Source organism: Streptomyces sp. AC550_RSS872 (assembly GCF_019049285.1).
In the GTDB taxonomy this organism is placed as follows: Bacteria; Actinomycetota; Actinomycetes; order Streptomycetales; family Streptomycetaceae; genus Streptomyces.
The window spans coordinates 1-56845 of record NZ_JAGMUL010000050.1 but is presented as its reverse complement, the minus strand read 5'-3'; the positions used below and the strand labels follow the sequence as shown (position 1 = coordinate 56845).

Sequence of the window (56845 nt, the reverse complement as noted above, 5' to 3'; positions counted from 1 at the left end):
GCTCGTCGAGGAGTGGTGGGAGCGGGGGCGCAGTAGTTCCCAGGTGCGGGCGGCGCTGGCGTACGGCTGGCCGGGGCCGGTGCACTCGGCGTCCGCGCATATCGAGGCATGCCTGTTGCGTGGGCGCCCCGCAGTCCCAACGTCCTTGCCTGTTACGGCTGTTGAAGTCGAGTTCCGGCGGACGGGTGCCTTCGCCTGGCGGGAGGTCCTCCGGAGAGGTGGAGGGCTGGCCCGGGTGCTGCTGAAGGGGCGCGCGGTGCCCGCGTAGGCGCACGACTCCCGGTCCGCACTCGCGTGTCGCCGGTTCCATCGAAGAAACGGAGTGGTGATGACTGTCACACTCGAACGCCCTGAGGTGGTATACCGCCGGTATACTCTTCTCATGCCTGACACCACGATCAAGGTCGATCCCGCCGTCCGAGACCGCCTCCAGGAGCTCGCCCGTGAGCGCGGGATGAGCATGCGGGACTTCGTGGCGGAGCTGGCGGGGGCCACGCCGACCAAGGAAGAGCTGCGCAAGCGATACGAGGAGACGAAGGCATACGTCGAAGAGCATTTCCTCGGGCGTCCGTACACGGAGGAGGACGAGAAGGCCGGCGAGAAGCTGTGGGCCGATCTGGAGGCCGGACGCATCGGGGAGGTTCAGTGACGGACCAGGAGCGGTATCCGTTGCCGCGTGCCGTCATCTTCGACGACACAGCGGCCCTGGCGCTCGGCGCGGGGAACAGTATGGCCTCCCGGCTCGTGGTGGAGGCCGAGAAGAACCCTGCGCTGCGGGTCTGCATTCCGGCGCTCAGTCTGGCCGTCGCCGAGCGTGAGCGGGCGGGGGTGGCGGAGCACCTCGGTGCCTTGCCGTCGGTCGACATCGAAGGGCTCGACTTCGCGGCGGCCGCCGCGGTCGGTAAACGCCTGCGGACGGCGGCGGCCGGGGACGAGGAGCGGGACGGCAAGGGCGAGGCCGACTGGAGCGGTGCCCATGTGCTGCACCTCGCCCTGCCGACGGTCGAGTGGCCGCGCGGGCGGCCTGTCCTGACCAGGACGCCGACCCGCTATCGGGGCACCGGCATCCGCACGATCCGCATCGTCGAGCAGACCTGATGGCCCGGGGTGAGGGGCGCCCCGCCCGCTGGGTGCCCCTCACCCGCATCACCCCGAAAACGCCCTCGTGAGGCCGCTCGGCTGCTCCCAGGGAAGCGGCACCCGGGCGAAAGGGGTATAGCGGTCATACGCTGGAGGTGAGGTTGTGAACTCGGGTGAAGAAGGGGATTGCGATGCGTGTACTGCTCAAGGCCCACTTCGACACGGAGAAGGGGAACCAGCTCATCAGCAGCGGAAAGATGGGCGGACTGATCCAGGACATCGTCGACCGGGTCCACCCGGAGGCCGCCTACTTCCTCCCGGACGAAGGTGAGCGCACGGCCTTCCTGGTCTTCGACCTGGAGGACACGGCGCAGATTCCGGTGATCACCGAGCCGCTCTTCCGGGAGGGCAACGCCACCGTGTCCTACACGCCGGTGATGAACCTGGAGGACGTACAGAAGGGCCTGTCCCAGCTGGGCTGACCGCCGGGCCGGTCCCGCCAGGTGCTGCCGGTCACCGCGACCAGCGCCGCGCGACCTCGCTGAGCGCCGTGACCAGCCGGGCCCGCGCGCCCGGGTCCTCGCGCAGGGCGTGGCTGTTCTCCACGTGCAGGAAATCCACGTCCAGGTCGGCCGCCGCACCGGCCTGGACGTTGGTCCTGCCCTCCAGTTGACCGCAGTCGCGGGACCAGGCGCGGCAGACCCTGAAGCCCTCCGCCGCGAGTCTGTCGGCAGCCGCGCTCGCCGTCGGTGTGCGTCCGGCGGGGCCCGTCGAGAGCACCACGTCGTGGCCGGGGGAGCTGGCGTCGGCGAAGCCGTGCACCTGGAGGGCGGGGATGCGGCGGTCGACCAGGACGTCGCACACCGCGTTGAAAACCGTACGGCTGCGATGGGCCATGTCGGCCGTCCGGCCCCGCGCGGCGTCGCGGGGTGCGCCCGCCAGGACCAGGACGCCGCCGGGCACCCGGGCGAACAGGTCGGCGCCGATCAGTTCCGTGTGCAGGTCGGAGCGGGGGTGGGGGACCTGGACCATCCAGCGGACGGGCTCGCTCAGGTCGACGTACACCCTGCCCCAGCCCCGGCCCGTGGCTTTCGGCTCGGCGATTTCCGCCACCTTGCGGTCGGAGTCGGCCAAGTGGGTCGTCCTCAGGCGGTAGTTGACGTTCCGCAGACGTCGTCCGGCCGCCTTCAAGTCGCCGCGCAGTGTCTCCGTCACGGCAGTGGCCACGGCCGTGCGCTCGGCCCGCGTGGGGACGCGGTAGCCGTCATGGGTGGGGAAGTCCTCGACGTACGCGGCCAGTTGGTGGGTGAGGTGGAGCTTCGGGGGTGTGGGGGAGGCCGGGTCGGTATCCGGCGAGAGCAGGGCGTACGTCGTCGGTACGGCCGCCGCCGTGCCCAGGGCGAGGGCGATCAGGAGGGCGCGTCGGCTTCGCGGAGCGCGACTTGGGGAATCGTCCATCACTTGCATGATGAGCCGAGCGTAGGCGCAGGTTCCGCTTGATTCGTGTGGGCTGGATCACGAGATGAATGCTCCATTAATTTGCGGTTGTTGATGAACCTGGCTGTTTCTCCTCCCCTCTCGGGAGGTGAACCTGCCCCCTGTTCTCTCAGCTCAGGAGTGATCTCATGCAGGCGATCAGGCCTGCTCACACCCCGCGTTTTCTGCGGCGAAGGCGTGCCGATATGCCGTTGCTCGGTGGTGTCCGACCGCCCATCGCGGTTCTGCTGACCTTGCTGGTCGTCGTTTCCGGTCTGGCCTTGTTCACTGTTGGGAACTCTCACGACCGTGCCGTTTCCCGGGCGATCATTGATTCCCAGGGAGACATCGCCGCCGATTCCGCCCGTTCTCTGGGCGCTTCCCTGGAACAGAACTCGGCTGATCTGAGCGATGCCGTCTCCCTGCTCGGCCAGGGCGGACAGAAGTCCCCGAAGGCCGTGCTGGACTCGCTCGCCGGCGCCTACGACAAGTGGCGCGGGCTCGCCGTCGTGGACGCGGGCTCGGGCAAGCTGCTCGCCGCCCGGGGGGAGAAGGTGCCCCTGGACGACACCGAGGGCCTGAAGCCCCGGCTGGTCGTCGGTGCCGCGGGCGCGCCCCGGCTGGTGTCGTACGCCCGGCTCGAAGGGGGCGACGGCACGGAGTGGTTGGTGGTCTCCTCCGGGGCGCTCCGGCTGCCCGCCCAGCAGGGCGGCCGTACCACCTACGTCACCGACGCGAACGGACGTACCGTCGCGGCGTCCGGGCCGCAGGCCGGCGACACCGGGCTGCGGGCGGCCGTACAGGACTGGAACCTCGACGTACGGCGTGAGGGCGGCCGGTACTTCGCCGTCGGCCGGGCCGAGGTGCCGGGCGGCGAGCACGTACGGGATCTGGGGCTGACCGTGGCGACGGTCGTGCCCGTGCCCGCCGGGACCGCCGTCGCGGACGACCGGCGCACCGGGCTCGCCGCGGCCGGGGCGCTGCTGGCCGTCGGGCTCCTCGTCACCTGGCTGCTGGTGCGCTACGTCCAGCGGCCGTTGCTCGGGCTGCACCAGGAGGCGCGGCGCATCGCCCGGGGGGACCTCGGGCGCCCGGTCGCCGTGCGGGCCGCGCGAGGTGAGGCGCGGCGGATCGCAAGGGTGCTGGAGTCGCTCCGACTTCAACTCCTCAATGGATCAGGTGAGTTGCGGCCTCGGAAGCGGCGGGGCGGGCTGCGGGCCGTCGTCGTGTGCTGCGCCGCACTCGTCGCCGCCTGGGCCGTCGCCCTTCCCCTCGTCACCTACGCCCGAAGCGGCGACCACGTCCCCGACCAGGCCGCCCGGGACCAGCAGTACCGCACCCAGGCCGCCGCCGACCGCGTCCGCCGCACCCTCGGCGAGACCGTTGCCGACCTGTCCTCCATCGCCCGGCTCGCGGACGGCACCCGGGGCGGCGTCGGTGAGGTGCTCGACGACGAGCTGCCCGGGCACGACACCTGGAGCTCGCTCTACCTCGTCGACCGCGACGGCGAGATCCTCGCCCACTCCGGCGACACCCCGCTGGACGTCGACCGCAAGGCCGCCCTGGCCTCGGTGAAGCCGGGCACGTCCGGGGTGGTCCAGCTCAACCGCAGCGGCAGGGTGCCGGTGGCGGCGGCCGTCGTGCCCGTCGGGGACGGCACCCGCAAGCTGGTTTGCGAGCTGACGCCGGACGCCTTCAACCAGGTTCTCACCCGCTCTGGGCTCGGGCGGTCCTGGCTGGCCGACGCGAGCGGCCGGATCATCGCCTCCAACCAGGGCTTCGTCGCGTTCAGTTCCATGCCGTCGCCCGGCGGGCACACGCTCGCCGCCACCGCCCAGGTCAAGGGCGCCACGGCGGTCGACGGTCTGCGCTGGCGCGTCGTCACCCACAAGCCGCTGTCCTGGCTGCGCCTCGCCGGCTACGAGGCCGAGCGGCACGCCGAACTCGCCGCCCTTCTCGCCCTCGCCGCCGCCGCGCTCGGCCTCGGCTGGCTGGAACTGACCGTGCTGCGCCCGCTGCGCGCCCTCGACCGCTCGGCGTCGGCACTCGCGGCCGGCGACCGCACCGCCGTCATCTTCCCCGTCCACCACGACGAGGTCGGCTCCGTGGCCCGCAGCCTCGAACTCGTCCGCCAGCAACTGGCCGCGTCACCCCGAGAAGCACCCCGAGAAGCACACCGAGAAGCAAGGTCATGCTCTTCCTCTTCAGCGTCTACCTCATAGGCTCCGTCGGCCTGTTGATCGCCGGAATCGTCGAACAGCGTCGGCACTACGCCAACCTCCACGCCATCCCCCAGCGGGTGCTGGTCAACGGCATCCGCGGCAAGTCCTCCATCACCCGGCTGTGCGCGGGCGCCCTGCGCGGCGGCGGCCTCACGACCGTCGCCAAGACCACCGGTACGGCCGCCCGCTTCATCCACCCCGACGCCACCGAGGAGCCCGTATACCGCAAGTTCGGCATCGCCAACGTCGTCGAGCAGATCGGCATCGTGCGCCGCGCCGCCGTCTACCGGCCCGACGCCCTCGTCATCGAGTGCATGGCGGTCATGCCGGCCCTCCAGGAGGTCAACCAGACCAAGCTGATCCGCTCCACGATCGGCGTGCTGTGCAACGTACGGGAGGACCATCTGGCTGAGATGGGGCCGACCCTCGACGACGTGGCCCGCTCGCTGTGCCGGTCCATGCCCGTCGGCGGCATCTGCGTCACCGCCGAGAAGGAGCGCTTCGGCATCCTCCAGAAGGAGGCCGCCGCCCGGAACTGCGAGCTGATCTACGCCGACCCCGAGACCGTCACCGACGAGGAGCTGCGCGGATTCTCCTGGTTCACCTTCAAGGAGAACGTCGCCATCGCGCTCGCCGTCGCCGAACTCCTGGGCGTCGACCGGAAGACGGCCCTACAGGGCATGTACGACGCCCCGCCGGACCCGGGAGTGCTGTCGGTGGAGAAGTACCGCACGCCGCAGGGCGGCAGGCTGCGCTTCGCCAACGTCTTCGCGGCCAACGACCCCGAGTCGACGCTGATGAACGTCAACCAGCTCCTCGGCCTCGGCGCCATCCACCGCCCGCTCAACGTCGTGATCAACTGCCGCCCCGACCGCGTCGAACGCAACGGCCAGATGGGCCAGATCGTCCCCGACCTCGCCCCCGACACCGTGTTCCTGATCGGCCACCCCACCAAGAGCGCCCGCGACGGCATCCCCTCCGACTGGGCCGGACGCGTCATCGACCTCGGCGGTGACGACCGTGACGCCGACGCGCTCACCGCCGACCTGCTCGCCGCCCTCGGCCCGGACTCCTCCCTGGTCGCCGTCGGCAACATCCACGGGCAGGGCGAACACCTGCTGAAGCGCCTCGCCCAACTGCCCCCGGCCGACGCCGCCACCGTCATCCCCGCCCAGCGCACCCGCAGCACCGACCCCGGAGACAACGACCAGTGACCCCTGTCGACCTCAGCCCCGACATGGCCGCGATCGGCATCGCGCTCGGCCTGTTCTTCTCCCTGATCTGCTACCTCACCACGAACCTCTCACCCGGCGGCATGATCACCCCCGGCTGGCTGGCGCTGGCGCTCGTCGGGGACTGGCGGCTGTTCGCGATGGTGCTCGGCGTGACCGTGGTGACGTACGGCTGCACCCGGGTGATGCAGAACCTGGTGATCCTGTACGGCAAGCGGCTGTTCGCGGCGGTGGTGATGTGCGGCGTACTGATCCAGGCGGCGCTGTATCTGCTGCTCCAGCACCAGTTCCCGTACCTCTTCAGCCACCAGACGCTCGGCTACATCGTCCCCGGCCTCATCGCCTACCAGCTGGTCCGCCAGCCCCCGCGCGCCACACTCCTGGCGACGACCGCCGTGACGTTCGGCGCGTATGTGGTCCTGGTGACGGGTGCGATGCTCGGCGCCCTGCCGAGCGTGTGATCCCGAGGGCGCCAGGCGTCAGCTGAACACGATCATCGACCCCTGCGCCAGACTCCGCGTCGCCGCCGCGTGCAGCCCCAGCCACACATGCCGTTCACGGGCGAACGGGCTCGGGTCGTAGGGCGCCGGAACCGCCGGTTCCTCCAAGGCCGTCGGGGCGAGCGGAGCCTGGGGGGCCGCCGGGGGGTTGGCCGGGTCGATGCCGATGACCGGGGCCACGAACTCCAGCTCGCGCAGGAGCGCCTGGGAGGAGCCCAGGGGGCCGCCGCCCGCGAGGAGTTCGTCGTTGGAGAGCGGGCCCGGGAAGTCGACGGGGACGTAGGCGCCCGCGTGGTCGTAGTGCCAGACCAGGTGGGACTGCTTGGCCGTGGTCTCGAACATCTCCAGGAGCTGTTCGTAGTCGCCGCCCAGTTCGTCGACCGGGGTCACCGGGAGTCCGCAGACCTGGAGCAGATAGGCGCGGCGCAGGAAGTGCAGCGCGTCGTAGTCGAAGCCGGCGACCGGTGCGACGTCCCCGGACAGGCCCGGCATGTACTGGTACACCGGCACCGGAGGCAGCCCGGCCTCGGCCAGCACCTTGTTGTATTGCGCGAGTTCCTCGGCGAAGGGGTTGTCGGGGGTGTGGCACAACACGTCGACAAGCGGTACCAGCCACAGGTCACAGGCCAAAGAAGGCTCCTCGCATAGCAGGTTGGTCAGGGAAGGGTAATCGGTGCGGCTCGGGGGCGGACCCCCTCGTGCGGACCCTCAGGCAGGTCCCCCGCTCGTGCGGGTCCCCTACCCACACTCCGTCCACCCACTTCCCCGGGCGGCTCATTCGGCTGCAAGTTGCTCGATCAGGGCCAGGGAGCCCGCGTCGTGCTCGGTGATGATCGAGCGGGCCGTGGGCAGGTCGCGGCGCATCAGGGCGTCGACCAGGTCGGTGTGCCGGCACCACAGGTGGCCGCGCAGATCGTCGAGGTGGCGCAGATGCTGGACGGCGCAGACCCAGGCCTGCACGCGCAGCCTGTGCAGGAAGTCCGAGAGGTAGGCGTTGCCGAAGAGGGCGCCGAGTTCGCGCCAGAAACGCAGGTCGTAGCCGATCAGGACGGTGAGGTCACCGGCGGTGGCGGCGCGCTGGGCCTCCTCGGCGCGGCGGCGTACCCCGACCACGGCGGCGTGGACGAGGGGGTCGTCGGGGTCCCGGTGGCGGGCGGTGTCGGCGGCCAGGACCTGGAACATGCCGTCGGTGACCAGGCCGCGGGCCTCGACGATGCCGCGGAAGTCCGCTACGGAGTACTCGTGCACGCGGAAGCCGCGGTGCTGGTCGGCTTCCAGCAGGCCCTGGGCGGAGAGGTCGACGAGGGCCTCGCGGACCGGGGTCGCGGAGACGCCGTACTGTTCGGCGATCTCCTTGACCGTGAACGCCCGTCCTGCCTGGAGCCGGCCGGCCAGCACCTCGTCGCGGAGGGCGTCCGCGATCTGCTGCCGCAGGGTGCTCCGCGTCACGGAGCCGTTGCCGCCGGGGCCGGGCATGGTCGGGGCGTCTCCCGTCGTCGCGATGTGGTGGCGTGTGTGCGTACACGTATGTCTACGAGCACGCCACCTTACGCGTTCGGGTTCCGGGGCAGGTTTCCGCGACGACCCGGACTTTTCCTCGCCCCCGCCGCCCCTACCCGTCCCATCCCTGGGGGCTGCGCCCCCAGACCCCCGCTGTCGGCCCTGCGGGCCTCGTCCTCAAACGCCGGACGGGCTGAAATTCAGCCCCTCCGGCGTTTGAGGAGCGGGGTCCGGGGCGGAGCCCCAGAAGGGGCGCGTGGGCGCGACCAGCCCTCACCGGCCGTTCGCCGCGCAGCCGCCCTACGGTGAGGCCTACTCCGCGTACTCGTCAGCGACCGCCAGCGCAGCGTCCAGCACTGCCAACCCCTCCTTCAACTCACCCTCGCTCACGTTGCACGGCGGCACGACATGGGTGCGGTTCATGTTGATGAACGGCCAGATGCCCCCCGCCTTCGCGGCGGAGCCGAACGCGGTCATGGGGGCGTTGGCCTCACCGGCCGCGTTGTAGGGCACCAGCGGCTCACGGGTCTCCCGGTTCTTGACCAGTTCGAGGGCCCAGAACATGCCGACGCCCCGCACCTCGCCCACGCAGCGATGCCGCTCGGCCAGCTCACGCAGCCCGGGTTCCACCACCTCGGCGCCCAGCCGGGCGGCGTTCTCGACGACGCCCTCCTCGGCCATGACGTTGATCGTCGCGACGGCGGCCGCGCAGGCCAGGGGGTGACCGGAGTACGTGAGACCGCCGGGGTACGGCCGCTTCGCGAAGGTCTCGGCGATGGCCCCGGAGATGGCGACGCCGCCCAGCGGCACATACCCGGAGTTCACGCCCTTCGCGAAGGTCATGAGGTCGGGAGTGACGTCGTACAGGTGCGCCGCGAACCACTCCCCGGTCCGTCCGAACCCCGCCATGACCTCGTCCAGGATGAAGACGATCCCGTACTTGTCACAGATCTCGCGGACCCCGGCCAGATAGCCGGCCGGCGGCAGCATGATCCCCGCGGTCCCCGGAATCGTCTCCAGGATGATCGCGGCGACGGTCGAAGGCCCTTCGAAGGCGATCGTCGTCTCCAGATGCTCCAGCGCCCGAGCGCACTCCTGCTCCTCGGTCTCGGCGTAGAAACGGGAGCGGTAGAGGAACGGTGCCCAGAAGTGCACGACCCCGGCCGTGGCGCTGTCGGAGGCCCAGCGGCGCGGGTCGCCGGTGATGTTCACGGCCTGCTGGGTGCCGCCGTGGTACGAGCGGTACGCCGACAGCACCTTCGGACGGCCCGTGTGCAGCCGGGCCATCCGCACCGCGTGCTCCACGGCGTCCGCGCCGCCGTTGGTGAAGAAGATCTTGTCCAGGTCGCCGGGCGTCCGCTCGGCGATCAGCCGGGCCGCCTCGGAGCGGGCCTCGATGGCGAAGGCGGGCGCGAAGGTGGTCAGGTGTGCGGCCTGCTCCTGTATCGCGGCGACGACCTTCGGGTGCTGGTAGCCGATGTTCGTGTAGACGAGCCCGCTGGTGAAGTCGAGGTAGCGCTTGCCGTCGTAGTCCCAGAAGTACGACCCCTCCGCACCGGCGACGGCGAGCGGGTCGATGAGTTCCTGCGCGGACCAGGAGTGGAACACGTGCGCACGGTCCGCGGCCTTTACGGCGGCGCCGATTTCTGGATCAGGCTGAGGGGTCATGCAGCCGAGCCTACGAGTCGGCGCCGCGGCACGGTATCGGCGTCCTGTCTGCGGTCGAGGGGTTTCCGCGACAGGTTGTCGACACGCCCTGGCGAAGGGCCCTAGCGCTGGTCGGGCGACGTCAGCTTCTCCACCAGCAGGCCCAGCGCCGAGCGGGGGACGGTCCCGTTCGCCCCGCTGTCCGTCTGCCCCCAGGTCGAACCGGGGCCCGTGGAGTTCGAGCCCTTGGTGTCGTTGACGCCCTGGAAGATGCCGAAGTCGAGGGGCCCGTCGTCCGCGGAGGCGGGGAGGGCGGCGGCGAGGAGGGCCGCGCCGGCGAGCGCGGCGGCAGCGATGATCTTCATGCCCGGCCCAACGACGACGGCGGCAAGAGGATGTCCTGTTTTGCACCGTTGGTGTTCGCCGGGTGGCGGTCGGGTGATGGTCGGGTGTTGTGTTGCGAGGCGTTGACAGGGTGCTGTCGAAGTGACAGGATGCTGTCATCGGATTTCGGATATCGGCCATGGGTCATTGGCCAGGTCCCCAGGAGGAGCCATGAGCACCCGCAAGCCCGTCCACCTCGCCGTCTACGACACCCTCGCCGACTGGGAACCCGGCTATGCCACCGCCCAGCTGGCCCGCGCCGGATACGAGATCCGCACCGTCGGCCCGACCCGCGAACCCGTCACCACCGTCGGCGGTCTGCGTATCCAGCCCGACCTGGCCCTGGCCGACCTGCGGCCGTCCGACGCGTCCCTGCTGATCCTCCCGGGCGCCGACCTCTGGGACGCGGGCGACGAACTCGCCCCCTTCGCCCGCACCGCCCGTGCCTTCCTGGACGCCGGGGTGCCGGTGGCCGCGATCTGCGGGGCGACGGTCGGGCTGGCCCGCGAAGGGCTGCTCGACGACCGGGACCACACCAGCGCGGTCTCCTTCTATCTGGCCGCGACCGGGTACGGCGGCGGCGAGCGGTATGCCGAGGCCGACGCCGTCACCGACGGCGGGCTCGTCACCGCCGGTCCCACCGAACCCGTGGCCTTCGCCCGGGAGATCCTGCGGCTGCTGAAGGTGTACGAGGACGAGGCCGTCGACGCCTGGTACCGCCTGTTCCACGACTCCGACGCCGAGGCGTACGCCGTACTCGAGAAGGCCGGTGTCCTGTGAGCCGGGAGCGACAGGACCTGCTCAGCCGCAGTGCGCTCGGTGTCTTCCGGCTCAACGGCCAGTTCCTCGCGGTCGCCGAGGAACTGGCCAGGCCCGCGGGGCTGACCGCGGCCTGGTGGCAGGTGCTCGGCGCGGTCCTCGGCGAGCCCCTTCCCGTCTCCGGGATCGCCCGCGCCATGGGCATCACCCGGCAGAGCGTGCAGCGCATCGCCGACCTGCTGGTGGACAAGGGGCTCGCCGAGTACCGGCCCAACCCCGCCCACCGCCGCGCCAAGCTCCTCGCGCCGACGGAGGCGGGGCGTGCGGCGATCTCCCGGATCGACCCCGGGCACGCGGCCTTCGCGGACCGGCTGGCGCAGGCCGTCGGGGAGGCGGAACTCGCCGATGCCGTACGGGTTCTGGAACGGTTGTCGGCAGCTCTCGACCAGATCGCCGCTCCTGTTACGGAACCGTAGACGCCCACCCGCTCACCTCCCCATATGCCGCACTATCGTGGGGCCGTTGCGTGAGCGGGGGTTTGCGTCGGCGGGGTTGGGGGGCGTGGCATGGAGAAGCTGGGGTCGGGTGATCCACAGCGGATCGGGGTTTACCGGCTGCTGGCGCGGCTGGGGGCGGGCGGCATGGGGGACGTCTATCTCGCCCGGTCGGACCGGGGCCGTACCGTCGCCGTGAAACTCGTACGGCGGGAGCTCGCCGCGCAGGAGGAGTTCCGGGCCCGGTTCCGGCAGGAGGTGCAGGCAGCGCGGCAGGTCGGCGGGTTCTGGACGGCGCCGGTGCTCGACGCGGACACCGAGGCCGACGTGCCCTGGGTCGCCACCGGCTATGTCGCCGGACCCAGCCTCCAGCAGGTCGTCGGGCGGGACCACGGGGCGCTGCCCGAGCGATCGGTCCGGATCCTGGCGGCGGGCCTCGCGCACGCGCTCAAGGACATCCATGCCGCGGGGATCGTGCACCGGGACCTGAAACCGTCCAATGTGCTGGTCACCATCGACGGCCCGCGCGTCATCGACTTCGGGATCGCCCGCGCCCTGGAGACCGTGGACGAGAGCGGACTCACCCGCACCGGCGCGCTCGTCGGGTCGCCGGGGTTCATGGCACCCGAGCAGGTGCGCGGGGACCGGATCACGCCCGCGTGCGACGTGTTCTGTCTGGGCTCGGTGCTCGCCTACGCCGCGACCGGCACGCTGCCCTTCGGCTCCGTCGACAGCGGCGCGCACGCCGTGATGTTCCGGATCGCCCAGGAGGAACCCGACCTGGAGGGCGTGCCCGAGGGGATCGCCGACCTGGTGCGGGACTGTCTGCGCAAGGACCCCGGCGCCCGGCCGGCGCTGGACCGGATCCTGGAGCGCACGGGCGCCGAGGACACCGTCTCCGGCGGCCGGTCCCGGGACCCTTGGCTGCCGAGCGCGCTGGTGGCACAGCTGGGGCGGCATGCGGTGCGGTTGCTGGACACGGAGGATCCGGAGGGACCTGAGGGGCGGGAGGGTCCGGCGGGGGCCGGGGGAGCGCAGGCCCCGGTGCGTGACGGCGGTCCGTCGGCGCCGGGCTCCGGGGGCGTGCCGGGTGCCGCCGAGCCGACCCCCGCGGCCTCCCCCGAGCATGCTCCTGCCGCCCCGGGCACCCCGCCCGACCAGCTCCCCACCATGGTCGCGCCCCCGAGCGGCCCCACCCCTCCGCCGTTCCCGGGCACCCCTCCCGGCAGCCCCTTCGGAGAGGCCGCCGCCCCCGGCGGTACTCCGGCCCACCCGGCATACGGCTCCCCGCAGCAGCACCCGCAACAACATCCCCAGCAGCCGCAGCCGCCGGGTTACGGCTATCCGCCGGCCGGTCCGAACCCGTCCTACGGCCCCGCCCCCGCCCACGGCCCGACCCCGCCGTACAGCCCCACCCCGCCCTACGGCCCGCCCCTGCCGTATCTCCCCGCGCCCCCGCCCGAAGCCCCGCACCGCAGCGGACGCTCCACGGTGGCGCTCGTCCTCGTCGCGCTGGTCGTCGCGCTCGCGGCCGGTGGCTCGGTGTACGCCCTCATGAACGGCGGTGGGGACGACGGTGCGGCGGGCGGTCCGACGGGTGGTCCCGGTACCGCGACCCATTCCACGACCGACCCCGCGACCTCCGGTCCGACCGACCCGGCCGCCTCCCCGGACCCGAACCCGACGGACTCCGCGGCCACGGACGGCGCGATCCCGGCCCGCTACCTGGGCACCTGGACGGCCGCCATCGACAACGCCACCGGTGAGAACTCCCGCCGGCTGACCATCCGGCAGGGCGAGGTGGGCGACAAGGTGCTCACCCTCGTCGCCGACGGCCCGGCCGGAACCGGCACCTATCACTGCGAGTTCACGGCGTCGCTGACCGAAGCGCCCGGCGCGGACGGCCCGTTGGAGATCGGCCCCTCCACCGTGACCGCGGGCGAGCCCGCCACCTCCTGCTCACCCGGCGAGGCCACCGAGATCAGGCTGCTGCCGGACGGGCGGCTGGAGCGGGTGAACACCAGCAGCGGGGAGAAGCTGACGTACACCAGACAGTAACCCCAAGTACCCGTACCGATAAGGCGGTTGAGGCGGCGCGAGCCTACGGTGGCGCCGGTGGAGTGGCTGAGCGCAGAGAACGTCGTGGCCGTCGGTACGGCGGTGCTCGGTGTCGTCGCGTCGGGTGTCATGGTCTGGTACGAGCGGCGCGTGCCGCGCAGAAAGCGGATCGGCTATCGCGTCCAGATGGACAACCCGATCGGCGACGACGTGCGTTCGGGCCGGGCCAACGTCCGGCTCGGCCTCTTCGACGCGGACATGGACGACGCGACGCTGGTGCTGCTGCGCGTCGAGAACGACGGTTCGCAGAGCATCGACCGCGACGACTACACGGGCCCCGAACCGCACGGGCTCACCGCGGTGTTCACGGACCGCACCATCCGGGGCGTCTCGGTCACCCAGCCGACCGACATCGACCATCTGATGGACCACTTCACCGCGCAACGCGGCTTCGGCTACGAGGGCAACCGGCTGCGCATCCCGCGCGTCCCGCTCAACCCCGGCGACCACTACAAGCTGCTGGTGATGCTCTCCGGCGGCGACGTGGGTGCGGAGATACGGCTGCGCGGCGGCCTCCGGGACGGCGAGGTGCACCCCAACCGCAGTGCGACACCGGACGACAAGGCGCCGGTGTTCAGCCTGCCGGCCAGGATCTTCACCGCCCTGCTCACGCTCTCGGTGCTGGCGCTCGCGGGCATCGTCGTCTTCCGCGACGGCAATCCGATCGAGTGCGAGCAGGGTGAGGTGACGGTGATCGGCTCGACCGCCTTCGAGCCGGTGATCGAGACGCTGGCGAAGAGTTACGAGCGCAAGTGCGCGGGTGCCGAGATTCACGTCGAGGCGCGCGGCAGCGAGTCCGGTGTCGCCGAGCTCGCCGCCCTGGCCGACCGGTCGAGGCCGAGCGCGCGGAACGTGATCGCGTTCTCCGACGGCCCACTGGGCGACCGCCTGGGCCTGACGGGGAAGGAGGTCGCGCTGTCCGTGTTCACCCTGGTCGTCAACGACGGGATCGACCTCGGGCCGTCCGGTCTGTCGGTGCGGCAGGTCCGGGACCTCTACCAGGGCCGGTACAAGCGCTGGGGCGAACTGCTCCCCGGCACCGACGAGGCCACCGCCGACCTGCCCGTCGTCCTCGTCAGCCGCAGCGACAGCTCGGGGACGCGGCAGGTCTTCCAGGACCGCGTACTGGGGGAGTGGGAGCAGGCCCAGAGCACCTCCCTGGACTGCCGGCCGCCCGACGGCACCGTCACCGCGGTGACCCGCTGCGAACTCGCCTCCACCAGCGACGTCCTCGCCAAGATCGCCGCCCAGCCCGGCGCCCTCGGCTACAGCGAACTGACCACCGCCGCGCACCACGAGGGCGTACGCCCCGTCCCCCTCGACGGCGACCGAGCCGACGTGAACGAGATCGAACGCGGCACCAGCGCCTACCCGTACCGCGACATCGAGTACGCCTACACCGACGGCATCCCCTCCGAAGACTCCCTCACCGCCGGCTTCCTCTCCTTCCTGGACAAGGAGAGCAGCCGCCAGGTGATCCGCACCCAGGGGCACCTGCCGTGCGGCACACCGGTGGGCCTGAGGCTGTGCACGGACACCGGTCGAGGCCCTCTCAGCCCGTCCGGCGCTTGAGGACGGCCCCTCAGCGAGGCTCCGGCGGGCGCTGTCGAGGCATGTTCGGCCGCGCCCCATTGGCCGGCGACACACCGAACCGCCCCGACCCCACCCCCACGTCCTGCCGAGCTCCCCCGGCCACCCCCGACTGAATTCCCAACGGCGCGGACCCCGTCCGGAACTCCACCATCCAGTCCGCCGTCTCCGCCCGGACCAGCTCGGCCACATCCTCCGAGAACCGCCGCAGCACCCCGAGGCACCGCTCAGCCGCCTCGCTCGCCGTCCCCTCAGCCGGCCCCAGCACCTCCCGCACACTCTCCGTCGCCCAGTCGAACTGAAGCATCTGAAGCCGCCGCTGCACCGCCTGAGCCGTAGCGACGTCCCTTATCCACCCGGACGTCACCCCGAAGAACCGGTCGACCGCCACACACGCCACCGCCAGCAGCAGCGCCAGATACCCCCACGGCGCCGCCCCCCGCGCAACCCCCGTCAGATCCAGCAGCGGCAGCGCGGCCCCGACGACCGCCCCCGCCGCCGCACCACCCCGCAACGCCCAGGCGCCCCGCCGCTTCCACACCCGATCCGCGAGGTACCACGTCGCCGTGTCCAGCGCCCCGCGCTCCACCCACCGGTACAGCTCGTGCAGCCGCACCGCGGGCTCCCCCCAGTCCCCGAGCGGAAACGCTCTCCCCCGCAGATCGCCCGGCCTCAGCCCGGCCATTCCTTCACCGCTCCGCCTGTCCTGCGGCGACCTGTCGGGCTGCATCTCCGGTTGACCCACCCGGCACTCCCTACTGATCACGGTGCGTGACCTCGCGTACGACCCGGGTACGTCCCCGCGGCGCACGGAACGTCCCGCCACACCTGAGGCTGACGCGCCGGACCCTTCCTACCGCCCAATGGGTGGCGAAGAGATGCCTTTCGCCTCTTTTCCGCCCAGAAGAGGGTCTTGAGCAGGTCTTGGTCAGATATAGGACGCCTGTTCCTCTCACTCGAAAGAGTGCTGCGGCGACGGCTGCCCGGACCACGTAGGCTCGTGCTGAACGGGAAAGCCGAGCGGAAACCCCGTACAGAACCCGTCCTACGCAAGGAGCTGATCGTGATCCCCGGTGGTGGCCAGCCCAACATGCAGCAGCTGCTCCAGCAGGCCCAGAAGATGCAGCAGGACCTGGCGAGGGCGCAGGAGGAACTGGCTCAGACGGAGGTCGAGGGCCAGGCGGGCGGCGGCCTGGTGAAGGCCACCGTGACGGGTTCCGGTGAACTCAGGGCGCTCAGGATCGACCCGAAGGCGGTGGACCCGGACGACACCGAGACCCTCGCCGACCTGGTCATCGCGGCCGTACAGGCGGCCAACGAGAACGCGCAGACGCTCCAGCAGCAGAAGCTCGGTCCGCTGGCCCAGGGTCTCGGCGGCGGCAGCGGTATCCCCGGTCTGCCGTTCTGACGTCGCGACGTTCCAGGCGTTGTCCGGTTGTCTTTCTAAGAGGGGCCGCCGCCAACTACCGTACGTACCGTAAGGAACCCCAGGAAGGACGGCAGTCCGTTGTACGAAGGCGTGGTCCAGGACCTCATCGACGAGCTGGGGCGGCTGCCCGGCGTCGGTCCCAAGAGCGCGCAGCGGATCGCCTTCCACATCCTCCAGGCGGAACCGACGGACGTACGGCGTCTCGCCCAGGCCCTCATGGAGGTCAAGGCGAAGGTCCGCTTCTGCGCGACGTGCGGCAATGTCGCGCAGGAGGAGCTGTGCAACATCTGCCGGGACACGCGCCGTGACCCGGCGGTGATCTGCGTGGTCGAGGAGCCCAAGGACGTCGTGGCGATCGAGCGGACCCGCGAGTTCCGCGGCCGTTACCACGTCCTCGGCGGAGCGATCAGCCCCATCGAGGGTGTCGGACCGGACGACCTGCGTATACGAGAACTTCTCGCGCGGTTGGCCGACGGGACGGTCACGGAGCTGATCCTGGCCACCGATCCGAATCTCGAGGGCGAGGCCACGGCCACGTACCTCGCACGCATGATCAAGCCCATGGGCCTGAAGGTCACCCGCCTGGCCAGCGGCCTCCCGGTGGGTGGCGACCTGGAATACGCGGACGAGGTCACCCTCGGCCGCGCCTTCGAGGGGAGACGACTCCTAGATGTCTGACGCCACGCTGCACGCGACCGAGCCGGACCCGGACGACTTCGCGGTCCAGATCTCGGACCAGATCGAGAGCTTCCTGGTCGCCGTCACGGAGGTCGCGAAGGGCGACGAGCCGGGCTCGACCGTGCCCTTCCTCCTCCTGGAGGTCTCCCAACTCCTCCTGGCCGGCGGCCGGCTGGGCGCACACGAGGACATCGTCCCCGACGAGCGCTACGAGCCCGACCTGGGCCCGGAGCCGGACGTCGACGAACTCCGCGAGAACCTCGCCCGCCTGCTGGACCCGGTGGACGTCTACTCGGAGGTCTTCGACCCCTACGAGCCGCGCAAGGCCCCGGTCCCGGCCCGGATCTCCGACGACCTCGCCGACGTCATCACCGACCTCCGCCACGGCATGGCCCACTACCGCGCCGGCCGCACCACGGAGGCCCTGTGGTGGTGGCAGTTCTCGTACTTCTCCAACTGGGGCACGACGGCGTCCGCGACCCTGCGCGCCCTGCACTCGGTCCTGGCCCACGTCCGCCTGAACCAGCCCCTGGAGGAACTGGACGGCCTGGACACGGACCAGGGCATGATGGGCGACGAGACGCTGGAGTTCGAGGCGGGCAAGGTCATGGCGGAGGAGATCGGGGGCCCGCTGGGAATGCGGCCCGCGCAGCGGCAGTAGCGCGGATCCGTTCGATCCGCCAGACCGCCAGACCGCCCGGCCATCAGCCTCAAGCCTCGTCAGACCGTCGGCCTCGTCAGATCCGTACGGCCGCGCCGGTTACGCCGATGCCCGTGTCCGGCTCCGCCGGTACCGTCACCGTGATCGTGCTCGGCCTGCCCATGTCCGCGCCCTGATGGATCGTCAGGGTGGCGGGCGGGGCGACGAGTCGGAGCTCCCGCAGATAGCCGCCGAACGCGGCCGCCGCCGCGCCCGTGGCCGGGTCCTCGACCACGCCGCCGGGCGGGAACGGGTTACGGGCGTGGAACACCGTGGCGGACTCCCGCCAGACCAGGTCGACGGTGGTCCAGTCCTCGCGGGCCATGAGGGCGGCGAGCGCGGGCATGTCGTAGTCCAGGCCGGCCAGTCGCTCCCGCGTCGAGGCGGCGAGGATCGGGTGCCGGTTCCCGGCGAAGGCCACGCGCGGCGGCAGCGCGGGGTCCAGGTCCGCGGCGGACCAGTCGAGGATCGTCAGCAGTTCGGCCAGGTCGGCCGCCGCGATCGGCTCCGACCGCGGCGCCACGCTCACCAGGGTCGCCACCACGGCACCGTCCGCCGTCCGGTCGGTCGTGACGGTGACCGGGCCGGCCTGGGTACGCAGTCGCAGGCGGCCGGTGCCGTGGCGTTCCGCGTAGGCGACGGCCGTCGCGATCGTCGCGTGGCCGCAGAACGGCACCTCGGCCAGCGGGCTGAAGTAGCGGACGTCCAGCGTGCCGTCGGCGGCGGGCACCACGAACGCCGACTCCGAGTAGCCGACGTCGGCCGCCGTCGCCAGCATCGTCTTGTCGTCGACACCGGTGGCGTCGAGCACCACCCCCGCCGGGTTGCCACCCGCGGGATCGCTGCTGAAGGCCACGTATCGCAAGATCTCCATCCGGGGACCGTAGCCGTGCGGATCATCCGAGGGGCGCGGGTGGGGCGGAAGGTGACGCAGGTTACAGAAAGAGGCTTCTGAAGTGGCGTAATGCGCGCGCCCCTCGGCCGGTCTCACAGGCGCCCCCCGCACAACGGCCGCCCCCTGGCCGGTGCCCCCGCCCCTCGAATCGGAGCCCGACCATGCACGTCACCCTGGAGCAGCCGACCGGCGCCCGTCTGGTCACCGCCGCGGACAAGGACATCGCGATACCCGCCACCCTCCGCTACACCTCGGCCGACCCCCTGGCCGTGCACCTCGACTTCCCGCCCCACGTCACGCTCGACGGCGAGGTCACGACCTGGACCTTCGCCCGCGCCCTGCTGAGCGAGGGCCTGAACGCCCCGGCCGGGCCCGGCAGCGTACGGGTCCGGCCGTGCGGGTCGGCCCACACGTACGTGGAGTTCCACACGCCGGAGGGCACGGCCGTGCTCCGGTTCGCGACCACGGACCTGTACCGCTTCCTGGCCCGCACCTACACCGTGCTCGCACCGGGGGAGGAGACGGTGGGGGCGGAGCTGGACCAGGGGTTGGTGGCGTTGTTCGGGGGGAGGGTGTGAACCCGGGCGCCGGGAACGTGGTGTGACCGGGCGGTCGCGCGGCGTGAATTGGGTACGTGCTGGCTCGGCCCTGTATCTGCCTTGCATGGGCCCTAACCGGTGTCACGGGAATCTGGAGTCACCTCCACCGCAGAGAACACGGAAAGCGGAGGGAGCCCCATCCGACCGCACAGCACCGGGAGTTCGCGATGACCCGTCGTTCCATAAGCAAGCGCGTGGCCGTCGTCACCGCTGCCGCCCTCGTCGCCGTCGGCACCTTTGCCGCAGGTGGCGCCGTCGCCGGGCCGGAGAAGGCGGCGAAGCCCACCAAGAAGCAGGTGGCCGCCCTGTTCGACGAGTGGAACGCGGCGCTGAAGACCCAGGACCCGGAGAAGGTCGCCGACCTCTACTGGGACGACGCGGTCCTGCTGCCGACCCTCTCCAACCAGGTCCGTGCCGACCGCGAGAGCCGTGTCGACTACTTCGAGCACTTCCTGGCGAACAAGCCGGTGGGCAAGAAGATCGAGACGCACATCAACGTCCTCGACTCGAACTCGGTGCTGGACGCGGGTGTCTACGAGTTCGCGCTCACCGACCACGACACCGGCAAGAAGAGCATCGCCAAGGCCCGCTACACCTACGAGTGGGAGAAGCGGGACGGGGAGTGGAAGATCGTCAACCACCACTCCTCGTTGATGCCCGAAGGCTGATCCGTACGGACAGCCCGCCCCCGGGAGCGTCGCCCAGGGCCACCGTCCCGCCGTCGTCGGTCACCAGTTGCTTGACGACGGCGAGGCCGAGGCCGGAGCCGGCCTTCCCGGTCAGGCCCTGACCGCGCCAGAAGCGGTCGAAGGCGCGGGACTTCTCCGCGTCCGACATACCGGGCCCCTCGTCGTCCACCGACAGGACCACCTCCTCGCCCCTCGGCTCCACCCGGACGGTGATCGTGCCGCCGTCCGGTGACACCTCCAGGGCGTTCGAGAGCACGTTGTCCAGCACCTGCTCCAGCTGACCGGGGCTGGTCAGCGCAAGCAGCCGGCCGTCGGCACTCCCCCTGAGCGTGATGGTGACTCCACGCTCGTCGGCGGCCGGCCTCCACACGTCCAGCCGCTCCCGCACGATGTCCAGCAGGGGCAGCGGCTCCGCCACCGTCACCTTCGCCTCCGCCCGCGCCAGCACCAGCAGGCCGTTGACCAGGCGGCTCATCCGGACCACCTCGGCCGTCGCCTGCTCCACGTCCTCCTTGACGAACTCGTCGTCCACGCCGTCGGAGATGTTGTCCAGCGACAGCCGCAACGCGGTGAGAGGAGTGCGGAGTTGATGCGAGGCGTCGGCCACGAAGATGCGCTGCGCGGCGATCAGCGTGTCCAGCCGCTCGCCCGCCTGGTTGAGCGTACGGGCGAGGGTCTGTGTCTCCTTCGGGCCCGTCACGGGGGAGCGGGCCGTCAGGTCGCCGTCGCTGAACCGGCTCGCCGTGTCGTTGAGCTGGCGCAGCGGTCGGGTGAGCCGACGGGCCACGCCGGCGCCGACGACGGCGGCCACGACGAGGACGGCCACCGCGAGGCCGGCGCGGAAGCCCCAGATCGTCCACAGCCGGTCGGTCAGAGTGCTGGTGTTGTACACGATGCGGACGGCGCCGACGACCGGGCCCCTGTTGCGGCCGTCGAGCTCCGTCGTACTCTCGCGGGCGGCCACCGTGATCTTCAGCTCCGGCCCCCAGATGAAGGACGAGCCCCAGTCGGTCGTGGGATCGCCCGTCTCCAGGGCCTTGGTCAGGGCCTCGTCCTGCTTCGGGCTCGGCAGGCGTGTTTCGCAGCGCGCTGTCACCTCGACCTCGCCGGGTGTCTGGCCGGCGTAAGCCTTGGCCATCTCGTCCAGCGCCGAGCAGGACGGCGGGTTCCCGTTGCCGAGCAGCAGGGCCATGGTGTCGGCCTCCCGCCGGACGGAAGCCGCGGTGTCTCCCCGCAGCTGGTCCGTGAGAGAGAAGGCCACGGGGACGGTGAACAGGGCGACGGCGCCGGCGACGAGCGCGACGTAACTACGGGTGAGCTGACGGATCATGACGCGCCGGTACCGCCGTTGCCCCGGTCACCCTTGTCGAGCTCAAGCCGGAATCCGACCCCCCGCACCGCCTCGATCGTGATCGCCCCCGCCAGCTTCCGCCGCAGCGCCGCCACATGGACGTCCAGCGTCTTCGTCGGGCCGAACCAGTTGGCGTCCCAGACCGCCTCCATGATCTGCTCGCGCGACATCAGCGCCCCGGGCTCCTCGGTGAGGAAGGCCAGCAGGTCGTACTCCTTGGGCGCCAGGGCCACCTCCTCGCCGTCCAGGCGGACGCGGGCCGCCTTGCGGTCGATGGTCAGGCGGGGGCCGTAACGGTCCGGGCCGGCCTCGGCGGCGGCCGCACGGGGCTGCATCCGGCGCATGACCGCTCGTATCCGCGCGATGACCTCGCGCACCCCGAACGGCTTCGAGACGTAGTCGTCGGCGCCGAGCTCCAGCCCGACCACCCGGTCCGTCTCGTCGCTGCGCGCGCTGATCACGATGATCGGTACATCGCCGCGTTCACGCAGCGCCTTGCAGACGTCGAGACCGTCGGTGTCGGGCAGGCCGAGATCGAGCAGTACGACGTCGCAGGGCTCGGCGTGGCTGAGCGCCGCGGCGCCCGTGGTGACCCAGGCCACCTCGAAGCCGTAGCGCAGCAGTCCGCGCCGGAGCGACTCGGCGACCGGTTCGTCGTCTTCCACCAGGAGTACACGCACAGGCGCACCCTAGTGGTTGAACTTTAAAGACGTCCGGACGCCGAGCCCGTGAACAGGCGATATGCGACCAAAACGGACGCTGTCCGAGTGCGGTCCGAGTACTGTCCGACTGCTACTCGGTCGCTACCACATGATCGGCAGCCGCTCCGGGATCCGCTTCATGAAGCCCGTCCGCCACACCAGCTGCTCGATCGGCACCGCGAGCCGCAGCCCGGGCATCCGCTCCAGCAGGGTCTCCAGGGCGATCTCGGCGTGCCTGCGGCCGAGGGCGGTGGCGGGGCAGTAGTGGCGGCCGCCGCCGAAGGAGAGGTGGGCCGTGGAGTTCTCGCGGCCCAGGTCGACCGTGTGCGGGTCGGGGAAGGCGGCCGGGTCGAAGTTGGCGCCCTCGACGAGGACCAGGACCAGGTCGCCCGCCTTCACCTCCACTTCTCCGAGGAGTACGTCCTGCGTCGCCAGCCTCGGCAGTCCGTCCCCGATGGACAGGTTGATGCGCAGCAGCTCGTCCACGGCGGCGGGGACCAGGGTGCGGTCGGCGAGGAGGCGGGCGTGCAGGTCGGGGTGCTGGATGAGGGAGACCAGTGCCATGGTCAGGAAGCCCGAGGTGGAGATGACGCCCGCGCCGAACATCGTCACCCCCACCGTCGCGAGCATCTCGTCGGTGAGGTGGCCGTACTCGGGGTCCGCGCGCAGGGCGGCGAGCTCGGCCATCAGACCCGTCGTCGCCGGGTCGTCGAGCCGCTCGGCCATGTACGCGATGTCCCGGTCCCAGTTGAGCCGGGCGCCCGCGACGGGGCAGGCCGAGTTCATGAACGCGATGTCCAGGCTGCGCATCAGGCCGGGCGCGTCCTGCTGCGGGATGCCGAGGATCGTGCAGTGCATGCCCGCCGAGTACGGGTCGGCGAAGCCGCCGCGCAGATCCGCCGGGGCGCCCTCGCGGAGCAGCCCGTCGACGAGTTCGGCGGCGTAGGAGCGCATCCACTCCGCGAGGCCCGGGCTCTTCGGGTTCAGCGCCTTCAGGACGGCCTTGCGCAGCCCGGCGCCGGTGATGTTGCCCATGTTGTTGACGACCTCGGGCGGGATCGTCAGCGCGTACTGGCGGGGCACGCCCGGGGCCGAGGTGTCCTTCAGGCTGAAGCGCGGGTCTTCGAGGACCTGCTTGCACAGGTCGTACGACGACACGAGCCAGGCCTCGTCGCCGGCGATGGTGCGGACCCGGCGCACGGGGGTGCGGGTACGCGACTCCTCCACCTCGTCGGGGAGTTGGTCGCCGCGCCAGGAGAACGGGAAGTCGATGAGCGGGAGTGTGTCAGTGGACATGGGTGTCCGGTCCCTCCGTGTCGGTTCCCCCGGCCGGCGTCACGATGGCGTGGCCCTGGTTGCGGGAGGCGCGCAGACCGGCGCCGCGGGAGTAGAGCAGCTCGGCCATCGGCAGGAGCTGGTGGTAGCAGTTGAGGGAGGACGGGACGCCGAGGATGGCGGGGGTGTCCAGGAAGAGAGGGGCCTCGGCGCAGACGTAGGCCAGGCAGACCTCGCGCTGGGCGGCGGTCGCGCGTCCTGCCCTGCCGGCCAGGAAGGAGTCGACGAGCTTCTCGCAGGTCGTGCGGAACTCGTCGTCGGTGGCGAGGCGGGCCTGGAGGCGGTCGTGGATCTCGCGGTAGGCCGGGTTGCCGCGGAAGTCGGACATGGCGTGGGCGTGGAGGCGGGTGCCGCCGGGGTCGACGGCCTGGACGGCGCCCAGCACCTTGGCCCGTACCCCGCGCAGGTTCTTCACCGCCTTGCGGCGCGCGTCGTCGGGTGGATAGCCGGACGCCGCGTACATCTCGGCCACGTACAGGTCCGTGTAGACGAAGTCGACCCGCTCGAAGAGGGCGAGGCCCCAGCGCGCCAGGTCGTGGACGCGGGGGGCGGAGAAGTAGCTGTTGCCGGGCGAGACGCCGATGACGGCGTGGTCGCCCGCGGCGCGGATGACTTCGCAGTGCTCCGTGAAGGGCTGGATCTTGAAAAGGCCGGCCGGGGGGACCGTTCCGGCTTCCGATTCGGCTTGCGTGACGTGCTGGATCTCTGTAGCGGTCACAGTCGTCAAAGGAGGAGAATCCTTCGCGTCGCGAGTCCCGATGGAGCCTTGTGCCCCTGGTGTAGCGACGACGACGCGAAGTTAGCGTTCGGCTACGGAGAGCGTCAATGGCCGATTTCGCGCTGCGGGCCACGCGGCCCGCGTCGGGGTCGGCGTATGCCTGCGTCGCCCCGAGTGACCTGCACCACTAAACCGATTGCCCCACCCCCGACCGGGCAGACACGACTCCGAGCGCCCGAATCTCACCATCTGGGAACCCCAAGGTCGAATTCGGACGCTCGGTAAACTGAGCCGACACACACGGACTGAGCGAGGAGCGCACGTGGGCCTTGTCGTGCAGAAGTACGGAGGCTCCTCCGTAGCCGATGCCGAGGGCATCAAGCGCGTCGCCAAGCGGATCGTGGAAGCCAAGAAGAACGGCCACCAGGTGGTCGCCGTGGTTTCCGCGATGGGCGACACGACGGACGAGCTGATCGATCTCGCCGAGCAGGTTTCCCCGATGCCTGCCGGGCGCGAGCTCGACATGCTGCTGACCGCGGGAGAGCGGATCTCCATGGCCCTGCTGGCCATGGCGATCAAAAACCTGGGCCACTCGGCCCAGTCGTTCACCGGCAGCCAGGCAGGTGTCATCACCGACTCGGTCCACAACAAAGCCCGGATCATCGATGTCACCCCGGGCCGGATCCGCACCTCCGTCGACGAGGGCAACATCGCCATCGTCGCCGGGTTCCAGGGCGTGAGCCAGGACTCGAAGGACATCACCACCCTCGGGCGTGGCGGGTCGGACACCACCGCCGTGGCGCTGGCCGCCGCCCTCGACGCCGAGGTGTGCGAGATCTACACCGACGTCGACGGCGTGTTCACCGCCGACCCGCGCGTGGTCAAGAAGGCGAAGAAGATCGACTGGATCGCCTTCGAGGACATGCTGGAGCTGGCCGCGTCCGGCTCGAAGGTGCTGCTCCACCGCTGTGTGGAGTACGCCCGTCGTTACAACATCCCGATCCACGTCCGGTCCAGCTTCAGCGGGCTTCAGGGCACGTGGGTCAGCAGCGAGCCGATCGATCAAGGGGACAAGCACGTGGAGCAGGCCATCATCTCCGGTGTCGCGCACGACACCTCCGAGGCCAAGGTCACGGTCGTCGGTGTGCCGGACAAGCCGGGCGAGGCCGCCGCGATCTTCCGCGCGATCTCCGACGCCGAGATCAACATCGACATGATCGTGCAGAACGTGTCCGCCGCGTCCACCGGTCTGACGGACATCTCCTTCACGCTGCCGAAGTCCGAGGGCCGCAAGGCCATCGACGCCCTGGAGAAGAACAAGGGCGGCATCGGCTTCGACTCGCTGCGCTACGACGACCAGATCGGCAAGATCTCCCTGGTCGGCGCCGGTATGAAGACCAACCCGGGCGTCACGGCCGACTTCTTCAAGGCGCTCTCCGACGCGGGCGTGAACATCGAGCTGATCTCGACCTCCGAGATCCGTATCTCGGTCGTCACCCGTGCCGACGACGTCAACGAGGCCGTCCGCGCCGTGCACTCCGCCTTCGGCCTGGACTCCGACAGCGACGAGGCCGTGGTGTACGGAGGCACCGGGCGATGACGCACCGCCCGACGCTCGCGGTCGTGGGAGCGACCGGAGCCGTCGGCTCGGTCATGCTCCAGATCCTGTCCCAGCGCGCGGACATCTGGGGTGAGATCCGTCTGATCGCCTCGCCGCGCTCGGCCGGCCGCAAGCTGGCCGTGCGCGGGGAGGAGGTCGAGGTGGTGGCGCTCACCGAGGAGGCCTTCGCCGGGGTCGACATCGCGATGTTCGACGTCCCCGACGAGGTGGCCGCCCGCTGGGCGCCGATCGCCGCCGCCAAGGGCGCGGTGGTGGTGGACAACTCGGGCGCCTTCCGTATGGACCGGGAGGTGCCCCTCGTCGTCCCCGAGGTCAATCCGCACGCGGTCCGGATGCGGCCGCGCGGCATCGTCGCCAACCCGAACTGCACGACCCTCTCGATGATCGTGGCGCTGGGCGCGCTGCACGCGGAGTTCGGGCTGCGCTCCCTGGTGGTCTCCTCGTACCAGGCGGTGAGCGGGGCCGGGCGGGCCGGCGTGGAGACGCTGCGCCGCCAGCTGTCCCTGGTCGCCGGTACGGAGCTGGGGACCAGCCCCGGTGACGTACGGCGGGCCGTCGGCGACCGGACGGGGCCGTTCCCCGAGCCGGTCGCGCTGAACGTGGTGCCGTGGGCCGGGTCGCTGCGCGAGGACGGCTGGTCGTCGGAGGAGATGAAGGTGCGGGACGAGTCCCGCAAGATCCTCGGGCTGCCGCAGCTGCCGGTCGCGGTGACGTGTGTACGGGTGCCGGTGCTGACCGGGCACTCGCTGACCGTGCACGCCCGTTTCGAGGGCGAGGTCACGGTCGCCAAGGCGCGCGAGATCCTGGCCACCGCGCCGGGGGTCGTGCTGTACGACGACCCGGACGCCGGTGAGTTCCCGACGCCCGCCGACGTGGTGGGTACGGATCCGACCTGGGTCGGCCGGGTGCGGCGCGCGCTCGACGATCCGACGGCGCTCGAACTCTTCGTCTGCGGCGACAATCTGCGCAAGGGCGCGGCCCTCAACACCGCGCAGATCGCGGAGCTCGTGGCGGGGGAGTTCCGGTGAGGAGCCTGTCCACCGGCCCTCAGCCCCAGGTGGTGCCGGAAATCTTCTGGGCTCCGACGGAATCGTTTGTAGGATCTGTGTGAAAAGTGTGAGCCGATCGATGGTCCGGACCACTTGAACCGGACACTGTCGGCAGTTGAAGATTTTCCTCCCCGCCCTGCAACCGCTTGCAGGGCGGGGAGCGTCTTTGCGGTCGCCTTCAGGGGGCGTGAAGACGCGTTTTTTCTGGCGTGGGGACGCCGAATGGGCAGGGCGTGGGGACGCTCTGGCCATATGGGACATAAGGGAAGAGCGGGTAGGCATGTGGGCGTTTGACGCACGGTCAGCTGTGCTGCCTGGCGCGAGAGTCTCGGTCGCGGTGGCCGGAGGGCCGACTGTCGCGACTGACGCAAAAGTGACGTCCGGCACGTACAACCCTCACGAGGGGACGCGTGTCCAACAGGCGTGGCAGAGGTACTCGACTTCAGCGCGGCGACCCGCGGCACGGCCCTACGGCCGCCCCGCCGGCCCGTCCGACCCCGCATGCCCGGTGCGCCCGGCGGCATGCCGGTGATCGCGCCCATGCCCGCAGCGCGGCCCGCCCGCATACCCAGTCAGCGTGACGGTGCCGAGGCCGAGAGCGCCGCGGCGGCCGGCACGACCGTCGACCACCTCACCGAGACCTACCGGGCCCACTACCGCTCGCTGCTGGGTCTCGCGGCGCTCCTCCTCGACGACACCGCCTCCTGCGAGGACGTCGTCCAGGAGGCGTTCATCCGCGTCCACTCCGCGCGCAAGCGCGTCCGGGACCCGGAGAAGACGCTGGCATACCTCCGCCAGACCGTCGTCAATCTCTCCCGCTCCGCCCTGCGCCGCCGCATACTCGGCCTGAAGCTGCTGTCCAAGCCGATGCCCGACATGGCGAGCGCGGAGGAGGGGGCGTACGACCAGCTGGAGCGGGACTCCCTCATCAAGGCGATGAAGGGTCTCCAGCGCCGGCAGCGCGAGGTGCTGGTCCTCAGGTACTTCGCGGACATGACCGAGTCGCAGGTCGCCGAGACGCTCGGCATCTCGCTGGGCTCGGTGAAGGCATACGGCTCGCGCGGCATCGCCGCGCTGCGGGTCGCCATGGAGGCGCCGGCATGAGCGGGGACCATGACGAGCGGCGTGAACCGCGCGTCCCTCATGAGCCCTCCGGGGATCCCCCCACGCCCTTCGGGGAGTGGGGGAGCTCCGAGTCAGCCGGGCGGCCGGACAAGCAACAGCCGAAGCAATCGCACGCTGGGAACGGAACTGTGAACCACGGCCCCGACGACCAGGGCCCCGAGGGGTTCGACTCGGACGAGCTGGCACTGCGCCGCATGCTGCACCACGCGGTCGAGGAGATCGAGCCGCGCGAGGGCACGCTGGACCATCTGCGCAGGGCGGTGCCCGCGCGGCGGGCGCGCAAGCGGCAGGCGCTCGTCGGCGCGGCGGCCGCGGTGCTCTTCGTCGGCACCGCCGTCCCGGCCCTGGTGCACGTCTCCAACTCCACCGGCTCCAACGTCAACTCGTCGAACGCCGGCCATGGCGAGCAGGCGCAGGGCGGCTCCGGGCAGGGCAAGGAGACGGAGGGCGGCGAGAGCACGTCCGGCGGTACCTCGGGCAAGGCCGAGGACAAGGGCAAGGGGAGCGAGAAGGACGAGGACAAGGGCACCGGCGCCAGCACCGGTCCGGGTGCCGGCTCCGGAAGCCCGACCGACCCCTTGGCGACCAGCCCGGCCGGCGTCGCCGCCTGCACCGCCGAGCAGCTCGGCACCTCCGGTGGGACCACCGACCTCCCCGACTCCTCCGGCACGGTCTACGGCACGTTCACCTTCAGCAACGTCTCACCCGCCGACTGCTCGGTGAGCGGCCCGGGCTCGGTGAACCTGGTCGCGGGCGGAGCGGCGGACGGCTCGAAGATCTCCCAGGCCCGGAATGTCGCCGGGGACGCGGCGGTCAGCCTGCCCGACCCGTCCCAGGAGCTCACCGCCCTCGCCCTCAAGCCCGGCGAGTCCTACCAGGTCAAGTTCGCCTGGGTCCCGTCGGCGACCTGCCCCACGACGGGTACGGACAACGGCGGCGGCACGGGCGGCCCCGACCCGTCGCCCACCCCGACCCCGACCGAGAACACCACCGGCACGACGGAGGGCACCTCCACGGGCGGTGACACCGGCACCTCCACCCAGTTGATGACGGAGGACACCACGGCCGACGGCAGCGTCACCATCTCCCTCACCGCGGAGGCGGGGGCGCCGACGGCTTCGGTGGTGGTGTCCAACGCGTGTGCGGGCGTCGTGTACTGGACGGGCGTGCTTCAGGGAGTGTGAGGGCGCGCGGCTCGGCTGGGCGTTAGGCGCTCCCGGCGCTCCGTTCAGGCGTTGGCCTTCTCCTGCGCCGCCGGCCCTGCGCTGGGCTCCCCGTCCGGCAGCAGCCCCAGTTCCGCGTCCCGCAGGGACTCCACCTCGCGGCGCAGCAGACGGAACCACATGAAGACCACGAAGCCCGCGAAGACGAACCACTCGCCGGTGTAGCCGAGGTTCTGGAACGCCTTCAGGTCGAGGCCGGTGTCACTGGCGGCGGCCGCCGGGACCGGCTTCATACCCGAGTCGGCCTTGTCGAGGGTGATCCAGGCGTCGTACACGTCGTACGGCACCAGGTTCACCAGCGTCGCCGCGCTGATCGCCGCCGTCTGGCCGGAGGGCAGGCCGCCACGCGCCGGCACGCCGTTCTCGCCGGGCACCTCGGATGCCTGGAGCGCGCCGGTGACCGTGACCTCGCCGGTCGGTGCGGCGGGGGCCTCGGCCCGGTCGGCGTCGCCCGGCAGCCATCCCCGCACCACCGGCAGGGCCTTGCCCTCGTCGGTGTGCAGCAGCGTCAGGACGTAGTAGCCCTGCCGGGCGTCCAGCTCCCGGCCCGGCACGAGCAACTGCTTGCCGTACCGTCCGCTCGCGGTGGCCTGCCTGCCCGATGTCGCCTTGTCCACCGGCAGCAGCTCGGCGAGCGGACGGGGCGCCTCGGTCTCGGCCTTCTCGGCCAGCTCACCGGCCGTGCGATGGTCCTGCACCCGCGCCTCGAACCGGCTCAGCTGCCAGGACCCCATGAACACACAGAAGGGGATGGCGAGCAGCACGAAGACGTTGATCCCCCACCAACGGGGCGTCAGCAGAAACCGGTACACGCTCTCCACGGTACGGGGCTCCTGCGGAGGGCAGGGCTGCGGGGTCAGCCCGTAGGGGGAGGCTGGACGCGTCTCGCCCGCGCCGCTGTGGCTGACGCCGTGTGCGCGACGACCCCGCCGTAGGGGGCTGGTCGCGCAGTTCCCCGCGCCCTTTTGGGGCGATGCCGGACCGCCACTCTCAACGCCGGGCCAGGCACTTTCAGCCCGTCCGGCGTTTGAGGACGAGGCCCTTCGGGCCGATGGCGGGGTCTGGGGGCGCAGCCCCCAGCGGGGGCGAAGGGGCGGAGCCCCTTCAAGGGATGGGACGGGTAGGGGCGGAGGGGGCGCTGAACGCACGGCTGCGGAGTTATCCACAGGCTGGGGGCCTCGCCAGCGGATTGTCGGCAGGGCCAGGCACTATGGGGCCATGACTGAGAGCCACGGGTCCGATTCGCGGGATCACCACATGCAGGACAAGGCCATTGCGGACAAGGACATGCCGGACTGGGAGAAGCGCTTCCGGGCGCCCCGGGTGTCGCTGCCCGACTGGGCGGAGGACGCCCCGGACCGCTCCCTGTTCGTGTCGAACGCCACAGGGACGTACGAGCTGTACGCCTGGGACCGTTCGACGGGCGAGCAGCGCCAGGTGACCGACCGGCAGAACGGCACGACGGACGGCGTGCTCTCCCCGGACGGCGCGTGGATCTGGTGGTTCGACGACAAGGACGGCGACGAGTTCGGCGTGTGGCGCCGCCAGCCGTTCACCGGCGGTGAGGACGAGCTCGCGGCGCCGGGCCTGGACCCCTCGTACCCGGCGGGCCTCGCCCTGGGCCGGGACGGCCGTACGGCGATCGTGGGCCGCTCGACGGACGAGGACGGCACGACGATCCATGTGGCCCGCATCGGCGAACCCCCGGTGGAGATCTACCGGCACCGCGAGTCCGCGGGCGTCGGTGACCTCTCGCACGACGGCACGCTGATCGCCGTCGAGCACACCGAGCACGGCGACGCGATGCACTCGGCGCTGCGCGTCCTGCGCCCCGACGGCAGCGCGGTCGCCGAACTCGACGACACCAAGGGCGGCACCGAGGAACTGGGCCTTGAGGTCCTCGGTTTCGCCCCGGTGACCGGCGACGCGCGGCTGCTCATCGGGCACCAGCGACGCGGCCGCTGGGAGCCGCTGGTGTGGGACGTGGCGACAGGGGAGGAGACGGACCTCGCGCTGGAGCTGCCGGGTGACGTCAGCGCGGAGTGGTATCCGGACGGGGCCGGGCTGCTGATCGTGCACAGCTTCGAGGCCCGCAGCGAGCTGTTCCGGTACGACCTGGCCCGGCGCGAGCTGGTGCGCGTCCCGACTCCGGCCGGGTCCGTGTCGGGGGCGACGGCCCGCCCGGACGGCAGCGTGGAGTACCTGTGGTCGTCGGCGGCGCAGCCGTCGGCGGTGCGCTCGACGACGGGGCGGGTGGTGCTGGATCCGCCCGGTCTGAAGTCCCCCGGCTCGGTCCCGGTGGAGGACGTGTGGGTGGAGGGCCCGGGCGGCCGCATCCACGCGCTGGTGCAGCGGCCGGCCGGCGCCGAGGGCCCGCTGCCGACCGTGTTCGACATCCACGGCGGCCCGACCTGGCACGACAGCGACGCGTTCGCGGCGGGCCCGGCGGCCTGGGTGGACCACGGGTACGCGGTGGTGCGGGTCAACTACCGCGGCTCGACGGGCTACGGGCGTGCCTGGACGGACGCGCTCAAGCACCGGGTCGGGCTGATCGAGCTGGAGGACATCGCGGCGGTCCGGGAATGGGCGGTGACGTCCGGCCTGGCCGACCCGGCCCGGCTGATCCTGACCGGCGGTTCGTGGGGCGGCTACCTCACCCTGCTCGGCCTCGGCACCCAGCCCGATGCGTGGACGCTGGGCATCGCCGCGGTCCCGGTCGCCGACTACGTCACCGCGTACCACGACGAGATGGAGGCGCTGAAGGCCATGGACCGCACCCTCCTGGGCGGCACCCCCGAGGAGGTCCCGGAGCGCTTCGAGGCGTCATCGCCGCTGACCTACGTCGACCAGGTGAAGGCCCCGGTCTACATCTCGGCGGGCGTGAACGACCCGCGCTGCCCCATCCGCCAGGTCGACAACTACGTGAAGCGCCTTGAGGCCCGCGGGGCGGTGCACGAGGTGTACCGGTACGACGCGGGGCACGGCTCGCTGGTGGTGGACGAGCGGATCAGACAGGTCCGGCTGGAACTGGACTTCGCGGAGCGTCACTTGGCGGGTGGGGTCCCGAAGTAGGGCGGGTACGTTCGTGCGGCGACGCGCACCTGTGCGTCGCCGCACGAACGCCCGGCGCGGGGGGAGTCCCAGAGGATGAGGCGAGCGGTGATCCCGGGGGTGGCGGCGGCCGTGGTGCTGATGAGCGGTTGCAGCGAGGACGTGCCCGGCTGCGGCTGGGAGGATCGGCCGAAGAGCTTCCCGATCGAGGGCGAGAAGCGGCCCGTGCGGATCCGGCCCAGCGAGCGGCATCCCGGGCTGGGCGGACGCGAGGCGACGGCCGCGCTGCCCCCTCGCCCCGACCGCGACGCCGGCCCCACCGCGCAGGCGCTGTACGACTTGCAGCACAGGACACTCGACATGGTGGGCGAGCTGGGCGAGATCGAGCCCGGCCGGTGCGAGGGCGGGGAGCTAGCCCTGGAGGTGGGGGACACCACGCGCTGCACCGTCACTTACGAGGGCGTCGAGGTGCCCTGGCAGGTGAAGATCACCAACGCCGTCCCGCAGGGCCTGGGCACGCCCTTCGCCATCGACTACCAGTACACCGCCCGGCCGTTGCGCACCGTGGTGCTCGCCCAGGAGGTCTACGACTGGTTCGCCTGGGAGGCCGGGAAGAACGGGCCGGACAGCCTCTCGGCCCCGGAGGAACCGCGCTGCGACAGACTCCCGAAGATCTTCACCGCCGAGCCCGGCCGGGACACCGGCCACTACTGCCAGAGCCTCAGTTTCTCGTGCACCGACGGTGACTTCGACTTCGAGTGGAGCGACGTGGCGGTCCGCATCGACGAGGAGGGCCAGGTGAGGGTCGACGGCGGTTCATAGGAGGGCGTCCTTGCGCGGAGCCGCCGGGTCGCGGCGAGGGAGCGCGCGCCACCGGGCGCTACGCGCCCTCCCACTCCCGCGGCCGTCTGCCCAGGAGTTCCGCCAGTCCGCGGCGGGTCGCCGCCAGGACCACGCGGTCCTCCTTCTGAAGGACATACGTATCGGGCAGGTCCCACACCCACCCCGAGGCGCCGCCCGCCCGGCCGTCCTCGTAGGCCTCCTCCACCGCGGGTTCCTCGCGGCGTTCGCGGGAGCCCCGGTCCAGGGCCAGGACACGCCAGGCGCCCGGCCGGAAGGCCTGGCCGACGGTCCTGTCCTCCAACTGCGGCTGGCCGGCCACCTCGACCGCCGCGAACAGCAGCACGCGGCGCTCGACGGGGATCGCGCCGAGGATCTGGCGGCCCATCATCGCCCCGGCGAAGGCGGGCGCGGCCAGGTGGGTCACGCTGCGGCTGCGGGTCAGGGCGTGGGGGTGCGCGGCGCGCAGGGTGCGGTAGACGGCGGTGGCGAAGTCGTCGTCGTAAAGCCGCAGTACCACCCGCAGGTCGGGGCGGACGGAGCGGGCGTACAGGGCGGCTTCGAGGTTCGTGGTGTCCGCGCTGGTCACCGCCAGGAGCGTGTGCGCCCGGTGGATCTTGGCGGCTTCCAGGACGCCTTCCTGGGTGACGTCCCCGAGCACCACCGGCACCCGCAGCCGCCGTGCCGTCGCCATCCCGCGGGCGTCGGGGTCGGACTCGACGCACACCACGGGGATATGCAGTTCCCGCAGCCGGGTCAGCACCCGGGTGCCGATCTTGCCGAGGCCGAGCAGGACGACATGGCCGCCGAGCCCGCGCGGCGGTTTGCGCAGGGCGGAGGCGGTGCGGAAGGTGCCGAGGGCCTCCAGCACCGCCGCCAGCAGCACGGGGAGCAGCAGCAGTCCGATCAGCCCGGACAGGAGCTGGAGGATCTGGCGGGCCAGGGACTGGTGGAGCGCGGGTTCGTTGATGGCGAAGAGGTCGAGGAGGGTCATGTACGTGGCGTGCAGCGGGTGTTCGCCGGTCACCACCGTCAGCGCGACGGCCAGTGCCGCGACACAGCCGACCAGCCCGGCCAGCGACCACCGCAGCCGCCGCGAGAACAGCGAGGCGAACGACGGTACGACGCCGCGTCCCGACGGCAGGGACGGACCCGCGTACGACACCTGCTCCAGGACGACCGCGCCACGGCCCCTCGCCGCCTGGACGGCCTCCGTGTCCGGCAGCAGCAGCGGCCCCTGCTCGCCGCTGCTCTCCGAACCGTCCGCGCCGGCCGGATCGTTGCTGGTGGTGGACAGCAGCGCCAGCGTGGCCAGCCCGGCGGCGGGCGGTTGCCCGGGGCGCAGGGGCGGGCGTTCGACCGCGCGCAGCAACAGACCGTCCGTCTGGACGACCTTGGTGGTGCCGACGACAGCCGTCGCGGCCAGCGCGGGGGCGGCCGTGTCGGCGTCGGACAGCACGGTCGTGGAGGCGTCCAGGCCGGCGTCCCCCACACCCGTCGCCAAGGCGGCGGCCTGGTCGAGGAGTTCCTCGATGTGCTGGCCCAACCGGCGGTTGTACAGGCGCAGGACGAGCCGGAGACGGGGGTTGAGGCGGCGGGCGGTGAGGGCGGCGCGGATGTTGGTCTCGTCGTCGTCGTAGACGAGGGCGAGTGCGGCGGCCTGTTCCACACCGGCGTCGGCGAGGGCGGCCTCGGTGGCCTCGCCGGCCTCCACCACCCGGACGCTTCCGGCGGGTTCGCTGCCGCCGGCCCCGCCGTTCGCGCGGCTGACGGCCGCGGTCACCGCCCCGAGCAGCGCGGCCGACGCGGCCCGGGCCCGGCCCACGACGGGGGGCCGTACCGTGCGCTCGGCGGGCGGCACGACGAGCGTGACCTGTTCGCCGTACACCCCGCGCAACTCGGCGGCCAGCCGGTGCGCCAGCCCGTCGTCGCCGCACACCACCATGTGCGCGGCCGTGTCACTCCCCAACCGCTGATTCGGAACGCTCCCCACGAGGTAAAAGACTGCCCCATAGTGACGGGTGGTTCCACCGGCGGCCGTTCGCCCCGGAACCTCCCCGAACCTCTCGACTGAACATTCCCGCCCCGCAGCCCGTACAGGAGGGGAGGGAAACCAGCGCCCTACCGCACCACCGGAGGTACCTCGTCCGTGGCGATCACCAAAACGGCCCCGCAGGAGAGCGAGGGGGCCGGGCCGGACACCGACGGGGCCGGGCAGGAGGGCCGGCACCTCAACTCCCCCCTCCTCCTCACCATGCTCATGGTCGTCCTGGTGCTGCTCCAGAGCCCGATCCGCCGTGCGCTCTCCGCGCCGGTCATGCAGAGCTGGACGACGGTGTTCGTCGCCGTGATGGTGCAGGCGCTGCCCTTCCTGGTGCTGGGCGTGCTGCTGTCGGCGGCCATCGCGGTGTTCGTGCCGCCGTCCTTCTTCGCCCGCGCCCTGCCCGGCTGTCCCGCCCTCGCCGTCCCGGTCGCCTCGGCGGCGGGCGCGGTGCTGCCCGGCTGCGAGTGTGCGTCCGTGCCGGTGGCCGGGGCGCTGGTCCGGCGCGGAGTGACCCCCGCCGCGGCGCTGGCGTTCCTGCTGTCCGCCCCCGCGATCAACCCGATCGTGCTGACGGCGACGGCCGTCGCCTTTCCCGGCAACCCGGAGATGGTCCTCGCCCGCCTGGTCGCCAGCCTGCTGGTGGCCTGCGCGATGGGCTGGCTGTGGCTGCGCCTCGGCCGCACCGACTGGCTGAAGCCGCCCTCCCACCCGTCCCACGACGGCCAGAGCAAGGGCGAGGCCTTCTGGAACTCCGTCCGGCACGACGTGATGCACGCGGGCGGCTTCCTGGTGGTCGGCGCGATGGCGGCGGCGACGCTCAAGGCGGTGGCCCCGGAGAGCTGGCTGCGTGCTGCCGCCGACAACCCGGTGCTGTCGGTCCTCGCCCTCGCGGTCCTCGCGGTGGTGCTGTCGATCTGCTCGGAGGCGGACGCGTTCGTGGCGGCGTCGCTGTCCCAGTTCTCGCTCACGGCCCGGCTCACCTTCCTCGTGGTGGGCCCGATGATCGACCTCAAGCTCTTCGCGATGCAGGCGGGCACCTTCGGCCGGGCCTTCGCCCTGCGCTTCGCCCCGGCCACCTTCACGCTGGCCGTGGTGGTGTCGGTGCTGACGGGGTGGGTGATCCTTTGAACCGCCAGGCACAGTCGGCAGTCCTGTTCCTGCTCGGCGCGTCCCTGCTGCACGCGGGCAGCACCGACCTCTATCTGCGGTACGTCAAAGCGGGCCTGCGCCCGCTGGTGCTGGTGTCGGGCGCGGTACTGATCGCGGCGGCGGTGGCGACGGTCTGGTACGAGCGCAAGCGCGCGCGGCGAGAGAAGGGAACCCCCCATCGAGGCAGCCACGCCCACCCCGAGCCCCGAGTCTCCTGGCTCCTCGTCCTCCCCCTCCTCGCCCTGATCCTCGTCGCCCCGCCCGCCCTCGGCTCCTACAGCGCCACTCGCACCGGTACGGCCCTCCAGGAACCCCTCGCCTACCCCGACCTCCCGGCCGCCGACCCCCTGCGGCTCAGCGTCGTCGACTACGCGGGCCGTGCCGTCTACGACCACGGCCGCTCCCTGCGGGGCCGCCGCATCCAGCTCACCGGCTTTCTGGCCCTGAACCGCGACGGCACCCCTTACCTCGTCCGTATGGCCCTCAACTGCTGCGCCGCCGACGCCCAGCCGGTCAAGGTCGCCCTCACCGGCCAGGTCCCACCGGTGCTCCAGCCGGACACCTGGCTCCGGGTGACCGGCACCTACACCCCGCGCCGCGCCGAGGACCCGGTCAACGGCGGTCCGATCCCGTACATCGAGGTCACGGAGGCGAAGCCGGTGCCGGAACCGACGGATCCGTACGACGAGAGCTGGAACAGCTGACGAGGACCGTCTCTTGCCGCCCCCGGGGACGCCCCCTACCCTGAATCTGATGGACCGTCAGATTCGGGAGGCGTGGCGTGGCCAGTACCGAGAGCGGCACCAAGGACCTGCCCAAGGTCATCAGCGTGGACGATCACGTGATCGAGCCCGCGCACCTCTTCGAGACCTGGCTCCCGGCCAAGTACCGGGACCGGGGTCCGAAGCCCCTCACCGCCGGGATCGGGGAACTCGCCTACGTCGGTGGGAAGTACCGGTTCACCACGGACCCGGACGGTCAGATCACCGACTGGTGGGAGTACGAGGGCGACCTCTTCCCGTACAAGCGCATCATCGCGGCCGTCGGGTTCTCCCGGGACGAGATGACGCTCGACGGGATCACGCGTGAGCAGATGCGGCGCGGCTGCTGGGATCCGAAGGCGCGGCTGGCGGACATGGACGTCAACCATGTCGAGGCCTCGCTTTGCTTCCCGACCTTCCCGCGGTTCTGCGGACAGACCTTCGCCGAGGCCAAGGACAAGGAGGTCGGGCTGGCCTGTGTGCGGGCCTACAACGACTGGATGGTCGAGGAGTGGTGCGGTGACAGCGGCGGCCGGCTGATCCCGCTGTGTCTGATCCCGCTGTGGGACATCGACCTCGCGGTCGCGGAGATCCACCGCAACGCGGCGCGCGGGGTGCGGGCGGTGACGTTCAGCGAGATCCCCACCTATCTCGGGCTGCCGTCCATCCACTGCGGCTACTGGGACCCGTTCTTCGCGGCCTGCGAGGAGACCGGCACGGTCGTCAACATGCACATCGGCAGCAGCTCGCAGATGCCGGCCGCCTCGCCCGACGCCCCGCCCGCCGTCCAGGCGTCCCTGTCCTTCAACAACGCCATGGCGTCGATGATGGACTTCCTCTTCTCCGGGGTGCTCGTGAAGTTCCCCCGGCTGAAACTCGCGTACAGCGAGGGGCAGATGGGCTGGATCCCGTACGCCCTGGAGCGTGCGGACGACGTCTGGGAGGAGCACCGGGCGTGGGGCGGGGTGAAGGACCTGATCCCGGAGCCGCCGTCGACGTACTACTACCGCCAGATCTTCTGCTGCTTCTTCCGCGACAAGCACGGCATCGAGGCGATCGAGACGGTCGGCGTCGACAACGCGACCTTCGAGACGGACTATCCGCACGTCGACTCGACCTGGCCGGAGACCAAGCGGGTGGCCGAGGAGCACGTCGGCGGGCTCTCCGACGAGGTGGCCTACAAGCTGCTGCGCGGAAACGCGATCCGGATGCTCGACCTCCCCTTCGACCAAGCGCGTTGAGGAGCGCGAGCCCCCTCCCGGGCCGTCGCCCTCAGCGAGCGGCGGGCGGGCACCGCCACCCGAAGGAGGCCAGCGCCCGGGCCCTCGCCTCCACCACGGCCATCCGGGCGCGCCGCTCCGCCGGGTCGACGTGGGCCGGCTGGCCGGTCATCTGGCCGTCCCACTTGCGGTAGAGCAGCCCCGCCTCCGCCGAGAACCAGCCCCGGCTCACGGAGCCCAGCGCGAGCAGCAGGCCCGTGTCCTCGGAGGCCGGCAGGGCCATCCAGCCGCCGAGGGCGAGCAGCAGTTCCCGGCGTACGCACAGGGTCGCCGGGTGGACCGGGGCGCGGAAGTCGTTCGCCGTCCAGAAGTCCAGTACGGCGCCCCGTTCGATCGGCCCGTCGTCGGGGTCGCCGGGGAAACCGGCCGTCGAACCGTCCGGCAGGAGGTCCAGGACCCGGGAGGTCGTCCAGCCGATGGCGGGGTCGGCCTCCAGGACCGCCAGGTCGCGGGCGAGCGCGCCCGGGGTGAGCTGGTCGTCGGCGTCCAGGATCTTCGCGTACTCGCCCTCGGTGTGCGCGAGCGCGATGGTGCGCGCCACGCCGGGGCCCCCGGGGCGGCCCTGACGGAAGGTCACCCGTGTGTCGTCGGGGACGTAGGGGCGGACCGCGTCCGTCTGCCCGTCCTCCTGGATCACCCACTGCCACTCCCAGCCCGCCGGCAACTCCTGTTCGCACAGCGACTTGTGGGCGTCGGGCAGGAACACCGCCGACGGGCCGTGGACAGCGGTGACGACGGTGATGCGCCGGGTCACGGCCGCACTCACCACCTTTCCAGGGATGTGGTGAAGAGCAGCTCGGCGCGGTCGCCGGGCAGCGTGACCTCGGAGAGGTCCACGACGCGGTCGGTGATGTCGTACGACGTCTTGCGCAGCAGGATCACCGACGTCCCCGGCGGCAGGTCCAGCTCCCGTCTCTCGCGCGGCGTCGGCGGGCGCGCGGTGACCCGTTCCTCGACGCGGCCCACCTCGATGCCGACCGTGTAGAGCTGGTTCTGGGTGCCGCCCGGCCAGGGTTCGTTGGCGTCGTCCAGCAGGTCGGGGTTGGCGGCGATCATCGCGCGGACCAGGTAGGACGTGACCAGGCTGAACGGGGCGCTCTCGGCGGCGCACCGCGTCCGGTAGGTGCGCTCCAGCAGGGGGATCCCCTCCGGTACGCCGAACACGGCCGCGAGCCGCGGCGGCGCGCAGACCTCGCGGTAGCGCGCGTGGAAGACGAGGTCGCCCACCCGAAGGCCGGAATCGTGTTCCGTGGCCCCGGTCGCGGCCCGCGTGGTGAGGGGGCGGCGGGCCCGGTCCTTCTCCCACTGGTGCCGGTGGTTGTCGCGGAGCAGCGCACTGCGGGGGCGTCGCAGTCCGTCCGTGATCACTTCGTACGCCTTCGGCACTGGCGGTCACCGGCTATTTGTCCGGGGTCGGACAGGATCAGCGTACGACTCCTCGCGAGCCCTCACGACCCCTCACGACCCCTGCCCGGGGACATGACCCGGGGGCATGAGAAGGCCCGATCGCTGGCGACGGGGGATGCACCAGCGATCGGGCTGCACCCACAGTAACAAGGCTGCCTGCCTCACGGGACCCGCCTGATCCGCTGCGAGGAGGGGTTGTGATCGGGATCACGGAAACCGCTGTCCGGTGGGCCCCCGTCATGTCACAGCGTTCCGGCCCCGTCACGGGCCGTGCGGAGCTGTCACGCGCACGGCGGCTCGTAGGACAGCCGGGGCAGGTACTCGTGCCACGTCTCCCGGGTCAGCACGCCCTGCGTCGTCCCGCAGACACGGCGGACCGCCTGGTCGACGTCCAGATTCCACAGCCGGACGGTGTCCGTGCCGCTGGAGACACCCAGCATGTGGCCCGTGGGGCTGAACGACAGGAAGTTGCCCGTCTTGGCGTTGGGACTCATCGCCTGGCCGATGGGCGAGGCGCCGGACGGATCGGCGACGTTCCACAACCGGACCGTGTTGTCGTTGCCGCCGCTGGCCAGATAGCGCCCGGCCTTGCTGAACGTCAGGGAGACCACCGCCTCGGTGTGGCCGCTGAGCGGGGCGCCGTGCGGGGCCGCCGCGCCCGGGTCGGTGACGTCCCACAGCCGCACGCTGTCGTCGTCGCTGCCGCTGGCCAGCGTATGGCCGTCCGAGCTGTAGGCCAGTGCGTTGACCGGCCCGGTATGACCGGTGAGCGGGGCGCCGAACAGGGTGGGACGGCGGGGGTCGGTCACCTTCCACAGCCGGATGGTGGCGTCCGCGCTGCCACTGGCCAGGGTGCGGCCGTCCGGGCTGAAGGCGAGGGAGTTGATATAGCCGCCGTGCCCGGTGATCGGCGGGCCGAGCGGCACGACATGAGCGGGGTCGCTGACGTCCCACAGCCGGATGGTGCGCTCGTCGTAGGCGGTGGCCAGCGTGCGCCCGTCCGGGCTGTACGCCAGAGCGTCGGGGCCCATGAAGCGGGTGCGCAGCGTGATGGGGGAGTCGTAGGAGACCGGGTGAGCCGGGTCGGCGACGTTCCACAGGCGCACGCTCTGCTCGCCCGTCGTCACCGCGAGCGTGCGGCCGTCGGGCGAGAACACTTGGGAGCGCTGGCCGGTGTCCCCGGGCAGGAACGGCTTGCTCAGCGCCACCGGCCGGGCGGGATGCCGTACGTCCCACAGCCGGATCCGCCCGTCGCGCGCGGCCGTCGCGAGCACCTTGCCGTCCGGCCGGAACGCGCCGTTGCCGCCGACCATGTCCGCCGTCGGAATCGACCACAGCCGCACCTTGCTGTCACCGCTGCCGGTGGCGAGGGTGCGGCCGTCGGGGCTGAACCCGAGCGCGTACATCTCCCCGCTGGCGCCCGCGAGGGGCTCGCCGACCTGCGAGGGATACGCGCGGTCGCTGACGTTCCACAGGCTCGCGGTGCTGTCGGCGCTGGCGGCGGCGAGCATGGTGCCTGCCGGGTTGAAGGCCACCGACCAGATCGGGCCGGTGTGCCCGGTGAGCGGGGCGCCGAGCTGGCCGCCGTGGCGCGGATCGGTCACGTCCCACAGCCGGACCGTGTCGTCCGCGCTGCCACTGGCGAGGGTGCGGCCGTCCGGGCTGAAGGCGACCGAGTGCACCAGGGCGGTGTGCCCGGTCAGCGTGGAAAGCGCCTGCGGCCGGGCCGGTTCGGACACGTCCCAGAGCCGGATCGTCTTGTCGTCGCCTCCGGCCGCCAGCGTCTCGCCGTCCGGGCTGAACGCCACGGACCGCACGGCGGCCTCGGCGCCGCTCAGCGTGGCGAGCGCCTTGGGCCGCTCAGGATCCGCCACGTTCCACAACCGCACCGTCCGGTCCTCGCTGACCGAGGCGAGCGTACGGCCGTCCGGACTGAACGCGACCAGGTAGATCGTGCCGTCGTGCCCGGTCAGGGGAGCCGCGAGCGGGCGTGGCCGGCTCGGGTCCCGTACGTCCCACAGCCGGACCGTGCCGTCGTCCGCGGCACTGGCGAGCGTGCGGCCGTCCGGGCTGAAGACGGCGCTGCTCACCCAGCTCTCGTGCCCGGTCAGGGGCTTGCCCAGCGGCTTGGGGCGCTCCGGGTCGGCCACGTCCCACAGTCGCACGGTCCGGTCGTAGCTGGCGGTGGCCAGGAGCTTGCCGTCCGGGCTGAACGTGGTCAGGTAGACGGCGCCGGTGTGGCCGAGCAGGGGCGTGGCCAGCGGCGCGTTCACGATCGAGATCAGCCGGCTGGTGGCGTCCTCGTCGTCCGGGCGCAGCCGGTGGGCGACCAGGTCGAGCTGGGCGGAGAGCGACGGGTCGGTGTACTGGAACCGGTCGGCCTCGGCGAGCACCTGCGCGAACATGGCGTCGTCCCGCTGCTGCCAGGCGACCACCGCCGCGCCGACGGCCAGCATCGCCAGCGCGACCAGCGCCGCGACCGCGCTCCGCATGATCCACACCGTGCGGCGGCGCAGCCGGACCGAGGCGGCCAGGAACTCCACCGCGCTCCGGGTCAGGAAGGTGTGCCCGGCGGACCTCGCCCAGCCGTGGGCCTGCTCCAGCCGGGATCCTCGGTACAGCAGCGACGAGTCACGGTTCGAGCCCTCCCAGGCCCGGCCGTCCTCCTCCAGCCGCTGGCGCAGCAGATTGCCCTGCCGGTCCTCGCCGATCCAGTCCCGCAGCCGGGGCCAGGCGTGCAGCAGCGCCTCGTGGGTGATCTCCACGGTCTCCGCGTCCAGCGTCACCAGCCGGGCCCGCACCAGTGCCTCGAGCGACTCCTCCGTCTTCCCGGGATCCGTCGACTCCGCCGCCAGCTGCCGCCGCGTCCCGCGCCGCCGGGTCGCCTGGGTGTCCTCGCCGAGCCGGACCAGCCTGAGCAGCAGCAGCCGCGCCGCGGTGCGGGCCGCCGGGTCGAGGCCGGACCAGGCGCGCTCGGCGGTGGCGGCGACGGCGCCCTGGATCCCGCCGGCCGCGCGATACCCGGCCAGCGTCAGCCGCCCCGCCTTGCGCCGCTGCCAGGTAGCGAGCAGCGCGTGCGACAGCAGCGGCAGCACCCCCGCGTCAGGCGTCCCGCGCGGCCCGTCGGCGCTCACCTCCCGCACGATCAGCTCCGCAAGACCCGGCTCCAGCTCCAGCCCCACCGCCTTGGCCGGCCCGGTCACCGCCTCCCGCAGCTCCGGGGTGGTCAGCGGGCCGAGCACCATGTGCCGGTGCTGCAACGCGTCGGCCAGCTCGGCGTGGGCCAGGCACTGCTCGTAGAAGTCGGCACGGATGCCGAGGACGACGAGGACGGGCGGGAGGCCGCCGGGTTCGGCGGGGGTGCAGGCGGCGTGCAGGAGCTGGATGAAGGTACGGCGGTCGCCTTCGTCGGGGCAGAGGGTGAAGGTCTCCTCGAACTGGTCGACGATCAGGACGGGCGGCGTGGTCGGAGCCGTGGACGCGGAGGCCTCGCGCCGGGCCCAGGCCAGGACGGCGGCGCGGGTGGTGTGCGCGAGATCCGTGGCGGGGGCGTCCGCGCGGGTCCCGTAGGCTCCGTCGACGCCGCCGCCGGGCCTCGCCGGCCCGCTCACACCCCCCGACTCCCCCGACTCCTCCGACTCTTTCGGCTCCTCCGACGCCCTCGACTCGGAACCGGCGACGACCTCCGCCAGTTCCGGCACGCGGCGGGTCAGCTCGCCGAGCGGATCGGCGCCCGGCACCAGCTGCACGACCGGGCCGGCCGGCCCGCCGCCCTCCTTGCCCAGCACGCCGTTCCGCAGGGCGGGCACCAGACCGGCGTTCAGCAGGGAGGACTTCCCGGCGCCCGAGGCGCCGACGAGCATGACGAGGCCGCCGGTCTTCTCCACGGCACGGAGCTGGGCGACCAGGGCGTCGGTGCTCCGCTCCCGGCCGAAGAACCAGCGGGCGTCCTCCTGCCGGTACGAGGCCAGCCCCCGATACGGACACACCCCGCCGGCCACGGCAGGGGCCTCGACCGCCGGAGTCTGCTCCTCCTCTTCCCCTGACGTCGCCCGCTCCCACAGGCGCTGCCACTGGCCCAGGTCGTACAGCCCTGCGGAGACGGGCGTGGGCCGCGCGCGCCGGGCCGGCGGGATCAGGACGTGCAGGACGGCCGACAGCGCGGCGAACTGCGCGGGCACGTTCCTGGCGCGACGCCAGTCACTGATCCGCTGCGCGGACACCCGTACGGGCCGCCCCCGCTCGTCCACCCGCTGAAGTCGGACGACCGCCTCGGCCACGCTCTTGAGGGGAGGGTTACCGGCCTCCTTGTAGAGCAGCGCAAGCCGTTCCGCGAAGGCTGTGCGCGCCGCCGAGTCGGAACTCAAGGCCTCCACTCCTTACTCCGCCGCACCTGGACATCCGGACCGGAAAACTCACTTTATACGGCTGACCTGCGGTAAGAGTGGCCTCCGGAGACCGGATGCTCCTCGCGCGCACCCTTCGGCTGGCAGGATCACGACGCAAGTGCGCATCCCTCGCGCGTCACCCAGGCAGGCCACCAGCCCGGAGCCCGGAGAGACCACTCATGGCGCCGCATGTTCTCGGACACCTTCCGCAGGTTCACCTTCCGCGGCAGCCATCCGCCTCCGGCGCCGCCCACGTGCCGTTCGATCCGCGCTGACCCGTCCGCACGGGACGGCACGGATCGACACTTCGCCGCCGTCCGGCACCGGTCCCCACGAGGGGAGGGACCGGTGCCGGACGCCGCGGTCAGCCCGGCAGCGATGCCGCGAGGAGTTCCCACGCCGTGTGCACCTCGCTACTGACGATCCCGAACGGTGTGATCAGTGCGACGCAGCGCCCGTCCGCGTCGTGGAGCTCGATCGCCGAGGTGGTGCCGTGGAGCGGACGAGGCGGCAGGCCCGGACGGCGTGCCCGGCCGCGAGGCCGATCTACACCGAGTTCTCCGCGACCGTCGCGTACAGCGACCGCACGTTCCTGGTCCGCTAGTCCGCCGGGGCGCTGGTCGCGGCCGAATGGGTCCTCGACCGAGCGTCGGGACCGACCGCGGGCCTCTTTTACGCACCTTTTTCTCCTCCGTCAAGTCCCGAGTCTTCGGAGCATGACCCAGCTCCGAGATTCCGGCTTCATTGAAGTGCGGGCCTCACCGGAAACACCGCAAAGAGACCGAGGCCCCGGGGCGTGAGAAAAGCGCCTTTCACTTCACGAGGAGAAAATCATGAACCGCATTACCCGCAAGCGTGACGGCGTCGTTGGCAAGCGGACGCTGGGCCTGGCGACCCTGACCGCATCCGCCGTGGTCATCGGCGGTGCCGTAATCCTGCCGGCCAGCTCGGCATCGGCAACCACGATGCCCGACTCGGGCGTGACCAAGACCCTGGAGAAGGGCAAGGACAAGGACAAGCACAAGGGGAAGAAGGACAAGAAGAAGGACAAGAAGAAGTACTGCTGGGACAAGAAGTACTACAAGGACCACTTCAAGGAGGACAAGGACGAGAAGTACTCGTGCTGGTGGAAGGAAATCAAGTTCTACTGGGACGACGACCACGACTGCTTCTACGCGATGAAGAACGGCCACCCCCGTTACTTCGTCGAGAGCCACAACAAGGGCAACTTCTTCGTCCAGAACAACATCAACATCATCAACATCAATATCAACATCAACAACAACAACCAGTTCAAGGACGAGAAGAAGGTCGAGGAGATGGAGAAGGAGGACAAGAAGGACGAGGACAAGAAGGACGAGGACAAGAAGGAGGACGAGAACAAGGGCGAGGAGGAGAACAAGGAGGACGAGAACAAGGAGGACGAGCAGCCGGCGGAGGAGGCCCCGGCTGAGGAGGAGCCCGCGGACGAGGCTCCCGCGGAGGAGGAGCCGGCTGACGAAGCCCCGGCGGAGGAAGCCCCCGCGGAGGACGAGCCCGTCGACGAGGCCCCGGCTGAGGAGGAGCCCGCGGAGGAAGCCCCGGTCGAGGAAGCCCCGGTCGAGGAAGCCCCGGCTGACGAGGCCCCGGTCGAGGACGCTCCGGTCGAGGACGCCCCGGCCGTGGACGCCCCGGTCGCCGAGGGCGCGGTGTGATCCATCCTCTCCCAGGTGATGGGGTGAAGGTCCTGAGTTCCGGGACCTTCACCCCATCACCGTCTTGGCCGTCGGTACGGAAGATGCCGACGAGTTCGTCATGCGCCACCGCCACCCGGCACACTTACGCCGTGGTCCTGGCCGCGATCCTGAGGGCTCAGCGTCCCTCGCCTCCGGCGCGCTGAGCGCGCGAAGCGGTCCCGACACGGGTGTTCTCGGGCTTCAGCCCGAGGAGCAAGTCAACGCGGTGCGGTTACGCGGCGCGGGTGAACTGCCACCAGTTGACATTGAACAAGAAGCCGCTGCCGCCGCTGAACGTCAGGTAGACGTCATGGGTTCCCGTCACGCCGCTCACTGGGCAGGTCACCGTTCTCCAGGCCTGCCAGCCACCGGTGTTCGGCACACCGCACCGGCCCACGATCGACCCGCTCGGACTGTCCAGGCGCACTTCGATGGTGCCGCCGCTGGTGGCCGAGGCGACGCGTGCGGCGAAGGAGGAGGCGCCGGCCCCGAAGGCCACTCCCTTGACCTTGGTGTAATCGCCGTTCTCGATCCAGCCGACGTTCATTCCGCCGTCACTGGACCATTCGGTCTCGATCCCGGAACCCCAGGCGATCGTCTCGGCCTCCTGGCGGACGTACGGATCGAGTGAGCCGGCCTGCGGGGCACCCGCGCTCGTCATGTTGATCGTCGGAATGCTGCCGTCGGCGTTGTAGGAGAACTTCTCCACCGCAACCGAGCGGGTGAAGCCGCCTCCGCCCGGGAGGGCGCCGTTGTGGTAGAAGAAGTACGAACTGCCCTTGAAGTCCACGATGCCCGCGTGGTTGGTGAAGCTGTTGCCCTGGGCGGGCATGACTGTTCCACGGTAGGTCCACGGCCCGGTCGGGCTGGGTGCCGTGGAGTAGGCGATGAACTCCTGGCAGCACCTGGCCGCGTACACCAGGTAGTACAGACCGTTCCGCTTGTAGGCCCACGGCCCTTCTTCGTACAGCGTGGGACGGTCGGGGTTGTCGGTGCGGGTTCCGAAGCCCTGGGTGGTGAGCGGGATCCTGGTGGGGCTGCCCGAGTAGGAGATCATGTCGGCGTTCAGCTTGACGTACCACAGGTTGGGGTTGCCCCAGTAGAGGTAGGCCTGACCGTCGTCGTCGATGAAGACGGTCGGGTCGAACTCGGTGTTCTCCAGCAGCGGGCGGCCGAGGGCGTCCCGGAACGGTCCGGTGGGGCTGTCCGCCACCGCCACGCCGATGGCGAATGCGCCGGTCGCCCGGACCGTCACCGGTACGTACCAGTAGAACTTGCCGTTCCGTTCGATGGCCTGGCCGGCCCACGCGTTGGCGCCCGCCCAGCTGAAGGTGTTCAGGCTGAGCGGTGAGCCGTGGTCGGTCCAGTTGACCATGTCGGCGGAGGAATACACCCGCCAGTCCTTCATCACGAAGGAGGAGGTGGAGCCGTCCTCGTCATGCCCGGTGTAGAGGTAGACCCGGCCGTTGTGCACCAGCGGGGCCGGGTCGGCGGTGTAGACGTTCTGCACGATCGGGTTGTCGGCCCTGGCCGCCGTGGGATGCACCGCGGCAGGAAGGACGGCGAACGCCAACATGAGGATCAGCACCCAGGTTGCCCGGGCGAGTCTCGTACCGGTGGCGGGTGGTCTCACCGTGGTAGGGGGAGCCATTGGCCTGTGGACGTCGGTACTGGACATGGTGTGGTCCTTCCTGGTGCTGCGGCTCGGGGACTGAGCAGCCGGTCAGATGCGGGGAGAGGGACGTTGCTGCGCTCGGGGTGTGGTCAGCGCGAACCGTGCGATGCGGACGGAGCAGCCGAGTGTCCGCGTGGCGTAGTTGGTAAGGGTGAAGCGGCAGCCCATGAAGAACTGCCAGGTGTCGCCCATGGTGAACGCGGGCCCCAGGCGGGTGAAGTTGGTCCCGTCGGTGCTGTGGAGAAGGTTCCCGGACGGGAGGCGCCGGGGCGGATGCCGGCGGCCGCGCGCAGCCAGATGCGACCGCCCGTGACGTTGGCGCTCGCGACTTCGGTGCCGGTGCCGGTGCCGGTGCCGGAGCCGGTGGTGTTCCAATTGCTGTCCATGGTCGAGCCGTTGACCATCACAACCGTGTGGTGCCGCCGTCTCGTTCGATGCCGACCACGCGGAGAGGTCGCGCAGCAGGGCGAGTCCGGCCCGGTCGCCATCGCGCATCGTCGCGTAGTCCAGCTGGATGGTCGCGGTGGAGGTGGGTCCCTGAATCCGGTCGGTGAGGATGTTGCGGGCCCAGTACAGGTCGTTGGCGACCGTCGCGGTGCGCAGGGTCAGACCGTTGTTGACGGACCACTTGCCGTTGTCCGAATTGTGGTTCCATTCCCACTTCGGTTTCACGGTCGTTCCGTCGAAGGTGCCGACGCCGGTCAGTGGGGTGACCTGGCGGGGTGGGGGCGGCAGGACGGGGCTGGGATACGGCGTGTCCCAGGCACCGCCTACGAGTTGGACGACGGGCCGGCCGCGCCAGGCCTGACAGGAGGAGCACGGCCGCGCGGCACAGGCGCGGGCGTGGGCATTGTGCGGGGGACGTCACACGAAGCTCCAGGAGGCGATCGGGGCTGGGACGGATGATGCGGGTGCTGTCATGCCCGGCATGTACACCACGCGAAAGCCGCTTCGGCCGCGCCATGTTCGATACTGCGAACGTGAACCGAACCTTCGAACGTCGTGGATCCTAGAAGTTGAAGGCGGACAGCACAAGATCCCTGGAAGCCGCATCTCAACCTTCAGACCGTCCGCATCGGCCGTCGCCGTCTCGTGCCGCCGGAGTACATCGCGCAGTACGTCGAACTCCTCAAGCGCGAGGCAGAGGCCACCGCCGGAACTCCCCATCACCCCGGTTCCACAGGGCCGCGCCCTTCAGGGCGCGGCCCTGTCCTATGGAGGCACAACAGAAGATGAGCGAGGCCCCGAAGAGCACCCGGGCTGGGGACTGTCAAACGAGTGGTGTAACTGCGGTAGTTGAGGGTTACTGACGGGCGCTGTCCGCCGAAGGACGACAGCTACCGCAACATCGACTCGATGGACTGGCTGTCGTCCCTGGTCTTCGACCACATCGCCCGTACTAAGCCGACGCCTTGCCCCTGCCACGGGAGGATGTACGTCTTCCGGGGCCAGGGGGCAGCGCGTACCGGTGGGCACCAGGGCGCGAAGCTCATCGACGTCGCGCGGCTGGCGGGCGTGTCCACGGGGACGGTCTCCAACGTCCTCAACCGACCCGACCGAGTCGCCGAGGCCACCCGAGTGCGGGTCCAGAAGGCCATAGCCGACCTCGGATTCGTGCGGGGCGGCACGGTGTCGGAGCACGCAGCCCACTGGCGCAGGAACGGCTTCGCCACCTGGCTGTTCACCCCGGCGGTCTCCGGCTGGTACCCGAAGAAGGCACCACAGGAGGCCCGCCCCGTTCCCATCCTCGGCGGGCCGTGGCCTGGCGTCCCCGCACGAGGGCGCGGCGCCACCGATCGCGCTGATGCCTGCTGGCTCCCGATCGCCAAGGGCCTCACACCCCACGGTCTCCGTCACACTCACCGGACGATGATGGAGGACCTGGGCACCGAGAAGGTGCTCATGGACGAGCGTATGGGTCACCTCGACGGTTCGGTCTCCGCGCGCTACGCCCACGTCACCCGTGGCATGCGAGAACGGATCATGCTCGGCCTGACCCAGCAGTGGGAGGCAGCACTCGACGTCCGCCTGGCCCTGTGCCCGACGTCACCGGTGCGCGTCCTCAACGACCTTCTGCGCGCACGCGCAGCCGTTCTCCGATAGCTCCACGGTGCCCCGCCACACTGTCGCGGGGCACCGCCCCTTTCCCCGTAGGAGAGTGGCGGTCCGATGCTCATACGCCAGCGTGTCTACGAGGGCGCCTACACGGCCAGCAGAGACGACAGGTCATTGCCGAAGGGAGGGATGCGCCTTCTCAAGTGCCCTTCTCCCCAGCACCAGCTGGTCGAACTCCTCATCGCTGATCACGGGCGCGTCCGTGATGTAGTAGCGGAAGCGGTGATCATCAATCTCCACGCTGACGTTCGCGTGCTGGGCGGCTGCCTCCGTGAGAGGCAGCGCTTTTGCCTGACGCAGAGCCTCCGCGCTCACCGGGCTGCTGGCGGACAGGGAAAGCAGCTCCAGAAAGTCGGTCTCGGAGATGACCTCGATCTCATGCCCGGCATCCAGGAGTTCCTGCGCCTTCCGATGCTTCCCGCTGAGCGTCATGCCGGGGGCGAAGCGCGTGGGGTCGGCGGTGCCAACGACCAGGATGTCGGTCTTGCGGCTCACCCCCGCTGTGGCTTGCGCGCCGATGTCTGCCAGTCGCTGTTGGGCATCGGCGCGGGACAGGGAGTTCAGCGTGCCGGTGATGCAGACGTGGCGGCCGTACAGGGGGCCCTCGGGGTCTGCCTCCGGATTCGCGGTCGGGATGGGCTGCCGTTTCTCCTGGACGCGGCGGCGACAGTTCGACCAGGACCCGGAGTCCGGGTAAAGCTGGCCGTAACGGATCTGGAGTTTCCTCAGCAGATCATCGAGTTTGTCCGTGCCGTGCACGGCCATGGCGGCCAGCATGACGCGAGCGGCCGTGTCGGCATCTGCTTGGGCATCGTGGTGGGCGCCCGTCATGGGTACGCCGGCAGCCTCAGCTACGAACGGAAGGCGATAGGCAAGCAGCCTCCACGTTTGGCGGGCGACGACCAGGGAGCAGGCATACCGGGCCCCGGGCCATTCGACCGCCGTCTCCGTGCAGGCTGCGCGCAATGCCCCGAAGTCGAAAGCAGCGTTGTGGGCGACCAACGGGCGGCCGTCGGCGAAGTCGAGGATCTGCCGCAGAACCGCTGGCCAGGCAGGCGCTCCATCGACCATCTGCGCGGTGATGCCGTGGATGGAGGTGTTGTACGCCGTGAAGCCTCCGTCACCGGGAGGGTTCACCAATGTGGAGAACCGGTCCGTGATCTTTCCGGCCACAACGGCTGTCATACCGACCGAACAGATGCTCCCCGGCCAGTAGTTGGCAGTCTCGAAGTCGATTGAAACCCAGTCGCCGTTCATATTCCCTCCCCGGACTCCTTGAGATCTTCACATACTCGGTGGGGTTCAGGGAACGTACGGGTCCCTTCGATCAGGCGCCGAGACTCTTCCGCCGCACCCGCAGGGAATAGGTCGTTCCCTCCGGGCCGCTACTACTGCCCCAGCCGACGCTGGTGGCGACGTTCCAACCTTGCTGCTCCCGCATCTGCTTGGCGAAGGCGTCCAAGTTTCGGATCTCGCACCCGCACTTCATCGTGAGGCAGATGCTGATGTACGGGCTGCGAGGGTTGGTGCTGAAGGCCGTCTCCTCGGTCCACGCCACATCGTGGACGTGCTCGCTGAGCCCGGTGCGATCCTGATCGTGCTTGATCCCATGTGCCTTGGCGTACTCATCGAGGTCGTCGATCAGGAAGAGATCGCTCGACCACTGGCCAGGCCATACGGCGAACAGGCGGGACGTGCCCGCAACGGCCCGCTCATATGCAGCCCGTGAGTCCCCGTGAGTGACTCTGCCGTCCTCGTGGACTTCGATGTAGCAGGTCGTCCCCGCCGTATAGGGAAAGTCTCTCCCTGCGGCGGCTGCGCTTCTCGGCTCCACTTGCCCCCTGCCAGTGATCGCCCCTGAGGCGGATGCACCCGGTGGCAACCACAATTCCCGGGCCGCGCATGCGCCGACGTAAGACACACAACATTAGCCTCCGGCTCGTTCAAGATCTGGGCTTCACCGCACGAGGCACAGGACCGGCCGCTGTTCGGACCGGTGTCCGCTGATCAGGCGGCGCGGAAGCTTGCCTGTAGGTCAGCTGAACCAGATGCCGTCGGGTGAGAGCCGGCGTGCGAGGCGCTGGCCGGCGTCACTGATCGGCGTTGACCAGGACACATCGGCAACGTGGCATCCGAAGTCGTCCGCGAGTGCCTGGACGAGCGCGGCGCCGACGCCCTGGTGGCGATAGACGTCCGCCACCCAGATCAGGATGATGCGCGGGCGCAGGGTGGTGTCGTCCTCGTCGCTGGGCGGGGACCCTTGGATCAGATCCCAGTGGCCGTGCTGACTGGCGTCGTTGGCGGCCAGGTAACCGATGACGTAGTCGTTTGACTTCAACAGGTATGCCCGTACGTTGTCCGGGGTCTCCTCAGGCTCATCAAGGTGGGACCACGAGTTGAAGTCGTAGTGGTTCTCCTTCTGCGGCATTCGCGCCACCTGGTAGACCAGCTTCCGCCACGCGATAGGTGACTGTGACGTCACAACAGCCACGCTGCTCAACCACATCAGGTTCTTGGGCGCTCGGATGCCGAATGCCCATGCTGCGTGATGGGTGGTGTGCTCTTTACCGTTGTCCCGCAGGTTCATACCGCAGGGGCAGTCCCCGCCGTTCGGCGTCTCCACGGCGCGGAACTGAACGGGCTTCGCGCCGTAACTGAGGTTCTGGTCTCTGCCGCCCACCCAGGGCCGGAAATACGCATCCTCCCGCTCGACGTACCCGGTCCAGCGGTCCACCCACCCGGGGTACCGCTCGGGAAACTTCTCCCGTATCTGCTTCTCGAAGGGAGGAAGTGTCGGGCGGATCCACACGCTCCCGGCGGTCGCCCGACCGTTTAGGCGTACTCCGCACTTCATGGCCTTGCCCCGCAGGAACCTCAGGAACGCGCCAGGCGGCGGGTCGAAATCGATGCCGCGGATCAGCTCTCGCTCGCCGGGAGCAAGCCAGTCATCGACGGGAAGCGCCAGCGAGTCGGCGAGCGCGTGGAACCTGCTGTAGTCGTGGTCGAGTTCCGCTGAGCGGAGCGCCTCGACCGTTGCCTCGACGTGTGGGAACGGAACGAACAGGGTGACCCAGCGCGGGCCGTTCCCCCATGAGAAGTCGCCCGAGTAACCGTCGTACCAGATGCGGTCGATGTACGCGTCTCGAGCCCTGGCGACAGCTTCGCTGTAGGCAGCGGGCAGCTCAGGGTCGTGTCCTTGAGAGGTCGCGGTGTCGACGTACCCATCGCGGTCGAGCTCGACCGTGGCGTACCAGCGGTGGGGCCGGACACGGACTTTCCGGGAGCGCCAGTCGCGGGGGTCAGGGTCGAGGTAGGTAGTTCGTTCGGTCATGTGCTCTGCCTATTACCTCTACGGAGATCAGCCATTGGACGTCAAACAAACTGTCGCGAGAGTAGTGAGGACACGTGGTTCAGTCGCCGAACAGGCTGTCCTGGACGTACTCGACGACACTCGCCTTCGGGTAGAAGAGGCCCAGCAGCATGAAGGTCCTGGGGTGAGCCGCGATGTTGCCGACGAAGAAGTGGACGGCACGGTCCGGGGTGAAGATGCGGTCGTGCCAGGTATCCCGGAGCTTCTCCTGTACAGCGTCCTCGCCGTACTTGCGCCGGAACTTGCGGTACGACGCACCGGCCTCCCAGTCCTTCAGTGCCATGTCATGCCTCGGGCAGCCAGCGTCCGCGCAGCGGAACCGGTAGCGGAATTCCAGCGGCACCCACTCAAGCGGGGCCAAGTCTTGCTCCAGGAGGTCCAGTTGCCCTGCCAGTGCCGCCTTGGATTCGGACCAGCGCTCGGCTGCCGTCAGCCGGAAGCTGACATCAGTGGGCCGGAAAACGCCAAGCGAGGTTCCGTACTCCTGTTGGTCCCTCTTGATGGCACACAAGGACGGCGCGACGAGAGGCTCGACGTACTTGTACCGCTCCCTCCAGTCTCCGCCCGCCGCAACCTCGCCCACGATCTCGAGCGTGCCGAGGTTCGGCCGCAGGCTTTCGGGCCGTGAGTCCCGCCGACCGTGCGGCTCGACGTCGACCTCGATGATCGAGTACTTGGAGAACTGGGCGTCCTCGGTGAGGAGCCGGAAAGGCACAGGGAAGAGCCGCACGTGCTGAGGTGTCCCCTGATCCAGGCGTATGCCCGCCACACAGCTGGTCTCGCGGTACTTGTTGGAAAGCTCGGGATATGTCTTGACCGTGATCATGATCCGTGCGCGCTGCCGATTCCCCGATCCCATGGGTGCCCCCTCCAGCGATCTCCCGATCCGATTGGAGGAGAGGCATGCGCCATCGGCAAGGGCGCGTGCAGGAGCGAGGGCTGAAGTCAGGCCAGGGGAATTACAGGTACGGAGGCCCGTTTGCGGACCGTCTCCAGGACGACTTGCCGGTGGCAACGGCTTTCGTCCTTCTCAAAGCACAGCACCGCGACCCTGGACTGCCGAGCGTGCTCGGCGAGGCGATCGAGGTCGGACTGGGCCTCCTCAGACCGCAGCACGCCACGGAACCGGGCCCTGCCTACATTGAGTCGGCCGTCCCAGAACGGCGCCCGGTTGTCCTTGGGATTGCCCAGGCCACGCAGGTGCGTGTACTCGATGCCAGCCTCGGCAAGCGCCTCCCCGAGGCGGGTCTTGCTGAAGCCCTTCTTGCGGCTGATCGGCGTGAGTCGTACGTCCGCCACGACATCAATACGGCTGTCGAGGAGCGAGGCGACGAACGAGTCGATGTCCCGGCCTTCGTACCCAGCGGACCAAAGGCCGGGAGCGACCTTGGTCTCCCGGAAGAGTTCGTCGAGGGAGACCTCAAGAGCCTCAGCGACCGCGCCGACGGTGAAGAAACCTGGCTGAATTGCTCCCTCGCTCTCCAGACGGGCCAGCGTCCCGACGGCGATGCCCGCTTCCTTCGCGAGCCGCTCACGCGTCCACCCACGGGCCTCCCGCAACGCACGCACTCGCTGGGCGAGGGCACGGGCGTGGTCGTGAGGACGCGCTGAGTAATGGCCTGCCATGTGTCGTGATCCTAACGGCCGTTGAGGCGGCTGGGCATGGTGTTCTTGGTCAGCCACGGAGCTGGATTCGCGAACGCGCAGGTCGGGTGCCCTCAGCCGCGGCACTGACCACAGCCTCGGCGGTCATCCCCTGGGAGAACCCGACAAGATCTTCTCCCAGATTTCTCCCAAACGATCTCCAGAAACCCGTCAGGGGCCCGATCCACTTGGTGGATCAGGCCCCTGATCTGGTATTTCTCTGTCGGGGTGGCGGGATTTGAACCCACGACCTCTTCGTCCCGAACGAAGCGCGCTGCCAAGCTGCGCTACACCCCGATGTCGCTGCTTTTCGCGGCGACGACGTTTACTTTAGCCCACCGGTCGCTGGAGACGAAATCCGGTTTTCGCGCGGTGGCGGAGTGGGTTGGGGCGGGCGTGGTCGAGGGCCACGAGGAGGATGGCCAGGGCGTAGCTGGCGAGGCCGATGAGGAGGGCGTTGGCGAGGATGCTGCGGTAGCCGTGCTGGGCCACGTCGAGGAAGGGGTAGAGGTAGCGGGCCGGCGTGCCGGGGAGGAGGAGTTCGCCTCGGACGAGGGTGAACGCCAGGTAGGTGAGGGGGTAGAGCATCCAGGTCGCCGCGGGGCGGAGGTGCAGTTGGCCGGGGGCCGTCAGGAGCAGCCAGTCCAGCAGGGCCGCGATCGGCGTCGCCGTGTGCAGGACCTGGGTGGTGATCGCGTGCCACCCCGTCGGGCCGGTGGCCTCGCCCGTGAGGACGCCGGGCAGCATGTAGGGGCTCGCCTCGTTGGCCAGGAGCACGTGGTAGGTCAGGCCCGTGACGATGACGTAGAGCAGGGTGGCGCCCGTCAGTGAGGACGGGAGGGGGCGGCGGGCGGTCAGGGCGCGGCGGGCCGAGAGGGTCAGGACCACGGCCAGCAGGATGTTGCTCTGGATCGCGAAGTGACTCAAGGTGCGCAGGGGGCTGCCGAGGGCCAGCTCGAGTGTCACCGCTGCCGCTGCCGTCAGAGCGACCAGCAGGCGGTACGTGGCGACCAGGGGGCGGCGTACGGGGGGTACCACCGCCGTGGCGGGGACGTGGGAGGGCAGCAGCGAGGGGATGCCCGGTATCGCGGGGAGGTCCGGGATGTCCCTGGGTATCGGGGCGGTCATGCCCTTCACGCTAAGCAGGATGGGCGAAACGGGCGATATGGGTGGTCCGTGCGGGTTACGGGATTACGCCCGACTGGCCGTCCCGGTGCTCCCTACTCCCGCCCCTACTCCCGCCCCACCAACGTCAGCAACGTCGCCTCCGGCGGACACGCGAACCGGAACGGCGTGTAGCGGTTCGTGCCGCAGCCCGCCGAGACGTGCAAGTAGGACGTACGGCCCTCCGCCGTGTGCGTGGACAGACCCTTCACGCGGTCCGTGTCCAGGTCGCAGTTGGTGACCAGGGCGCCGTAGAACGGGATGCAGAGCTGGCCGCCGTGGGTGTGGCCGGCCAGGATCAGGGGGTAGTCGTCCGCCGTATACGCGTCCAGGACGCGCAGGTACGGCGCGTGCACCACGCCCATCGCGAAGTCCGCGGCGCCGGACGGGCCGCCCGCCACCTGCTGGTAGCGGTCCCTCTTGATGTGCGGGTCGTCCAGGCCGGTGAGTTCCACGGACACGCCCTCGACCTTGAGCGTCCCCCGTGTGTTGGTCAGGTTCAGCCAGCCCGCCGCGTCGAAACCGTCCCGCAGGTCCTCCCACGGGTTGTGGATCGCGCCGACCGCCGGCGGGTTGCCGTTCAGGCCATGGCGGCCCTGGGTCTTCTCCAGCAGGTAGCGGGCGGGGTTGCGCAGCTTGGGGCCGTAGTAGTCGTTCGAGCCGAAGACGTACGCGCCCGGGAACTCCATCAACGGGCCCAGCGCGTCCAGCACCTCCGGCACGCCCTCCGGGTCGGACAGGTTGTCGCCGGTGTTGATCACGAAGTCGGGGCGCAGGCCGGCCAGCGAGCGCAGCCAGCGCTGCTTCTTGCGCTGGCCGCCGACCATGTGGATGTCGGAGACCTGGAGCACGCGCAGCGGACGCATCCCCGCGGGCAGGACGGGGATCGTCACCCGTCGCAGGCGGAAGGAACGGGCCTCGAAGCCCGCCGAGTACAGCAGACCGGCGGCGCCAACCGCCGTGATTCCCAGGGGTACTCCGTATCGCGCACGCATACGACCATCGTGTCAGACCGGGAGGACGTCCCGTGCCCGGCCGCCTCCGCACGGTCCTCCGCCGCCTCGGCACCGCCCCTCGCCGCCTCCGCACGGTCCTCCGCCGCCTCGGCACCGTCCCTCGCCGCCACC

At 70.6% G+C, this 56845-nt stretch carries 52 protein-coding genes, 1 tRNA gene and 1 pseudogene (1 of these 54 cut by a window edge); 28 read left to right on the top strand and 26 right to left on the bottom strand.

Features of this window, described 5'->3' with window-relative positions; all coding sequences use genetic code 11:
- The 4 genes from KUM44_RS21345 to KUM44_RS21330 all read left to right on the top strand — a co-directional run.
- Positions 1-268 carry the final stretch of a hypothetical protein gene (locus KUM44_RS21345; RefSeq protein ID WP_217209897.1) on the top strand. Its footprint begins 455 nt before the window's first position, so only the last 268 of its 723 coding nucleotides appear in the window; its start codon lies beyond the left edge, outside the window; it ends in the stop codon at positions 266-268.
- 114 nt (positions 269-382) lie between these two features.
- The gene (locus KUM44_RS21340) at positions 383-649 is read left to right on the top strand and encodes a hypothetical protein (protein ID WP_254389850.1); all 267 of its coding nucleotides are present in this window, start codon (positions 383-385) and stop codon (positions 647-649) included.
- Positions 646-1098 carry a hypothetical protein gene (locus KUM44_RS21335; RefSeq protein ID WP_217209893.1) on the top strand — a complete coding sequence of 151 codons (453 nt, stop codon included), beginning with the start codon at positions 646-648 and terminating at the stop codon, positions 1096-1098. The genes KUM44_RS21340 and KUM44_RS21335 overlap by 4 nt, the downstream gene beginning before the upstream one ends.
- A gap of 173 nt (positions 1099-1271) precedes the next feature.
- Complete coding sequence (locus KUM44_RS21330; protein ID WP_217209892.1) at positions 1272-1562, top strand: hypothetical protein; 291 nt, start codon at positions 1272-1274, stop codon at positions 1560-1562.
- Positions 1563-1593: 31 nt separating this feature from the next.
- On the opposite strand, the gene KUM44_RS21325 is transcribed toward KUM44_RS21330, so the two are convergent.
- Entirely contained in the window at positions 1594-2538 is a 945-nt protein-coding gene (locus KUM44_RS21325) for a hypothetical protein (protein ID WP_217209890.1), read from the bottom strand.
- 224 nt (positions 2539-2762) lie between these two features.
- On the opposite strand from KUM44_RS21325, the gene KUM44_RS21320 reads away from it, so the two are divergent.
- Genes KUM44_RS21320 through KUM44_RS21310 form a run of 3 tightly spaced genes read left to right on the top strand, consistent with a single transcriptional unit; the run spans position 2763 to position 6471 of the window.
- The gene (locus KUM44_RS21320; protein ID WP_217209888.1) at positions 2763-4778 is read left to right on the top strand and encodes a HAMP domain-containing protein; all 2016 of its coding nucleotides are present in this window, start codon (positions 2763-2765) and stop codon (positions 4776-4778) included.
- Complete coding sequence (pgsB, locus tag KUM44_RS21315) at positions 4748-5992, top strand: poly-gamma-glutamate synthase PgsB (RefSeq protein WP_217209886.1); 1245 nt, start codon at positions 4748-4750, stop codon at positions 5990-5992. Before KUM44_RS21320 ends, pgsB begins: the two co-directional genes overlap by 31 nt.
- Complete coding sequence (locus tag KUM44_RS21310) at positions 5989-6471, top strand: poly-gamma-glutamate biosynthesis protein PgsC/CapC (RefSeq protein WP_217209884.1); 483 nt, start codon at positions 5989-5991, stop codon at positions 6469-6471. The genes pgsB and KUM44_RS21310 overlap by 4 nt, the downstream gene beginning before the upstream one ends.
- Positions 6472-6489: 18 nt before the next feature.
- Here KUM44_RS21310 and KUM44_RS21305 read toward each other — a convergent pair whose 3' ends face one another.
- The 4 genes from KUM44_RS21305 to KUM44_RS21290 all read right to left on the bottom strand — a co-directional run bounded on the left by KUM44_RS21305 (position 6490) and on the right by KUM44_RS21290 (position 10022).
- Positions 6490-7140: a hypothetical protein gene (locus KUM44_RS21305; protein ID WP_217209882.1), complete on the bottom strand. Its 651-nt coding sequence runs from the start codon at positions 7138-7140 to the stop codon at positions 6490-6492.
- Positions 7141-7284: 144 nt separating this feature from the next.
- Entirely contained in the window at positions 7285-7986 is a 702-nt protein-coding gene (locus KUM44_RS21300; protein ID WP_217209880.1) for a GntR family transcriptional regulator, read from the bottom strand.
- 336 nt (positions 7987-8322) lie between these two features.
- Positions 8323-9678, bottom strand: coding sequence for an aspartate aminotransferase family protein (locus KUM44_RS21295; protein WP_217209878.1), 1356 nt, complete (start codon positions 9676-9678; stop codon positions 8323-8325).
- 101 nt (positions 9679-9779) lie between these two features.
- Positions 9780-10022, bottom strand: coding sequence for a hypothetical protein (locus tag KUM44_RS21290; RefSeq protein ID WP_217209875.1), 243 nt, complete (start codon positions 10020-10022; stop codon positions 9780-9782).
- A 190-nt stretch (positions 10023-10212) separates the two neighbouring features.
- Between KUM44_RS21290 and KUM44_RS21285 the strand changes: the two genes are divergently transcribed.
- The 4 genes from KUM44_RS21285 (at position 10213) to KUM44_RS21270 (ending at position 14984) form a co-directional block, all read left to right on the top strand.
- Positions 10213-10821, top strand: a complete 609-nt coding sequence (locus KUM44_RS21285) for a type 1 glutamine amidotransferase family protein (RefSeq protein ID WP_217209873.1) — start codon at positions 10213-10215, stop codon at positions 10819-10821.
- Positions 10818-11276, top strand: a complete 459-nt coding sequence (locus KUM44_RS21280) for a MarR family winged helix-turn-helix transcriptional regulator (protein ID WP_217209871.1) — start codon at positions 10818-10820, stop codon at positions 11274-11276. Before KUM44_RS21285 ends, KUM44_RS21280 begins: the two co-directional genes overlap by 4 nt.
- A 90-nt stretch (positions 11277-11366) precedes the next feature.
- A complete protein-coding gene (locus tag KUM44_RS21275) occupies positions 11367-13352 on the top strand; it encodes a serine/threonine-protein kinase (protein ID WP_217209869.1) in 1986 nt (661 codons plus the stop codon).
- 57 nt (positions 13353-13409) lie between these two features.
- Positions 13410-14984, top strand: a complete 1575-nt coding sequence (locus KUM44_RS21270; RefSeq protein WP_217209868.1) for a substrate-binding domain-containing protein — start codon at positions 13410-13412, stop codon at positions 14982-14984.
- A gap of 10 nt (positions 14985-14994) precedes the next feature.
- On the opposite strand, the gene KUM44_RS21265 is transcribed toward KUM44_RS21270, so the two are convergent.
- A complete protein-coding gene (locus KUM44_RS21265; RefSeq protein WP_217209867.1) occupies positions 14995-15747 on the bottom strand; it encodes an SLATT domain-containing protein in 753 nt (250 codons plus the stop codon).
- Positions 15748-16065: 318 nt separating this feature from the next.
- Between KUM44_RS21265 and KUM44_RS21260 the strand changes: the two genes are divergently transcribed.
- From KUM44_RS21260 to KUM44_RS21250, 3 genes are all read left to right on the top strand, one after another.
- Positions 16066-16410, top strand: coding sequence for a YbaB/EbfC family nucleoid-associated protein (locus KUM44_RS21260; RefSeq protein WP_217209866.1), 345 nt, complete (start codon positions 16066-16068; stop codon positions 16408-16410).
- A 99-nt stretch (positions 16411-16509) separates the two neighbouring features.
- The gene (gene recR / locus KUM44_RS21255; protein ID WP_030053254.1) at positions 16510-17109 is read left to right on the top strand and encodes a recombination mediator RecR; all 600 of its coding nucleotides are present in this window, start codon (positions 16510-16512) and stop codon (positions 17107-17109) included.
- Positions 17102-17770 (top strand): DUF5063 domain-containing protein, encoded by a 669-nt coding sequence (locus KUM44_RS21250; protein WP_217209865.1) that lies wholly within the window; start codon positions 17102-17104, stop codon positions 17768-17770. The genes recR and KUM44_RS21250 overlap by 8 nt, the downstream gene beginning before the upstream one ends.
- Positions 17771-17846: 76 nt before the next feature.
- Here KUM44_RS21250 and KUM44_RS21245 read toward each other — a convergent pair whose 3' ends face one another.
- Positions 17847-18683 (bottom strand): PhzF family phenazine biosynthesis protein, encoded by an 837-nt coding sequence (locus KUM44_RS21245; RefSeq protein ID WP_217209864.1) that lies wholly within the window; start codon positions 18681-18683, stop codon positions 17847-17849.
- Between the two features lie 182 nt (positions 18684-18865).
- Here KUM44_RS21245 and KUM44_RS21240 point away from each other — a divergent pair, with 182 nt between their 5' ends.
- Together KUM44_RS21240 and KUM44_RS21235 are read left to right on the top strand one after the other, a co-directional pair.
- Positions 18866-19282, top strand: a complete 417-nt coding sequence (locus KUM44_RS21240) for an SsgA family sporulation/cell division regulator (protein WP_217209862.1) — start codon at positions 18866-18868, stop codon at positions 19280-19282.
- A 188-nt stretch (positions 19283-19470) separates the two neighbouring features.
- Positions 19471-19971 (top strand): SgcJ/EcaC family oxidoreductase, encoded by a 501-nt coding sequence (locus KUM44_RS21235; protein WP_217209860.1) that lies wholly within the window; start codon positions 19471-19473, stop codon positions 19969-19971.
- Here KUM44_RS21235 and KUM44_RS21230 read toward each other — a convergent pair.
- From KUM44_RS21230 to KUM44_RS21215, 4 genes are all read right to left on the bottom strand, one after another.
- Entirely contained in the window at positions 19937-21322 is a 1386-nt protein-coding gene (locus KUM44_RS21230) for a HAMP domain-containing sensor histidine kinase (RefSeq protein ID WP_217209858.1), read from the bottom strand. The genes KUM44_RS21235 and KUM44_RS21230 overlap by 35 nt on opposite strands.
- The gene (locus KUM44_RS21225; RefSeq protein WP_217209856.1) at positions 21319-22023 is read right to left on the bottom strand and encodes a response regulator transcription factor; all 705 of its coding nucleotides are present in this window, start codon (positions 22021-22023) and stop codon (positions 21319-21321) included. The genes KUM44_RS21230 and KUM44_RS21225 overlap by 4 nt, the downstream gene beginning before the upstream one ends.
- A gap of 123 nt (positions 22024-22146) precedes the next feature.
- Positions 22147-23340 (bottom strand): cytochrome P450, encoded by a 1194-nt coding sequence (locus KUM44_RS21220; RefSeq protein ID WP_217209854.1) that lies wholly within the window; start codon positions 23338-23340, stop codon positions 22147-22149.
- Positions 23330-24097 carry a tRNA-dependent cyclodipeptide synthase gene (locus KUM44_RS21215; RefSeq protein WP_217210055.1) on the bottom strand — a complete coding sequence of 256 codons (768 nt, stop codon included), beginning with the start codon at positions 24095-24097 and terminating at the stop codon, positions 23330-23332. Before KUM44_RS21215 ends, KUM44_RS21220 begins: the two co-directional genes overlap by 11 nt.
- A 322-nt stretch (positions 24098-24419) precedes the next feature.
- On the opposite strand from KUM44_RS21215, the gene KUM44_RS21210 reads away from it, so the two are divergent.
- The 4 genes from KUM44_RS21210 (at position 24420) to KUM44_RS21195 (ending at position 29076) form a co-directional block, all read left to right on the top strand.
- Positions 24420-25697, top strand: a complete 1278-nt coding sequence (locus KUM44_RS21210) for an aspartate kinase (protein ID WP_217209852.1) — start codon at positions 24420-24422, stop codon at positions 25695-25697.
- A complete protein-coding gene (locus KUM44_RS21205; RefSeq protein ID WP_217209850.1) occupies positions 25694-26746 on the top strand; it encodes an aspartate-semialdehyde dehydrogenase in 1053 nt (350 codons plus the stop codon). Before KUM44_RS21210 ends, KUM44_RS21205 begins: the two co-directional genes overlap by 4 nt.
- Positions 26747-27190: 444 nt before the next feature.
- Positions 27191-27871: a SigE family RNA polymerase sigma factor gene (locus KUM44_RS21200; RefSeq protein ID WP_217209848.1), complete on the top strand. Its 681-nt coding sequence runs from the start codon at positions 27191-27193 to the stop codon at positions 27869-27871.
- Positions 27872-28020: 149 nt separating this feature from the next.
- Positions 28021-29076 (top strand): hypothetical protein, encoded by a 1056-nt coding sequence (locus KUM44_RS21195; protein ID WP_217209846.1) that lies wholly within the window; start codon positions 28021-28023, stop codon positions 29074-29076.
- 44 nt (positions 29077-29120) lie between these two features.
- On the opposite strand, the gene KUM44_RS21190 is transcribed toward KUM44_RS21195, so the two are convergent.
- A complete protein-coding gene (locus KUM44_RS21190) occupies positions 29121-29927 on the bottom strand; it encodes an SURF1 family protein (RefSeq protein WP_217210053.1) in 807 nt (268 codons plus the stop codon).
- Between the two features lie 406 nt (positions 29928-30333).
- Here KUM44_RS21190 and KUM44_RS21185 point away from each other — a divergent pair, with 406 nt between their 5' ends.
- Together KUM44_RS21185 and KUM44_RS21180 are read left to right on the top strand one after the other, a co-directional pair.
- Positions 30334-32187: a prolyl oligopeptidase family serine peptidase gene (locus KUM44_RS21185; RefSeq protein WP_217209845.1), complete on the top strand. Its 1854-nt coding sequence runs from the start codon at positions 30334-30336 to the stop codon at positions 32185-32187.
- Positions 32188-32262: 75 nt separating this feature from the next.
- Positions 32263-32988: a hypothetical protein gene (locus tag KUM44_RS21180; RefSeq protein ID WP_217209844.1), complete on the top strand. Its 726-nt coding sequence runs from the start codon at positions 32263-32265 to the stop codon at positions 32986-32988.
- A gap of 58 nt (positions 32989-33046) precedes the next feature.
- Here the strand turns inward: KUM44_RS21180 and KUM44_RS21175 are convergent, their stop codons facing one another.
- Positions 33047-34951 carry an NAD-binding protein gene (locus tag KUM44_RS21175; protein WP_217210051.1) on the bottom strand — a complete coding sequence of 635 codons (1905 nt, stop codon included), beginning with the start codon at positions 34949-34951 and terminating at the stop codon, positions 33047-33049.
- A gap of 204 nt (positions 34952-35155) precedes the next feature.
- Here KUM44_RS21175 and KUM44_RS21170 point away from each other — a divergent pair, with 204 nt between their 5' ends.
- The 3 genes from KUM44_RS21170 (at position 35156) to KUM44_RS21160 (ending at position 38201) form a co-directional block, all read left to right on the top strand.
- Positions 35156-36178, top strand: coding sequence for a permease (locus KUM44_RS21170; RefSeq protein WP_217209843.1), 1023 nt, complete (start codon positions 35156-35158; stop codon positions 36176-36178).
- Positions 36175-36903 (top strand): TIGR03943 family protein, encoded by a 729-nt coding sequence (locus KUM44_RS21165; RefSeq protein ID WP_217209842.1) that lies wholly within the window; start codon positions 36175-36177, stop codon positions 36901-36903. Before KUM44_RS21170 ends, KUM44_RS21165 begins: the two co-directional genes overlap by 4 nt.
- Before the next feature lie 77 nt (positions 36904-36980).
- Positions 36981-38201: an amidohydrolase family protein gene (locus KUM44_RS21160; RefSeq protein ID WP_217209841.1), complete on the top strand. Its 1221-nt coding sequence runs from the start codon at positions 36981-36983 to the stop codon at positions 38199-38201.
- Positions 38202-38232: 31 nt separating this feature from the next.
- Here KUM44_RS21160 and KUM44_RS21155 read toward each other — a convergent pair whose 3' ends face one another.
- The 3 genes from KUM44_RS21155 to KUM44_RS21145 form a co-directional block, all read right to left on the bottom strand.
- Positions 38233-38994 (bottom strand): glycosyltransferase, encoded by a 762-nt coding sequence (locus KUM44_RS21155; protein ID WP_217209839.1) that lies wholly within the window; start codon positions 38992-38994, stop codon positions 38233-38235.
- Positions 38995-39002: 8 nt separating this feature from the next.
- Positions 39003-39626, bottom strand: coding sequence for a UTRA domain-containing protein (locus KUM44_RS21150; protein WP_217209837.1), 624 nt, complete (start codon positions 39624-39626; stop codon positions 39003-39005).
- Between the two features lie 302 nt (positions 39627-39928).
- Positions 39929-44023 (bottom strand): WD40 repeat domain-containing protein, encoded by a 4095-nt coding sequence (locus KUM44_RS21145; protein ID WP_217209835.1) that lies wholly within the window; start codon positions 44021-44023, stop codon positions 39929-39931.
- 845 nt (positions 44024-44868) lie between these two features.
- Here KUM44_RS21145 and KUM44_RS21140 point away from each other — a divergent pair.
- Positions 44869-45729 carry a hypothetical protein gene (locus tag KUM44_RS21140; protein ID WP_217209833.1) on the top strand — a complete coding sequence of 287 codons (861 nt, stop codon included), beginning with the start codon at positions 44869-44871 and terminating at the stop codon, positions 45727-45729.
- Between the two features lie 253 nt (positions 45730-45982).
- Here KUM44_RS21140 and KUM44_RS21135 read toward each other — a convergent pair whose 3' ends face one another.
- Positions 45983-47326, bottom strand: a complete 1344-nt coding sequence (locus tag KUM44_RS21135; protein WP_254389846.1) for a glycoside hydrolase family 43 protein — start codon at positions 47324-47326, stop codon at positions 45983-45985.
- Here KUM44_RS21135 and KUM44_RS45565 point away from each other — a divergent pair.
- Complete coding sequence (locus KUM44_RS45565; RefSeq protein WP_254389845.1) at positions 47325-47465, top strand: hypothetical protein; 141 nt, start codon at positions 47325-47327, stop codon at positions 47463-47465. The genes KUM44_RS21135 and KUM44_RS45565 overlap by 2 nt on opposite strands.
- Positions 47466-47473: 8 nt before the next feature.
- Here KUM44_RS45565 and KUM44_RS21130 read toward each other — a convergent pair whose 3' ends face one another.
- On the bottom strand, positions 47474-48130 hold the full coding sequence (locus KUM44_RS21130) for a hypothetical protein (RefSeq protein ID WP_254389856.1): 657 nt from the start codon (positions 48128-48130) through the stop codon (positions 47474-47476).
- 609 nt (positions 48131-48739) lie between these two features.
- On the opposite strand from KUM44_RS21130, the pseudogene KUM44_RS21125 reads away from it, so the two are divergent.
- Positions 48740-49528, top strand: a pseudogene (locus KUM44_RS21125) (LacI family DNA-binding transcriptional regulator); the annotation flags it as partial.
- A 123-nt stretch (positions 49529-49651) separates the two neighbouring features.
- Here the strand turns inward: KUM44_RS21125 and KUM44_RS21120 are convergent.
- The 8 genes from KUM44_RS21120 to KUM44_RS21085 all read right to left on the bottom strand — a co-directional run bounded on the left by KUM44_RS21120 (position 49652) and on the right by KUM44_RS21085 (position 56713).
- On the bottom strand, positions 49652-50797 hold the full coding sequence (locus KUM44_RS21120) for an exonuclease domain-containing protein (RefSeq protein WP_086605145.1): 1146 nt from the start codon (positions 50795-50797) through the stop codon (positions 49652-49654).
- Positions 50798-50867: 70 nt separating this feature from the next.
- Positions 50868-51374, bottom strand: coding sequence for a hypothetical protein (locus tag KUM44_RS21115; RefSeq protein WP_217209829.1), 507 nt, complete (start codon positions 51372-51374; stop codon positions 50868-50870).
- A 201-nt stretch (positions 51375-51575) separates the two neighbouring features.
- On the bottom strand, positions 51576-52871 hold the full coding sequence (locus KUM44_RS21110; protein ID WP_217209827.1) for a GNAT family N-acetyltransferase: 1296 nt from the start codon (positions 52869-52871) through the stop codon (positions 51576-51578).
- A gap of 79 nt (positions 52872-52950) precedes the next feature.
- Entirely contained in the window at positions 52951-53769 is an 819-nt protein-coding gene (locus KUM44_RS21105; protein WP_254389844.1) for a hypothetical protein, read from the bottom strand.
- Between the two features lie 86 nt (positions 53770-53855).
- The gene (locus tag KUM44_RS21100; RefSeq protein ID WP_217209825.1) at positions 53856-54536 is read right to left on the bottom strand and encodes a DUF488 family protein; all 681 of its coding nucleotides are present in this window, start codon (positions 54534-54536) and stop codon (positions 53856-53858) included.
- A gap of 241 nt (positions 54537-54777) precedes the next feature.
- Positions 54778-54851 (bottom strand) — tRNA-Pro (locus KUM44_RS21095).
- A 33-nt stretch (positions 54852-54884) separates the two neighbouring features.
- Positions 54885-55682, bottom strand: a complete 798-nt coding sequence (locus KUM44_RS21090) for a Pr6Pr family membrane protein (protein ID WP_217209823.1) — start codon at positions 55680-55682, stop codon at positions 54885-54887.
- Positions 55683-55786: 104 nt separating this feature from the next.
- Positions 55787-56713, bottom strand: coding sequence for a metallophosphoesterase (locus KUM44_RS21085; protein ID WP_217209821.1), 927 nt, complete (start codon positions 56711-56713; stop codon positions 55787-55789).
- Positions 56714-56845: the final 132 nt, after the last annotated feature.

Coding starts and splice junctions, on each gene's coding strand:
- KUM44_RS21250 (WP_217209865.1), top strand. CDS start 17,102: ATGTCTGACGCCACGCTGCACGCGACCGAGCCGGACCCGGACGACTTC.
- KUM44_RS21245 (WP_217209864.1), bottom strand. CDS start 18,683: ATGGAGATCTTGCGATACGTGGCCTTCAGCAGCGATCCCGCGGGTGGC.
- KUM44_RS21285 (WP_217209873.1), top strand. CDS start 10,213: ATGAGCACCCGCAAGCCCGTCCACCTCGCCGTCTACGACACCCTCGCC.
- KUM44_RS21325 (WP_217209890.1), bottom strand. CDS start 2,538: ATGGACGATTCCCCAAGTCGCGCTCCGCGAAGCCGACGCGCCCTCCTG.
- KUM44_RS21105 (WP_254389844.1), bottom strand. CDS start 53,769: ATGGGATCGGGGAATCGGCAGCGCGCACGGATCATGATCACGGTCAAG.
- KUM44_RS21175 (WP_217210051.1), bottom strand. CDS start 34,951: ATGGTGGTGTGCGGCGACGACGGGCTGGCGCACCGGCTGGCCGCCGAG.
- KUM44_RS21230 (WP_217209858.1), bottom strand. CDS start 21,322: ATGATCCGTCAGCTCACCCGTAGTTACGTCGCGCTCGTCGCCGGCGCC.
- KUM44_RS21220 (WP_217209854.1), bottom strand. CDS start 23,340: ATGTCCACTGACACACTCCCGCTCATCGACTTCCCGTTCTCCTGGCGC.
- KUM44_RS21120 (WP_086605145.1), bottom strand. CDS start 50,797: ATGAACGGCGACTGGGTTTCAATCGACTTCGAGACTGCCAACTACTGG.
- KUM44_RS21205 (WP_217209850.1), top strand. CDS start 25,694: ATGACGCACCGCCCGACGCTCGCGGTCGTGGGAGCGACCGGAGCCGTC.
- KUM44_RS21240 (WP_217209862.1), top strand. CDS start 18,866: ATGCACGTCACCCTGGAGCAGCCGACCGGCGCCCGTCTGGTCACCGCC.
- KUM44_RS21235 (WP_217209860.1), top strand. CDS start 19,471: ATGACCCGTCGTTCCATAAGCAAGCGCGTGGCCGTCGTCACCGCTGCC.
- KUM44_RS21185 (WP_217209845.1), top strand. CDS start 30,334: ATGACTGAGAGCCACGGGTCCGATTCGCGGGATCACCACATGCAGGAC.
- KUM44_RS21110 (WP_217209827.1), bottom strand. CDS start 52,871: ATGACCGAACGAACTACCTACCTCGACCCTGACCCCCGCGACTGGCGC.
- KUM44_RS21180 (WP_217209844.1), top strand. CDS start 32,263: ATGAGGCGAGCGGTGATCCCGGGGGTGGCGGCGGCCGTGGTGCTGATG.
- KUM44_RS45565 (WP_254389845.1), top strand. CDS start 47,325: ATGAGGATCAGCACCCAGGTTGCCCGGGCGAGTCTCGTACCGGTGGCG.
- KUM44_RS21135 (WP_254389846.1), bottom strand. CDS start 47,326: ATGTTGGCGTTCGCCGTCCTTCCTGCCGCGGTGCATCCCACGGCGGCC.
- KUM44_RS21140 (WP_217209833.1), top strand. CDS start 44,869: ATGAACCGCATTACCCGCAAGCGTGACGGCGTCGTTGGCAAGCGGACG.
- KUM44_RS21085 (WP_217209821.1), bottom strand. CDS start 56,713: ATGCGTGCGCGATACGGAGTACCCCTGGGAATCACGGCGGTTGGCGCC.
- KUM44_RS21090 (WP_217209823.1), bottom strand. CDS start 55,682: ATGACCGCCCCGATACCCAGGGACATCCCGGACCTCCCCGCGATACCG.
- KUM44_RS21295 (WP_217209878.1), bottom strand. CDS start 9,678: ATGACCCCTCAGCCTGATCCAGAAATCGGCGCCGCCGTAAAGGCCGCG.
- KUM44_RS21320 (WP_217209888.1), top strand. CDS start 2,763: ATGCCGTTGCTCGGTGGTGTCCGACCGCCCATCGCGGTTCTGCTGACC.
- KUM44_RS21290 (WP_217209875.1), bottom strand. CDS start 10,022: ATGAAGATCATCGCTGCCGCCGCGCTCGCCGGCGCGGCCCTCCTCGCC.
- KUM44_RS21100 (WP_217209825.1), bottom strand. CDS start 54,536: ATGGCAGGCCATTACTCAGCGCGTCCTCACGACCACGCCCGTGCCCTC.
- KUM44_RS21330 (WP_217209892.1), top strand. CDS start 1,272: ATGCGTGTACTGCTCAAGGCCCACTTCGACACGGAGAAGGGGAACCAG.
- pgsB (WP_217209886.1), top strand. CDS start 4,748: ATGCTCTTCCTCTTCAGCGTCTACCTCATAGGCTCCGTCGGCCTGTTG.
- KUM44_RS21275 (WP_217209869.1), top strand. CDS start 11,367: ATGGAGAAGCTGGGGTCGGGTGATCCACAGCGGATCGGGGTTTACCGG.
- KUM44_RS21340 (WP_254389850.1), top strand. CDS start 383: ATGCCTGACACCACGATCAAGGTCGATCCCGCCGTCCGAGACCGCCTC.
- KUM44_RS21300 (WP_217209880.1), bottom strand. CDS start 7,986: ATGCCCGGCCCCGGCGGCAACGGCTCCGTGACGCGGAGCACCCTGCGG.